Genomic DNA, 57,671 nt, shown 5'->3' on the forward strand with positions numbered 1-57,671 from the left:
ATAACGTACGTGATTGTGCTTTGAGACTGGTTAAAACAGATTCAGCTTCCTTTGCAGGCACCAGACGCGCCGTGATTTTATGCTGATCATTTACCGCTAACTGATAGTAATAGCGCTCACCTGATTTCAGCTCTGGTGTGGATACTTCAATTTTTGCTGGCTGGACAAAATCATGCTGGCTGAACATAACGTCCAGTTTTTTCTGGCCAGGACACACACTAATTTCAGTCCCTCTATCACCTGACATTACGCTCGTATAGTATTGATTATTAACAAATACGTTAACGACGCGTTTTGATGCGGCAGGATTTTTTTCATCAATACGGTAGACAATAATGTGCGCACGCGGGTCGCGTATCTGCTCCGGCGCCTTGTCATTGTTGACCTCTTTAAACAACGATGGCGCAGGAACGTTCTGCGATGGCGCCGCCTCAACATAATTGCAGTACAGGTAGCCTGTAAGTAATAAAACCATACTCAGCATTGCTCCCTGCATAAATTTAAAGGGATTATTCGATGCTTTGCATGTTAAACGTGAATTATTTTCCATATAACTCTCCTTAAGGTGCTTAACCTTTATATTTAAAACACCTTATATCCGATGTTGAACAGGAGCTGACAACTCCTTAAAAAATAAAAAATGGGAAATTTAAACAGCGCAGAAGGGTGAGCCTACGCCTCTGGACAACGTTAAATCTCATTTACATTGATAACTCCTTTGTAAAGTTCAAGCAACGAGACATCATTGATAAATGCATTAAATTCTTTATCTCCTTTCAGAGCGAACTTTCTCATCACATTATATTTATGTGCATAGATTGTTTTAACTGACAAATCTAACCTTTTTGCTGTCTGGATTACACTGTATCCTTTCTTCAAAAAACTAAGCACCTGAAGTTGCACCACGGTGATACGTGCAAATTCGCACCGTAAACAGTCTGAAGGCAGATATCCCATAACTCTTCCCTGAGTGTTTAACCAGGCCTTGGTTATTTTCTCAGTTATTAAACGTACCGAATCCCTTTTTGACACTTCAAGCAAAGATTGATAACAAAATGGTAACGGGTTTTTAATTTTCTCTCCGAAATCATCGGTAAATACCAATATGATACTGCCAGGCTTTCGCTCGCGATAAGCGGGTTGACACATATAAAGACGCCATTGCGAAACATTGATCAGGATGAAGTCAGCCTGCCGCAGGTTATGACTATCAAAACCTGATAAAAATTTTACTTCTGCATCAGACAGCAGTGCCTCCTCAATTACCTTTGATATGCCCAGTCTGAAGAAGTAATTGTCATCCGTACAAACCACATTAACATCCATTTTTTCCCTTCAGCATCACAAAATTCACGATGACAAATATTATATTCAGGTGAACTTACCGTTAATCAGTACCAATTCGCCTTTCTCTTTTAGTTCCTTGAGCACTCTGCAAATGGAACTTTTTGATAAATGAGAACTATTTTCAATAAGATATAGTGCTGAAAATCGTTTCTTTAAATGAGTCGGCAGTTTTTTCCATCTTTCAATCAAAGAAATAACTTCATCATATGAGTTACTTTTTGGTAACTGAATGTAATTCATCAGATCAGAATACTGTCCTGATAAAATAGACATTGCGTCATTAAAAAGATCTTTCTCAAAAACCAATCGCCAGAACACGTCATAGTCAATGAAACTGACTTTTCCATAATCGACTCGTTCCAGATAGACTGGCGGCTCGTCTAAAGCTGGAGTGACGCCGACAACAAACGGAGCGGATAAGATATTCAAAACCTTATTCTCGCCTTTAAGTTTAAGTAAAAAATCGCCGTCAAGAATGAACATAACGCGACGTACATTATCTTTAGTCAAATGATAACGGCGCTTGCCTCTTGAAATTTCATCTGGATTAGCAATCTGCGTAAATCCTGCTAATGCATCGATGATCCGTTCATGATTTTCAGTCACTCTATACATATTAATTAACTCAATCTAACTGACGTATTGGTCAGTGATTAGCAACAATTCGTAAAATCAGTTTTTTATAGTCTCTTTCTCTTTCGCCTGGTGTACTCGCTTACCTGAGCTCGCCTCCATAACTCGGGCAGTTAAAAATAGTCTTTATCGGTTCCACTATAATAAAACCGACCCAACAAAATTCAAAACCGCAAATACAAATAAATAAAGACATTCAGGCTAATAAAAGAAACAATAACCAGATCTTACACCATTCAAATGCTGTTTAGTTAGCACATAAATCTACTTTGTAGCACCTTACGGGCAGTGTTATAACTTTTTTCCTAAAAAAAGAATTTCCCATTACCATTTGAAAGATGATGTTATGAGCATGCTATTTTAAAATCACGTATTTAAACACCTCTCTCAATTTTCCAGCATGGCTGAAAAGAAACAAATCAAATTGGCATCAATGTTAATGCTCCTTACTAAAGTTACGCTGTCAGGCAGCATTGCATGGAAGGAATTAAACCACGGCACCCATCAAACAGACACTTAAATTGGTTATCTTTAGATATTTAGTTTTTTATCCTGATAAATATAATTTGCTTAGCTTAAATCACCAGAAACTGGCAAATGGGATTTTTCCCTTTTTAATTCCACTTCTCAAATGACTTCACATTCAGGCAAGTGAAATCATTAACTCATAGCTTTATGCACAAGCTTATTCATAGATGAATCAGTTTCACTGAACCGCGTTCATGGCATGCGCTTCCCTGATGCCAGATAATTTTAAGCATCAGGCATAAGCAGTGCTGTTAATGGTTAAATCACGCATAAGAACACTGTGCGCTCAAAAAACTCCAGAATACCAACAGCAGTTAATATTATGTAAAAATATAATAGCCATATCCTTGCTTGCGATAACAAAAGAAGAATTATGGATGTTTTACTATTTCATTTTTTATGACCACCCATTCTAATAGCGCCGTTCGCTAGAAGCGGCATAAATAATAATATTGAAAAAATGATACATGGAGATATCGATGAGAGAGTTAACATCTTTTGAAATGCAAAACGTTTCAGGAGCAGGTTTTTTTGACTTTATTGGTGCTGTAGTTGTCGGTGCCGTTACAGGTATTAGTTCTTTTGGTCTTAAATGGGGAATGAGTGGCGGAAGCACCGGTGGCGTGTTAGGCGTTGGTATTGTCTCTGCCGGTGTAGGTCTGATTGTCGGCGCAGTCCTTGGTCTTGTTGATGGTGCTTTATATGGTGCTATGAATGGCTGGGATAGCACGGCAGGCTGGTTTAACGCGGTCGTTGAAAACCAGTTTGATCCTAATGCATCTGTAATTACAGCTTAAGGAAACAACATGCGTGAATTGAACAATAAAGAAATCGAAGGCGTTAGCGGTGGTTCATTAACTTCGGTGATCCTGGATTTCTTTAAGCAGCTAGGCGCAAGCTCAGAAGAGAAAACTGAATGGACGCGCCCAGACTCAATTCCAGCAGCGAACCCGGTTAGTGGGTCTGCCTTTGGCATGGGTATTGTTGGTGTCGCAGCAGCAGTCGTATTTGGATTGCTGATTTTCTAATTCTCTTGTGAGGAATGAATCCTCCAGGGAAGTGAACGATTATTAAATCGTTCATTAATTGATGTTATTAATTATTTTATACAAAGGAAAGTATATGAAAAAGTTATCTATGGTTGCTCTTGGTCTGATGCTGGCTGCTGCTCACGTTAATGCTGCTGAAGCTTCAGATGGCACCATTAACTTCACAGGAAATATTGCGTCTCAGACTTGTACTGTAAGCGTAAACGGCGGCGGCAGCACTGCAACCGTTACACTGCCTAAAGTAGCAAGTAGTATTTTAAGCACATCTGGTCAGACTGCAGGTAACACTCGCTTCACTATGGCGCTGAGCAATTGCTCAGCTACGACTGGTGACGTGTACGCTTACTTTGAACAAGGTGCCAACGTCAATGCTGATGGTCGTTTGACCAATACTGGTACTGCAACGAATGTTGACCTGCAGCTGCTGGATAGCGGAAATGGCGTGTTGAACGCGGGTAGCACTGAGCAGACCACCTCTCCAAAAACTGTCGCTCTGACTGCTGGTGCAGGTACTCTGACCTATTCTGCTCAGTACTATGCAACTGGTGCAGCTACTGCTGGTACCGTCTTATCAGCTGTGAACTATTCAATCAATTACCTGTAATTGATTATGGTGGGAGCATCTGTTCCCACCTCTCTTCCTCTATCATCATTTCTGTCAAAATCATGAAAAAAAAAAGTTTTAAATTTTTGATCTCCTGTCTGCTGGCTTTTACGGTGACCTCATCGGCTTTTGCCAGCGTGACGATTATCGGCACCCGGGTAATCTACCCCGCAACAGAAAAAGAAGTCACAGTCCGCTTAGATAACCATGGCAATCAACCTGCGCTGGTACAGGCCTGGATTGACAATGGAAATCCTGATGAAGCACTGGATAAAATAAACGTACCGTTTGTCTTGCTACCGCCTGTTTTCCGTATGGAGGCTAACAAAGGACAGACATTACGTATCGTTTATACCGGTTCAAACCTGCCCAAAGATAAAGAGTCGGTATTCTGGCTTAACGTACTCGACATCCCTCCTCGCGATAAAAGCCTTGCGAATCAAAATCAGTTGCAAATGGCTATTCGTAGCCGTATCAAAATTTTCTTTCGCCCAGCCCGGTTCGATGCGATGCAAGCCACAGAAGCAGCGTCGGGTCTTATCTGGCATCAAGGGGAGAAAGCGAATCAGCTGACAGCAACCAATAACTCTTCGTTTTACGTCAACGTTTCACAGATCAATGCCGAGGATAACGCGGGGCGAAAAGTAGTCAGTGAAAAGGGAGAAATGCTTGCACCAGGCGAAACAAAAAGCTTCTCCCTAAAAGGATTGAACGCAAATCAAATAAAAACAAACTTTCATTATCAATATCTGGATGATTATGGCGCTGCACGCAATGTAGACGCCAAAATTAGTCAGTAACTTTGGTAACTCATCAGGGGTAATAATGATGGCAAGGATGATTAAAAATAATAAACCAACGGGAAAAATATTTTACCGATCTTTTCTGGCGCTTTTTTTAACTGCATCAACAGGCGCCGCATTTGCAGAAAATTCGTATGATTTTGACGAATCATTTGTGAAGAATCTACCGGGCGTTAAAGTTGATGTGGCCCGCTATGCAACCGGTAACCCTATTGATCCTGGTACTTATACGCTGGATATTTTCCTGAATGGTCGTCAGATTGGTCGGGAAAATGTTCAGGTCATTCGTGAAGGGGCGGGAACCAAAGCGTGCCTTTCCTATGATCTGGTCAAAAGCTTGTCACTTAAGGACACAGTTTTTAGCCCGGGACAAGCTGAAGATTTGCGCTCTGGTAAACAGTGTATGGCGCTGGAGGAGGTAGTTAAAGAGAGTCATGCAGCTATCAATTCTGCCGATATGCAGATGGATATCTCAATTCCGCAAATTTATCTGTTGCGATCTGCGCGCGGCTACGTTGCGCCAGAATTCTGGGATAAGGGTGAAACAGCACTCACGCTAACCTATAACACCAACTATTATCGCTCTGTAAATCACGGTCAGGCATATGACTCATTTTATGGCCGTGCGCTGGCGGGCTTTAACCTTGGCGGATGGATGTTCCGTCACGATGGTTCTCTCAGCTGGCAACGTCAAAAAAACAACGAGTATCATCATTACGATGCAATTAATACCTATGTCCAGCGTGATATTCCGCAAATAAAATCACGGCTGTTATTAGGTGAAGGCAATACCAGTGGCGAAATTTTCGATACGCTTTCTTTTCGTGGTGCGCAAATATCTACAGTTGACCAGATGTGGCCAGACTCTCAGCGAGGCTATGCACCAGAAATCCGCGGCGTAGCCCGAACCAACGCTCAGGTAACTGTATCGCAAAATGGCAACAAAATTTATGAAACGACGGTCTCACCAGGCCCTTTTAATATCACCGATCTCTATCCTACAGGCTACGGTGGTGATTTAGACGTGACCGTGAAAGAAGCTGACGGCGGTGAGACCCGTTTCTCAGTTCCTTACGCAGCGATGACGCGTCTGAAACGTCCGGGCATGACTTTTTATAGTCTGACCGGCGGTGTATCCCGAAAAGACAATATGGTTTATACACCTTCGGTCTATCAGGGCACTATTCAGCATGGTTTTAGCAATAGTCTCACCGGTTACTCAGGTATTCTGGGATCAGATAACTACACCTCTGTGCTGTTGGGAGGTGCATTTGGTTTACCTGTTGGTGCGATCTCACTGGATATTACTGGCGCTCAGACAAAATATGGTGATGAGAAAAAGCAAGGTGTAAGTTATCGGGCAACTTATAGTAAGAAGGTTTCTCAGACTAACACGAATTTTACTCTGGCGGCTTACCGCTTCTCATCATCCGGTTATTACAGTTTTGATAATGCATTACAAATCAATAACTATTATAAAAAAAATCATAAAAACAGTTCGTCAAATTATCTTTCGCGCCCCAAACAACGTTTTTCTATGACGGCAAGCCAAAATTTTGGGGAGTCATATGGGAATATCTATCTTACTGGTTTCGTTCAGAATTACTGGGATTCTGCCGGAACGAATACGCAATTTCAGCTGGGTTACAATAATACAATTGGTCGGGTCTCCTATACTTTATCAGCAAACCGATTATTATATTCAACCGGCGGGCATGACACTCAACTGTCACTCGACTTCTCGGTGCCAATTGGCAGCGATAGTCAAAGTTATGTAACCGGAAGTGCGACACATAATAAACAGGGTGTGAATGCACAAACAGCAGTTAATGGTGTTCTGGGTGAACATGATCAATATAACTATAACGTTGGAATAGCGCGCGATACTGATAATGAGAAGTCCGGTTCAGTTAGTGGGCAGTACCGTTCGCCCTACAGTATGCTGACGGCGTCTTATACTAAAGGGGAAAACTATTATTCTGCCTCGGGTGGTATCAGCGGTGCGGTAGTCGCTTTACCTGATAGCATTAATTTCAGCGCTTATCAGTCTACGACTTATGCTGTTGTTACCGCAGAAGATGCAGAGGGCGCGCGTGTACTTGGCTATCCCAATATTGTGTTAAACGGCAGCGGCAAAGCTATTGTGCCAAACCTTAACCCGTACCGGATAAACGAACTGGCCATCGACCCAAAAGGAATTCCACTGGATGTTGAGCTTGAATCAACTCAGCAGCGCGTTATTCCTGTTGAGGGTGCAGTCGTCAGACTTGATTATAAAACCAGCAAAGGAAAGCCACTGTTAATTCGGGCTAATCAGCCGAACGGAAACGCCTTGCCATTTGGTGCAACGGTTAATGATGAAGACGGTAACCTTATCACCACTGTTTCACAGGGTGGTCAGATTTATGTGAGGTTAAATAAAGATGTCAGCCGCCTGCATATTTCCTGGGGTAAAGCAGCCAGTGATAAGTGTCTGGTTAACCTGGAGTCTGGTGTTGTTAATTCCAGTGAAAACAACACACTTGCAAGGCTCACAACAACATGCAGCAGCGATCAATCAAAACCTGTTCGCTACGTGTCTAACGGCGAAATAAACAAAGATAATCAGGGTTAATCGGGTGACATTATGATGTTTATTAACTTAAGAAGGACACTGACCAGAATAGTCAGCATCATGACTATGGTATCTGGTTTCGTCATACTAGCACCAATTAATGCGAACGCGGCAGATGATGTCACACTGACGTGCAAAAAATCTCTTTCTGATGCGGTATTAGATTTCCGCTCACTGGGGATAAATATTTCGGCAGCTGTTCCGGTGGGCACGGTCGTGCATAGTGGCAATTTAACAGTCACGTTCAAATGTGCCCTGGATAATCTGCAACAGTTTTTTGATGGTTTAACGGGAGAAGTGTACTTAAAGCGTAAAACAATTGCTGAAGATGCACTCGGTTATGGCTTAACCATTTATACCGGTTACGGTGGTGAAATGTCCACCGACGCTGCCAATATTCCTACCGGCAACAAGATCGCTACTTACGCGTTAACCAGTGGCGGTACAGTCGGTGCTTATACTGATGTCACATTGAATGTGCCTTTTCAGATTGTGCGGACGTCAAACTCGATGGCTGGCCCCAATTTGCTTCCGGACTATGTCAACGTATTTGATGTAGGCTCATTGGTACCAGGAAATGACCTGAAACTTTATATCAGATATATTAAAAGCGGCATCACTGTGAGGGATCAAACCTGCTCAGCAGCAGGTGATGTTAACCCGAAGGTGTCATTAGGGAGTTACACAGCGAATACCAGCAGTGGGTTGGGTTCCGGTATTGGACAAACCAGCCCATCTACCGCTTTTAATCTTCAGCTTAACTGTGAGGCACTTCTTTCAGGTACCTTTGACGTTATGATGCAGTTGGATGGGGATGCGGCTTATGGGCTATCGGATGTCGGCGTAGTTTCTCTGAACTCGACCTCAACTGCCAGCGGAGTGGGTGTTCAGATTCTGAATGAAAGTCAGCAACCTGTTGCACTGGCAGCACCATACAGAGTTGCAGCTTATCCACTGTCGTCAGCATTGATAACAGTGCCCTTATATGCACGTTATTACCAGACTGCTGCCACAATAACCCCTGGTAGTGCTAACGCAGTTGCTACCTATACCATTAGTTATCAGTAACCATATGGGCTCTTCGGAGCCCTTTACCAGACTTTATAAACTGAGAAAGGATTTTATCAGTGGATAGGCCATTAAAAGGAAGGAGGTTTAAAGTTGGTGTCTCTGATGAGAGTCCTTTTATTTTTTATTCAATACAAAAAATACTCTCAACCGGATTTCACAACCTGGACATTGCAGCATACCCGGTAGAAGCAGAAAATCTTTTTGTAAAACTGAATAGCGATCCTCCTGATATATTAATTACTGATTTTTGCTTTAATTTTGAACGTAATGATTTGAACGGCGTTAGAAAGCTAGAAGAAATTTACAACCATAATGCTAACCTTAAAATCATGATCTTTACGGCACAGAATAGCCCGGCCATTTTGAAAAGAATATTGCAAATCCCGGTAAATGCAATAGTGAGCAAACGTGATGATATACGGGATCTGGTAGAAGCTTTGCACTGGGTTTGCTCATCGAATTCTGAAATATTTTATTCAGAAAAGATGAAAGATCTGGCGCATTCTGCTTCAGAGGAGCCCGCACAGACTCTTTTATCACCCGCAGAAGTTGAAGTAATCAGACTTTTTGCTATCGGGTACAGTTTAATGGAGATAGCTAAAGCACGTAAACGTAGTATCAGTACGGTTGCAACGCAGAAATATAACGCCATGCGTAAACTTCAGCTGCAGTCTAATACTGATTTGATTAAATATGTCTTTGCCCAGCAACTCATTTAATTTCGGGCTTAATTTTTAAGAAACAGCGAGCATCATGAAATTTTATAATTTTAAAATTGCATTTATTGTACTGTCCTGCGTGCCATTTGGATCTTATGCGACCAGCTTACAGCAGGCTGCCCGAGCCGCATTAACCTATGACTCTGCATTGCAATCCAGCCAGATGACCAGTGAAGCCGATCAGCAAAAATACTGGCAGGGTATGGCCGGAATGTTGCCCACATTGACGCTCGAAGGAAACTGGGATCGTCAGGAACAGCCGGATAAAAAATATCAAAGTGGTGTAACAAATCACAGTTACGATCTCAGTGTCAGACAACCCCTGTTTGATATGAGTAAATATGCTGGCTGGCGTAAAGGCGTTGCTATTGCCAATACCGCTGAAGCCCAGTCAAAAAAAGCTGAAGAAAAGTTATTAAATGCGATCAGTAATGCCTACTTTTCGGTGCTCTATCAGCAGGAAGTTTTACAGGCTGAGAAAGCTGCCAGTCACAACTTCAAACAACAGCAGCAAAAACTGCAGGCCGGTATTCTGAATGGACAAAACACCCGTACAGAGCTGGATGAAGCTAAGGCCAATTACGCTCTTGCTCAGGCCAAAGAAATAGAGGCGAGTAGTCAGTTATTGCTGGCTGGAGAAGCATTTCGTCGCTTATCGGGTGTCAGCCCGGACACTGTCGAGCCGGTAAACTTTCAGTGCCTTAACGCTTCGCCCTACGCTTCTTTAACTGATGCGATTAATGCCAGCCAGCAACGTAACACTGAAATCAAAATTGCCCTGTTTCAGAATGATCAGGCCGATGCTGATGTATTGGCTGCAGATGGCGCACATATGCCTGTCGTATCACTTTACGCCAGATATGGCAAAAACTGGAGCCGTAACGATAACGACGACAATTTACTTTATGATGCTATTTTTGGCACTAACTCTAAAAGTAATAATCTGCAGTATGGCGTTAACGTTTCTATTCCATTATTCGCGGGTGGCAGCCAGATTTCACAATCTTATGAAGCAGCCTATCGCCGTCAGGCAGCGAAATATTCCACCATGGAAGCACAACGCAAAGCGGCTACAGATACACGTTCAGCATGGCTTAGTCTTACGAATGGAAAAGCGTTAATCAACGCGCAGAAAAATGCCGTCGAGTCTTCACGCGAAAAAGTGGTGTCTGTTCAATATGGCCGGGAAATGGGTTTCCGTACGGTAAATGATGAGCTTGATGCTCAGCAAAAATATTTTAGCGCACTTAAAGATCAGGCTGAAGCTCGCTTCAATTACCTGAACGCCCTCATTAATCTGGCACAAAGTACCGGATCACTATCAATCGACATGCTGAATTTTTTTCAGTGCCGTTAATCCCTTACTCATGATGATTATATAAATGGAACAGTCACTATTCCGTCAGGAGGCACTTGATGCAGCCAACCGTGGAAACCTGGGCATTGTGGCACTCTATTGCCCACCTTATCGCTGGTTAGTTATTTCCGTTGTAGTGCTGATCACTGCCGCGACAGCGCTGTTTTTTATATTTGGCAGTTATACAAAATATGAATCCTCTACCGGAGAACTTCTGCCTAAAAATGGCATGCTGATCATTCCGCCCCCCGTAAGCGCCACGGTGGTCGATATTCCAATAAAAGAGGGCCAGCATGTAGAAAAAGACGATGTGCTGATGGTGTTGTCATCAGAGGTTTCAACACAGTTAGGTCAGACTCGTCAGGTTATTGCCGAGAATCTGAAAGGCCAGCGTGAAAGGCTTCAGCAGGATCTGGTGACGCTTGAAAAGCTTCATCAGGTTGAAATGAAGGGCCTGACCGACACTATTGCCAGCCTGAAACTGCAACAGGAGCAGCTGAAGCTGCAACTGACACACCGTCGGAAACAGGTTTCCCTGGCGAAAATGCAGTTGGACAAGCTGGAAGCCATGCACAACGAAGGGTATGCCTCAAGCCGTCAGATGGAAGAGCAGGAGTCTAATCTGCTCGATAGCCAGGCGCGCTACCAGGAATATCAACGTCAGCTGTTGGACATCTCGCAAAAAATTGTTCAGACCGAGCAACAGCTGCATGAAAAACCGCTGGATGACGAGAAAAAGCGTAACGATATCGAGCGCCAACTGGCTGATAACCGGCAGTCGATGGCTGAAAATGAAGCGCGCCGCTCGTTTGAATTACGTGCGCCTAAAAGCGGATATGTCGGCATGATTATGGTCAAAAATGGACAGATGCTCACCGCCGGTCAGTCAGCCATAGCAGTTTTGCCAAGCAATACTGAACTTGTCGCCCGCATCATGGTAAACACGCAGTCCATTGGTTTTATCCAACCGGGACAGCGGGTGGTGCTGCGCTACAAAGCGTTTCCTTATCAAAAGTTTGGTCAACAGTATGGAAAAGTTATCGAGGTTTCACGCACCGCTCTGTCTCCTCAGGAAGTCACTACGTTAACCGGCAAAAATAATATTCAGGAACAGCAGTACCGCGTGCTGGTCTCCCTGGACAAACAATCAATTACTGCTTATGCGCAGAATGAAAAACTCAAGCCGGGTATGGCGCTGGATGCCGATTTTATCGTCGACAAACGTCGTCTTTATGAATGGGTGCTGGAGCCAATTTTTGCGCTTGGACACAAAATCTCTCTCTGATTAAAAGGTCTGTTCTGTGTTGTTATTAGAGAAACTCAATTTTAAATGGTTTAACCGCCTGCCGATGATTCGTCAGTCACAGGCGACGGAATGTGGTCTTGCTTGTCTGGGGATGATTGCCAATTATCACGGTCATGAAATCGACATGATCACCCTGCGTCGCAGGTTCGCAACGTCGCTTAAGGGTGCAACCCTTAGTGATGTCATTGCCATGGCACAACAACTCAATATGAGTTCCCGTGCGTTACGCGTTGATATGGAAGAGCTGTCTAAATTACGCATGCCCTGCATTCTGCACTGGGAATTGAACCATTTCGTTGTGCTAAAAAAAGTGCGCGGCAATAAGATCACGCTTCACGATCCTGCACGCGGCATTCGGGAACTGACATTTAAAGAAGCATCACCGGCGTTCACCGGCGTTGCACTGGAGCTGGTTCCCTCCTCCACTTTTGAGGTCAAAAAAGAAAAAGAAAGCATCTCGATGATGAAGCTGGTGGGCAGTGTGACAGGGGTGAAATCTGCCTTTGCCCAGGTGCTTATCCTGTCCATCGCTCTGGAGCTTTTCGGCGTACTCTCCCCCTTCTTTATGCAATGGGTGATGGATATGGTGCTGGTCTCCGCAGATTACTCACTACTCTCCTTGCTCGGGATCGGCTTTATCATGATTGCGTTGTTTCAGACCATGATTACAGCGCTGCGCTCATGGGTGATGAGCTGGTTCTCAAGCCAGCTCAGCGTGCAGTGGACGGTCAATGTCTGTCACCATATGTTAAAGCTGCCACTTGAATGGTTCGAATCCCGTCACGTTGGTGACATTCTGTCCCGCTATGGCTCGCTGAACACCATCCAAAGTACGCTGACCAGCCGCTTCATTAGTACTGTGCTGGATGGGGTAATGTCGATCGTGACAGTAGTGATGCTGTTTATCTATAACGCTAAGCTTGCCTGGCTGGTAATTGGCCTTTTTGTCGCCTATGCACTGTTACGCTTCATGGCTTATGATCCTGTTCGCCGCGCCAACGAAGAGCAAATCATCAGTTCAGCCCGCACGCAATCTTCATTACTGGAAACGCTTCGCGGTATCCAGGCGGTAAAAACCAATAACAAGCAGGTGCCTCGTCTCTCCGCCTACATGAATTTCCTGGTGGATACGACCAACAAAGGCATTGTGATTCAGAAGCTTAACATTTTGTTTGGTTCCGCCCAGGGCTTGCTCACTTCTGTAGGCAGGGTCGTACTGGTCTGGCTGGCTGCGCTGCAAGTACTGGATGGCAACTTCTCTGCAGGTATGCTTACCGCCTTTATTAGCTTCTCAGATCAGTTTATGAGCCGCGGTGCAGGTCTGATCAACGCCGTAATCGACTTCAGAATGCTGCGTATGCATGGTGAACGACTGGCCGATATCGTGTTGTCAGAAACTGAAGTCAGCTCAGAAGCCAGTCCGGTACTGGTGAGTAAAGATACGCATGATGAGACAGAAACGCCGCAGGATATCAAACTAACGGATATCCGCTTCCGCTATGCACCTACCGAACCCTGGGTAGTAAATGGTGCCAGTCTGGAAATTAAGGCTGGCGAAAGCGTTGCGATTGTCGGCCCTTCAGGTCAGGGAAAGACCACCATGGCCAAAATCATTCTGGGTCTGCTGCACCCGGAAGGTGGAACAATCACCGTGGGCGGAATGGACATTACCCAGACAGGACTTGAACACCATCGTAACCGCATCGGCTGTGTTATGCAGGATGACATCCTGTTCTCAGGCTCGATCAGTGAAAATATTAGCTTCTTTGATAATAATCCTGACCACGCAAAAATTACCCGTGTAGCACGCCTGGCGCAAATTCACGGCGATATCATGAAAATGCCGATGAACTATCAAAGCCTTGTCGGTGATATGGGATCGTTTCTCTCTGGCGGGCAGCTGCAGCGTATTCTGCTAGCTCGCGCCCTCTACCGCGAACCAAAAATACTGGTACTGGACGAAGCAACCAGTCATCTGGATATCTATAACGAAGCGCAGATCAACAATGCAATAAAGCAAATGAAAATTACCCGAATCATGATTGCACATCGCCCGGAAACCATAAGAAGTGCAGATAAAATCGTCCTGTTAAATAACGGTACGCTCAGTGAAGTTACCGCAGAGCAGTTATTTGGCCAGACAGAAAAAACTAAAGAAATGGAGATTACACATGGATAAAAATATTTGCCGGTTTAGCGAAGGTATGATTACTTTACCGGAAGGCTACTGCGAGCGAACCCTGAACACGCTGGCGGATCCCCGTTCAGCGATGCCACCCGTCACTATTTCTCGTGATAAACTGGCCAATCACAATAATCCAGAAGAATATATCAGCAGCCAGCTCGCTATTCTGCAGAGACAAATGAAAGACTGGCAACAGCAAGAAAATCAACCCGTGGTGTTGGGCGATAATCTGAGCACAGGCATCATGATTACTTATGATTTTCTGCGCCCGGATAATATCCGGCTTTATCAAAAACAGGCGATTTTCACCTTAAACCTGGAGGATGTATTAATTTTCTCTTTGTCAAAGGCTGCCCCCCTGACCGATGAAGAAATTCAGCTGTTTAATAATATCCTGAAGAGTTTCCAGAGCTGGCCCTGATACTTTTCCTCAGCAAAGCCTGACGACATAACGTTAAAAGAAAAACCGGGCAGGATAAATCCTTCCCGGTTTCATGCATTATGAACACCGCTAAATTAGCCGTTTACAGAGCTCAGTAACGCTGGCAGGTAAAGAGATAGGAGATCGGCCCACCGATAATATAGGTATTTTTATCAATCTTATCGACATCCAACTGCAGATGCGTTGGATCCAGCGTGATCTCTGCTAACAACTTATTAAAGATGACATCAGGGGTAGTATCAGTATTCGAAGTGACAACTTTGCTGATCTGATACCGGTAAGTATCATCGGAAATTTTAGCGCCATTGATTAATGCAACCCTTCTGTTAAGAATAGTAACACCGTCATTGCTCGTTGCCTGCCCATTCAGCAACAGATAGCCTGAATCCTTTTTTTCAAAACGTAAATCCTGGGCAACAGCGAACTCAATTCGTTTATCATCATTACGACTGAGATCGTAACGGCTAAACGCTGAGCATCGAAAAGGAAAATCTTTGGCCTGATGTGTTAAGTAATAAACCCCTGCAAAAGTCACCATTAATAGCGCAGCCAGCATGAAGATAATATTAATACCAATGCTCCGCTTCATCCCATTCTCCAGTCAAGATAATAAAAATTGTCGCATGAGATGATATGACCATCGCTATTAATTTTACACGATGAAAGAATCGTTCTTCCGAAATTCTTAGTAGTAAAAGAGGTGTTTTTATCAAAAATAATCCGGTGACCCGCATCGCAGGTTTGATTATTTTCCCTTAGAATTTGCACTATTTGCTTACCCAATGCCTGTCGTTCAACCTCATCCAGACCCTGCAATAATACTGCTTCGCAGCCACCTTCAAGTTTTATTGAACTCATTGGAATAATTTGCTCGTCAGGACGCGATACCGTGAAATACCAGAGCACCATGCCCAGCAATATCAGAGCAACAGAAGCAAACCAATATCGCCGGGTGACGTTAACGGACGTAGCTGGCAGCTGATTACCGGGCGGAGTGGCAGGCAGGACAACGTTTTCAGCAGACCCTTCAGTTATACTTCCTTCCGATATGTCATCAGTTAAAACTTCCGTCACCCCCATGACCGGGGCTGATTGACGTTCAATTTTAATATCGGTATTCAGGCGTATACCAATTTTCGGGATGGTGATAATCAGATTTTCACAGCCATAAGCCGCGAGTGCCCTGCGCACAATACTCAGATATTGATTCAGATTACTATTCGATCCACGCAGGCCATATTTATCCCAGACCTCGGTCAGCAACGTTTCACGCGCCAGTATTTCTCCCCCGGAATTCAGTAACTGCTCAAAAAGCCGACCTGAAGAAATACTGAGGCTCAGCGACTCCTGAGTAGGAATGTGGCTAAGCGTGCAGTCATCAGAATTGTAAGAAACCTGATCATCGATTATGTAAATCATTAAGAAATCACTGAATTTCCGCTCATTTATCGACAGTATAATTCAGCTTATATGAAGAAGCACTACAGACGCGTTAATCAGGCGATTAAGGAAATTTTTACAGATTAGCCAGCAGAACGGGCCGGGCAGAGTGCGTCCCTGCCCGGCAGCTGGTTAATTATTTAAGAAACGACAAAGAATCATAAGGTTAGCGGCGATTTTTATGGCTGATTAGCGGCAGCAAACTCCGCATAATTACTTTGAGTAATGGTTTTATAGGGGATCCAGTTCAGTGATTCGACTTTCTGTTTATCCAGTAACGCTTTCACGACTTTCACAGCGCCTGTCGCCTGCCCTTTCGCATCCTGGAAAATAGTCAGCGTCATCTTTCCATTTTTGACGAACTGCTGACCATCAGGCGTGTGAATCGCCACGGATAATCTAGACACTTCCGAGCCGTTGATAATACTGGTTTTCATATTCTGTCGGTGGCATCTGATCGCTAGAACCATGCCGACGCTTACTGTTATAAAACATTTCGATGTAATCAAAAATATCGCTGCGGGCTTCTTCCCGCGTTCCGTAGATCTTTTTCTTTATCCGTTCGCGTTTCAACAACTGGAAAAAGCTTTCTGCAACCGCATTATCATGGCAGTTACCGCGACGGCTCATGCTGCCCTCCAGGCCGTGTGATTTCAGGAACGACTGCCACTCATGGCTTGTGTACTGACTGCCCTGATCCGAATGAACCAACACCTGTTTTTGGGGATTACGCCGCCATACAGCCATCAGCAGTGCGTTCAGGACAATGTCCTTTGTCATCCGGGATTGCATGGACCAGCCGATAATTTTGCGTGAGAACAGATCAACAACCACAGCAAGATACAGCCAGCCTTCGTGGGTCCTGATGTAGGTTATGTCCGTTACCCAACGCTCATCCGGAGCATCCGGATTGAACTGTCGCTGGAGCCTGTTGGGCGACACGATACTGGCCTCGCCTTTACGTGCCCGCGGGCTCCGGTATCCGACCTGAGCCTTTATCCCGACACGTTTCATCAGTCGCCAGACTCTGTTCACTCCGCACTGTTGCCCGCTGTCCCGCAGATCCAAATGGATTTTGCGATAACCATAGACGCATCCCGATTCCAGCCAGAACTGTTTAATCTGTCCTGTCAGTCTTAGGTCTGCCTGATGGCGTTGTGAATGCGGCTGCTGAAGCCAGGCGTAAAAACCACTGGGATGAACATCCAGCACCCGACAGAGCAGGCGAACAGGCCAGCAACAGATGTTGTCACGGATAAAGGCGTACCTCAGTCGGACAGCTTTGCGAAGTACGCCGCGGCTTTTTTTAATATGTCCCGTTCGTCGGTAACCCGCTTCAGCTCTTTCTGGAGACGGCGGATCTCGGCCTGAGCATCTGACTCTTCTTTATTAGTGGAAGAATCTGGACCGTACTTCTTTATCCAGGCGTAAAGGCTGTGGGTGGTGATATCGAGACGTGTTGCAACGCTGGCAACAGAATAACCGCGATCAACAACCTGTTTGACTGCTTCAATTTTAAACTCTTCGGGATAACGCTTACCGCTCATGGACACCTCTCTTTAAGCCATCTTAAATGACTCTGAGGTGTCTGTTAAACCCGTGGCGATTCAGTGCCATCGATCCCTGCAACCAGAATGTGGCTGTTTTTCGCCTGATTCAGCGCCATAATCGCCCCGATAGCCATTTCATCATTATTGGCGGCGATTGCATCGATCGGTCGCTGATTAAGCAGCCAGCCCGAAACTACGTCTACCGCTTCATTACGCTGCCAGCGTGCAGTCTGTTTTTCGATTACCGCCATCTGCTTATATTTAGCGATCACCGCTTCAACGGCACGCGTCCGTTCCCGCGCTTCTTCATTTGATAATGCGCCCATTAAAATGGCGACATTGCCCCGATAGTTCATCTGTTTTGCCAGCGCTTCCATCTGCATCTCACCCCCCAGGGCAGAGTCAGAACCGACATAGGCCATACTGGACGGTAATTTCACTTCCGGTTTACGGTTAACAAACACCAGCGGAATGCCCGCCGCTTCTGCCGCTTTCACCATCGGCAGTACGCCCTGTGTATCGACCGGGTTGAGAATAATGGCATCCACGCCCTGATTGATAAAGTCTTCAACCTGCTGTACCTGAAGAGCTACATCCCCTTTGGCATCGACGAACTGCCCATCCATTTTCAGCGCTTTTATCTCATCCACCATCTGCGTCCGCAGAATCGATACGAAGTTAAGATCGAAATTAGCCAGTGCGACACCAATTTTAGGTGTTTTAGCCCAGGCGGTAACGCTGATCATCAGGCTGAGCAGCAGTGCTAACATTTTGGTTTTCATCGCGTAATCCTGTAGGGTTTATTATTGATAGAACCGCCGGGCAACAGGCAAATACCCGGCGGCAGAGCTCACAACGTAAAGTGATCGCGGAACTGTGCCAGGGCTGTTTCGCTGTCGCCTTCGGCCCAGCCCTCCAGCGCAACGACGCCGCAATAGCCGACCTGCTCCAGCGCACGGGCAATGGCGCGATAGTTAATTTCCCCGGTGCCAGGCTGCATGCGCCCCGGCACATCAGCCACCTGGATTTCACCGACAGCGGGGCCGCAGCGTCGTATCAGCTCTATCAGGTTGCCCTCTCCAATCTGGGCGTGATAGAGGTCCAGATTCATCTTCAGTGCCGGGCTGTTGACCGCTTCGACCAGCGCCAGCGTATCGGCAGCCCGTGCGAATGGCGTACCCGGATGATCAACTGCCAGATTCAGGTTTTCGAGAGTAAATACCCGCCCGGCCTGCTCGCCGAGCGCAGCGACACGCCGCAGGGTGTCGGCCGCTTTAAGCCACATCTCACCGGTAACCACCTCAACCGGACGAACCGCCTGGCCGTGAGCATCCAGCCCGGTGCCATGCAGATTCAGGCTCGGGCAGTTCAGACGATCTGCAATCGCCAGTGAGGTTTCTGCGCTATGCAGCAACTCTGCAATCTCATCATCATCAGTCAGGTTACCGTTGAGGTAGCCGGTCATGGAGGTAAAACGCGCACCTGTCGCCACCAGCGCGTCGATATCTTTGTTGGCCCAGTTCCAGATCTCCACGCCAAATCCCAGCGCATGAATCCGCTCAACACGCGCGATAAAAGGCAGTTCGAGAAACACCATCTCCGCACAGACTGAAAGCTGATAACCGGCCATTAGCGTTCTCCCAACAGAATGGGTTTGCGTTGCTGCACCGATTCAATACAGGCCAGCGCAATTTCCAGCGCGTTACGCGCATCAGTGCCAGTAGCGCGCGGCGTGTCACCGTGCAGAATCGCGCGGGCGAATTCTGCCATTTCAGCAACATAGGCCTCACGCAGCAGATCGGTATCCATTCGAGACGTTGCGATGGCAATACCCTCGGCGTGATAGCGCACACAGTTGTCCTGATTGATGTTGCCCGCCTGCAGCATACCTTTACTGCCAAACACCTCACCGCGAACGTCATAACCGTAAACTGCCTGGAAGTTGGCTTCCGCAGTGGCAATGGCACCGTTATCAAAGCGGATGGTCACCACCGCGGTATCAAGTAATCCCTTATCTTTAAAATCGGGACGAACCAGCGCATCAGCCAGCGCATAGACCTCAACCGGCCGGGAACCCGGATTGAAGTGCAGCAGGGTGTCGAAGTCATGGATTAAGGTTTCAAGGAAGATGGTCCACTGCGGGATCGGGGCCGGATCGCGCAGGCCAGGGTCGCGTGTCACCGAACGGCTTAGCTGGGTGGTGCCATTGGTGCCTGCTCTGACAGCTTCAATAGCTGCGGCGAAGCCTGCATTGAATCGACGATTGAAGCCGACCTGCAACACAACGCCCGCATCCTGTGCGGAGGCAATAGCCCGATCTGCCTCATCCAGCGTTACCGCCATCGGTTTTTCGCAGAACACGTGCTTGCCAGCCCGGGCTGCAGCGATCACCAGTTCGGCGTGAGTGCGAGCCGGCGTAGCAATAGCAACGGCATCGATTTCGCTGTCATTGAGTAACGCCTGGATATCGGTATAGGCTTTCTCCACCCCCAGCCGGTCTGCCAGTTTCTGCGCTGCGCCGGGTTGCAGGTCGGCGACCGCTGTCAGCCGTGCCCCAGGCACCCGCAGCGCCAGATTTTCTGCATGAAAACTGCCCATGCGGCCAGCACCGATCAATCCCACTCGTACTGTTTTAAGGTTCATAACTGCTCCTGTTTTTTGTTGTCAGCCCAGTCAGGCTGAATAGGGTGTCCGGATGTCGCCTGCGCTTTGGCGGCAAAACGACGGGATTTTGAAAGCATCAGCGGCTCGATGTGCTCCAGTGAGATGCCTCGGGTTTCAGGCAGAAAACGTTTTACAAACCAGAAGGCCACCAGGCAGCCAGCGGCGCAGAGCATCAGTGGAAAAGCACCATGGAAGTGATCCATCAGCAAACGGCTACGGTTCATCATCGGGAAAGTCTGAGTAACGATGAAATTGGCGAGATACATCGAAGAAAAGGCGTAGCCCATCGCGACGGCACGAATCCGGTTGGGAAATATTTCAGAGATCAGTAGCCAGGCACCCAGACTCCATGACATACCAAAAATCAGTACGAACGCCACCAGGCCCACAACCGGCAGCAGGCCACCGATCTGCGCTATAAAGGCCCAGGCGGTAATCACCAGGCTGACAGCGCAACCCAGCGCTCCCCAGCGCAGCAGACGCGTCCGTCCCCAGCGATCCACTGCGTTCAGACAAAACGCTACTCCGACCAGCAGCGCCAGTCCGAGGAAAATGCTGTGATAGAGGGAGGTCTGTGTATCCGGTGAGATGTTCTGCAGCAGCGACGGTGCGTAATACAGCAGGATGTTGATGCCCGAAACCTGCTGCAGAATCGCAATCGCGCAGCCGATCAGCAGGATGTAACGCATTCTGGCGTCGCGGAGCAGACGGGTTCCCTGCTGACGGGTAACAGAATCCGCGTCCGGCGCACTGATTTCTGCCAGCAGACGCCGCGCATGTTCAGGCGTCGAAAGCCGGGTCAGCACTGCCAGCGCGTGTTCACGCTTGCCGTTTAACGCCAGCCAGCGTGGTGATTCCGGCATAAAGGGCACCAGTGCCAGAAACAGCAGGCAAGGCACCACACCCGACGCCAGCATCCAGCGCCAGCCTTCACTGACTATCCAGGCATGGGGCATACCGCGTGCAATCAGGTAGTTCACCACATAGACCGTGACCTGACCGCCAACCATCAGCATCTGCTGCAGCCCAAGCATGCGCCCTCGCCAGTCCTTAGGTGAGACCTCTGCGATATAGAGCGGCGTAATTGCCGACGCCATCCCGACCGCCAGGCCACCCACCAGTCGGTAAATCACAAAACCGGTTAGGGAATCTGCCAGCGCAGAACCCACCGCAGACACGGCAAACAACAGCGCGGTGATCACCAGTGTAGGTTTACGCCCGATCCGATCTGAGATCGCGCCGACACAGCCAGCGCCGATGATACAGCCGAGGATGACATTTGAAACAGCCCATCCACTTTGCCACGGCGTTAGCGCAAGGTGTTCCGTTAATGGCTCAATAACGCCGGAAATCACTGAGGCGTCATAACCGAGGATCACCCCGCTCAATGAGGCGATGGAACAGATGAACAGCAACAACTTCAGATTATGTTTACGCATAACACCTTAACTTTCCCATTGTTTTTGACAGGTGAGAATTAGTGTCAGCGTTGCAAAGTGGATGCCAGTTTTAAAGCGGGCTTTTATGTGAACGCGCTCGCAGATGGCACATCAGAATTGAAAATAAAATTTACATGTCAACTTAACATGTCATTAAAATGGACATTCCATCGACCACGAGAGAGTGAAATGCAATCTTTGCATGATTTGCTGCCTAATAAAGAAGAGAGCGATGCCATATTCAGCCTGCCGGAAGGCGGTGATGCGGCACAGTGGGAAGCTCGGTTTGCCCGGGGCTGGCAGGCATTTAGCCAGGGTGAACAGCCGCGCTGGATCCGCCGCAGTATTTTGCAGTCATGGAACCGCTCGCGCGAACATGGCATCGATCCGGTATCTTTTGAGTACAGTGCCTCCGATCCAACGGAGCTGGCCGCCGTTCTGCGTCATAACAGTGAGCTGATTACTGTGGCGCATAGCGTGATGGAGAACCTGCTGGCTTACAATCCCGATGGTCATATCAATCTCACAGATGCGCAAGGCATCGTACTGAGTTTTTGCGGCAGCGACCTGACTCCGGTCGGCAGCATCCTGCGTGAGGAGGTGCTCGGCACCAACTGCACCGCGCGCTGCCTGCGCGAGCAGCGGCTGGTCTATGTACTCAGCGGAGAAAACTGGAAAATCGCGCTGCGTGAACGTAACCGGCAGTGCGCCGCAGCTCCTATCCGTGATGCCAGCGGTCGTATGACCGGCGTACTGACGCTGACCGCCACGCCTGACAATTTCAGTGCCCATACGCTGGGCACCGTGCAGGCTGCCGCAGAGGCAATTGGCCAGCAACTCACCTTACGCCGTCTGCTGGCCGAGCAGCAGTCGATACTGGAGACCCTGAATGAGGGCGTTGTGGTCTGCGACCGCGACGGGCGCATCAAAACCCTGAACCGCTACGCTCGTCAGATCTTTGCCGGTATTGATACCGACAACGCCCTGATCGATCAGGTGCTGCAGCCCCAGTCCGGTTCATTGCTCACACTGCCCTGCTGTAATGACCGCGAGATGGTGTTCCGCCCCGATGGCAGACCCAGTGTTTCATGCCTGGTCTCGCTGATGCCGGCACCGGACGGCGGTCGCATCCTGTCGCTGCGGGAAAATCAGCGCATCCGTGCCATTACCCGTCGTGTGCTCGGCGTCAGCGCCAGCTATACCTTTGAGATGATTCGTGGTCAGGCACCCACGCTGCAGAAGGCTCTTCAGGATGCCCGCGCCAGCAGTCGCAGTGACAGTACCGTTCTGCTGACCGGTGAAAGCGGAACCGGTAAAGAGCTGTTTGCTCAGGCGATCCACAATGCCAGCAGCCGGGCGCATGAGTCCTTTGTCGCGGTTAACTGCGGCGCACTGCCGCGTGACCTGGTGCAGAGTGAGCTATTCGGCTACGTCGATGGCGCGTTCACCGGCTCACGGCGCGGCGGTTCGGCAGGTAAATTTGAGCTGGCCGACGGTGGCACGCTGTTTCTGGATGAGATTGGCGAAATGCCACTGGAGGCACAGACCAGCCTGCTACGCGTGCTGCAGGAGAGTGAGGTGCTGCGCATCGGAGCGGCGCATCCGCTGAAAGTGGATGTCCGCATCGTGGCGGCAACCCATTGCGATCTGCTCAGTGCAGTGGAACAGGGTGCTTTCCGCCGTGACCTGTTCTATCGCCTCAATGTTATCTCCCTGACCATCCCTGCCCTGCGTGAACGCCAGAGCGACATTCCTGATCTGGTGAATACCTTCATTCACGCCCTGTGTCAGCGGCTGAATAAAACGCCTCCGCAGGTGAGCATTGAAGCAATGAACGCCCTGCAGGCATGGCACTGGCCCGGCAACGTGCGCGAGCTGGAAAATCTGGTCGAGCGGATCGTTAATCTTTGCCAGAGCAGCATCATCGACCTTGCCGATTTGCCGCCAGCGATGGTGACGCGCGCAGCCGAAAACAGACCAGCGGCCAGCAGCCTGTTGCAGGATAATGAACGAGCCTGCATCCTGCAGACCCTTCGCGCGCAGGGGGGTAATCTGCGGCAGTCCGCTAAGCTGCTGGGCATTTCTCGCACGGCGCTCTATAACAAGCTCAATCACTGGAATATCTCTATAGATACGCTGCGCCAATAACCGGCTGGTGGCACTCAGCAACACCAGCATACATTCAGCCCGTTCAAAATATGGCTTTTGATCGCAACAGGGCCTAAAATGTGACCACCCTTAACAGTGGTCACTGAATTTTTTCACCCACCTTTGATCTGCCAGGTTCTGACAATGACTCAATCCGTAACGGAAAATGGCACACGCGGCCCGGCCGGGCACAATGTGCGTGACCAGATTGTCGATGCTGCCATGCAGCACTTCGCGCATTATGGTTACGAAAAAACCACCGTCTCCGATCTCGCCCGTGCTATCGGCTTTTCCAAAGCGTATATCTACAAATTTTTTGAATCAAAACAGGCGATTGGCGAAGTGATTTGCTCCACCCGGCTTGCGATGATTATGCAGCACGTCGAAGTCGCTATCGCCGATGCGCCTGGAGCATCGGAACAACTGCGGCGACTGTTCCGCACGCTTTCCGTCACCGGCACTGAACTCTTTTTTCACGAACGTAAACTCTATGATATTGCTGCCGTCGCGTCGCGTGACCGCTGGCCGTCGGCGATGGCGCATGAAGAACGACTGCTCAGCCTGATTCAGCAGATCCTGCGCCGGGGGCGTGAAGCAGGTGAGTTTGAGCGTAAAACCCCGGCTGACGAAGCGGCGGAGGCAATCTATCGGGTGATCAAACCCTACGCCAGTCCGGTACTGCTGCAGTACAGCCTTGATGACGCTGAAGAAGCCTCTGCACAACTGGCAGCGCTGGTGTTACGTAGCCTTGCGCCCTGAACAATGCGCATGATGTGACTATTGACTTATTTAGTCACAAGAGCAACGATAGCACTCTGTCTGGTTATCGCTCAGGATTCTGATGCTGCTAAGCTTATCTCTCTCTGCTCTATTCCATCCCTGCGTTCGTCCATCGCACTATTCTACGCAGGGTCTCACCTTCCGCGCTCAAGGCGTGTATCCATTGTCTGCGGTAGCAATTCAATCACTATCCGGACTCTCTACGGGAGCAAAATTATGAGTCACTTAGCCTCATCACAACGCATTGTCATTACCGGCGCGGGCATCGTCTCGCCACTGGGTTGTGGCGTTGAAACCGTCTGGCGGCGATTAACGGCAGGAGAATCAGGTATACGTACCCTTCCCGATACGCTTACTGCTGGCACCGGTATTTCAGTAGGTGGCAGCGTGCCGGGCATCGATGAAGATCCGCTGGCAGGTTACGACCCCGAGGCGTTCATTGCGCCGAAAGAGCGTAAAAAGATGTCGCGCTTTATAGAATTCGCGCTACTGGCAGCAGAAGAAGCGCTGAATCAGGCGGCCTGGCATCCTGAAGATGAGGCGACGCGTGAACGTACCGCGACGATTATTGCTTCAGGCGTCGGCGGCTTTGGTGCCATTGCCGACGCGGTGCGCACCACCGATGCACGCGGCCCGCGCAGGCTCTCACCCTTTACAGCACCTTCGTTTCTGGCCAACATGGCCGCGGGTCATGTCTCGATCAAACACGGCTTCACCGGCCCGCTGGGTGCGCCCGTTACCGCCTGTGCGGCGGGAGTTCAGGCGATTGGTGACGCCGCAAGGTTAATAAGAAGCGGTGAAGCGGACATTGCTATCTGTGGCGGCACAGAAGCGGCGCTGGATCGCGTCACGCTGGGCTGTTTCGCGGCTGCACGTGCGCTATGTGTGGGCTATGAAGATCAGCCGCACCATGCCTCACGTCCGTTTGATCGTGACAGAAACGGCTTTGTGATGGCCGAAGGTGCAGGCCTGCTGGTGATTGAGTCGCTGGCTCATGCCGAAGCACGCGGTGCGACGCCGCTGGCGGAGATTGTCGGCTATGGCACCAGCGCCGATGCATACCACTTAACCGCGGGTCCGGAGGATGGCAGCGGGGCTGCGCGGGCGATGAGAACCGCCCTGCGTCAGGCGGGCATCAGCCCGGAAGACGTCCAGCATATCAACGCACACGCAACCTCAACTCAGGTTGGCGATCACGGTGAGCTGGCGGCTATTCGCGCAGTGTTTGGCGATGATTCGCAGGTCGCGATCGCCTCAACTAAATCCGCCACCGGCCATCTGCTGGGTGCGGCAGGCGGCGTTGAGGCGATATTCACCCTGATGGCGCTGCGACAGCAGCTTATTCCGCCGACGCTGAACCTCCATCATCCCGATGAAGCCGCAGGCAATCTGGACCTGGTGGCGCTCAATGCACGTCCCACGGCGCTGACTTATGCCATGTCGAACGGTTTTGGTTTTGGCGGCGTCAATGCCAGTCTCCTGTTGCGTAAGTGGCAATGACTGCAGAGTGACGATTAAGCCCGCGCTGCCAGACACCCTCTCAGCGCGGGTAATACATCGAACGTCCTGAAAAATCATGCACAGCTGTTCCCTGTGTGCCGGGGTTTATCAAAACACCCTCTGTACAACACTCGCTTTATAAATCTGTACCTTTCCTGACAAAATTGCCTCCGCCAGACCTCCTGCCCTTTTTCTTTCAGCACTACAATTAATCGGATGAAAACAACCTCAGAGAACGTTAATGAAGATTGCAGCTTTCGATATTGGTGGTACCTCTTTAAAAATGGGCGTGATTGATGAGCAGGGAAATATTCTGACCAGTGAGAGTGCTGATATTTCCCATAATTCACGCGACAAAATACTTGATGAGATCCTGGCCTGGCTGGAGATAAATCCCGGCTGTGCTGGCATCGCCGTCAGCACGCCCGGTTATATTGATGCAGAAGCCGGATATATCGCCATGGGCGGCACCATTCGGGACTTCGACCAGTTTCATCTGAGCCAGTGGCTGACGGAAAAAACCTCACTGCCTGCCACGGTCGAAAATGACGCCCATTGCGCCTTACTGGCTGAACAGTGGCTGGGCAAAGCAAAAAAGCTCAGTGATTTCCTGATGCTAACTATCGGCACAGGATTAGGCGGAGCGGCCTTCTGCAACGGCGCGCTGATCCGGGGCGGTCGTAATCGCGCGGGCGAGTTTGGTTGCCTGCTGACTTCGCGCCCCACCAGCAGCAATATTGAACGCCACACAATGAGCCAGAGCTGTACCATGACGGCGCTTCGGGAGAATTACAGCCAGCTCATCGAAAAATCTTCCGACGACGTCACGGGTAAAGATGTCTTTGACGCATACGATCGCAAAGAAGAAGCCGCGCAGCAGGTGGTGAATAAATTCTACCAGGATCTTGCAGCCTGCTTATATAACCTCTTCAGCGTGTTCGATCCGCAGATGATATTTATCGGTGGTGGAATTACCGAGCGGGAGCCGTTCCTCGAGGAACTGGCAGAGCAGCTGGCAAAATATGATCTTGATATCCGCATTGATACCGCGACCTACGGCAACGACTCCGGCATGTTGGGCGCAACCTGGAATTTCCTGCAGCGTCAGCCAGACAAATAATGACTTGTAGTTCAGGACGTATGCAGGTTACACCTTTCTGATAATTATGATGATTTATCTGGTGCAGTATTCAAAACGATAACCCGGTCATGACCGGGTTTACTCTTGTTTATATTAGTGTCGTATTTGCGCCAAATCGTCTGACGTCAGGCCGGTCATTTCTATGACAGTTTTACGATCAAGGCCGTTTTGTAGCATAGTGCGCGCAATTTTCAGGGTAGCTTCACGCTGTCCTTCAGTACGACCTTCACTGCGACCTTTCTCAATACCACGGCGCTCACCAAGCTCGATACCTTCTGCGCGCCCTTTTTCGATCCCTTTTTGTTCAAGCTGCTGTGCGATGGTCATCAGTGCGTCTCCGTGTTGTGGCACCCGCTGTGCCAGTTCGCGAACGAAAGCTTCGTAGTCAACTGACTCACCAGCCTGCAGTAAATAGTGTATCAGCGTCATCACCTGGGGTGAAGAAAGATAATCGGCCATGAGTAGCGTGACCAGATGGTCAGTCAGGCTTGCAATGTCGCGTTGATGAATATGTTTCTGCAAAAGCGTCAGGGCGGCCATACTGCGATGAGTCATGATCTCGTCATCAGGGATGACCGTAATGTCCACCAGCGGGAAGGCGCCTCTATAAAGACTTTCCGCCACTACCGGATCATCAAATTCGTCGAACCAGCGGGTCGACCACGGATAGGGAGTGCGCTTACCGGTATAGAACAGCACAGGTATGACTAAAGGCAGCTTTTTATGGCCAGCTTCAAGGTGGCGCTGCATAGCAGCTACCGCATAACGTATCAGGCGGAATGCCATATGCCTGTCAGGGGTGGATTGGTGTTCTATCAGAACATGAATATATCCGTCACCGGTTGAGGTTCTGAGACTATACAAAACGTCACTGAAGTATTGACGCAAATCGTCTTCAACAAATGATCCGGACTCAAGCTTCAGTGTGGTGAGATCGCAGATTTTAAGCAATTTCTCCGGAAGGTGGATCTGCATAAAATCTCTGGCAACATCCGGATGCGTAAGAAACTGTCGAAAAGTAGCATCATGAGGTGTAGCACTATTTTTATTTTTCATCAGTTCAGCCCCTGTAAATTCCATGCGCTGCTACCACAGCGAAGAGGCTATCTTAATAGATCAGATTTTAATTTATAATATTTAAATCTTGCCCAATCTATATAGATTAACTACACCAATGCTCTTTTAAAAAATTTATTAGCAAGATGGATTACGACGCAATCTAAATTAACCACCTTGATTAATTTATATAGCGATAATTAAAACATCCGGATGCACCCGAAATTTCTTACGCTGACCATTAATGTCTGAACCGCTTTACGAAAAGTTAATTTTCTAATTAAGTTACGGCATAACCAGCCCGATCACGCTGTTTATACCGCAACAATCGCGTTAACACCGGGCGGTCATCATGCCCAGACACAGACACGCGTGTTGAGCGTCAGGATCAGCGCTGTAATGCTACCGACATACATTTAGCCCTCTCCCTATCCCCGTCCCGGCGCATCCAACAGGCTAAGCGCCACGCCTGTCAGGGTATAGACCACTACATACAACAGAATCAGTGCCGCAAGCAAAAGACGGTGGCTGCGCATCTCACTTTTCTTCATGGTGCCATTCAGAAGGTGTAGCTCAATGCCAGGGTGGCCGATGCGCCGTTGTGCCGTGCAACGATGGGGCTATCTGAAGCATGCTTATCCAGCCAGCTGTAGTCACCGATCACACTGGCCGCCCAGGCGGGTGTGAACTGATGGCTCCAAGTCAGGCTGGCGTCGGTGCCATAAAATCCACCCGCGGCGTCATAGCGTTCAAAACCACTGCGCGCACTTTGCTTGCTGTTAACGCCATACCAGGTATTCATATAACGCCCGTCGCCAAACAGTCCCACCACCTGCAGTGCCACGGTATCGTCACTGGTCTGCCAGGGGATCAGGGTTACGGAAGTCCGGTACTGCACACCCTGACTATCACTTAATGGCAGCGTCGCTTTGCCCTCCAGCACCAGCCACGGCGTTACCGACCATCCCAGCGCCAGCGCGGTGTTCATCGTTGCGTCGATGTTCCCCATGCCTCTGAGCCGGTCATCCCCATCTCGCCAGGATGAATTCTGGTCAGAACGGCCCAGCCCGTAGCCCAGCGTATGTTCCAGATACAGTCCATTATCTGCCTGCAGGTCATAGCCAATGCCTTTCTGTGAGTCTAAAAAGAAGGCCCCGTCGCGTGCCTGGATCACCGGCATCAGCTGCCAGTGCTGCTTATCGGCGCCGCTATAGCGTGGTGCATTGATACCTGCAATGCCCAGCGTGACGCTTGGCGGCGGCGTAGTCTCATCAGCCATGGCAGTCGCGGCACTGAATCCCAGCGAAAAACAGACCATGTGCAGCGTTATTTTTCCGGTTATCATCACGTTTCCTCATTATCACATCAGGTGCGGAGCTGAGGGGTTCAGAGCCGCGTCAATGGCCGGAGTATGCGAGGCGAGTGTCAATTAACGACCAGGGATTTATGAAGAAACAGTCAAGGTGATCCGAAAATGCAGTCAAAACGTGTACTGATTATTGAAGATGATGCTGATGCGGCGGGCGTACTTGAGGCCTACCTGAAACGTGAAAATTATGAGGTCATGATTGCCGGTGATGGGCCAGGCGGGCTGGATGCCGCCAGACGCTGGCAGCCCGATCTGATCCTGCTGGATATCATGCTGCCCGGCATGAACGGCACTGAAGTGCTGGCAGCGCTGCGACGTCGTGACGATACCCCGGTGATCATGGTAACCGCGATGGGTGATGCGCCGGACCGCATCGGCGCACTGCGCTATGGCGCGGATGACTACGTGGTCAAACCCTATCATCCGGGCGAAGTGGTGGCGCGCGTTCAGGCAGTACTGCGCCGTAGCCAGCAGAGTCAGGTACCCGCTGCAGAAACCCTGCGCTGGGCGGGTTTAGTGGTGGACCCGGTGGCACTCACCGCAGTGGTCGATAGTGACAGTGCTTCACCGCGCCGCCTCGATCTGACACCGACCGAATTTTCCCTGCTGGTCACCCTGATGCGCGCTCCGACGCGTCCGTTTACCCGCCTGTTTCTGCTGGAGCACTGTCTGCCGGAAAGCGATGCGCTTGAGCGGGTGGTCGATACCCACGTCTATAACCTGCGTCGCAAACTGGAAGCCGCGGGCATCTCTGATGTCTTACCGGCAGTGCGCAGCGTCGGTTACCGGTTCAGACAGCCATGAAGAACGATACGCATACCTCACTGTGGCGCTGGATCTGCATCCGGGTGCTGTTTCTGGCGATTGGCAGCGTGGTGCTCATTGCCATCTGTATGTGGCTGCGCTTCGCAGTGCAAGCGTACTGGGTCTATTACCGGATGCCGCCCGCGCTGCTGGATGAGTTCACCCGGTTGCGCCACCACCCTGCCAGCGATCCTGTGCGCTTTCATCAGATTATGGACCAGTGGTGGGGCATCAACTTCTCCGATCCGTCGCTGGCCTCGTCGGACTGGCTTACCGTGATCGTGCTGGTCGTGGTAACGATTCCGTTTATGGTGCTGATGGCGCTGCGTTTCGCCCGTCCGCTGTCGGCGCAGTTCAGCCAGCTGGCTACCGCGGCGCGAGCGGTTTCAAAAGGCGAATTTGGCCGATCGGCGGTAATCGTAAAAGAAGCCCCACAGGAGCTGGTACGTTTTACTGAAGATTTTAATCAGATGACGCAGCAGCTGGCGCGTTACGAGCGTGAGCTGCGCACCTCGCATGTGGCGATGGCGCATGAGCTTCGCTCGCCACTTACGGCGGCGATGGGCCGCCTGCAGGGGATTCTGGATGGCGTCTTTCCTGCCGAACCGCAACAGCTGGCAATGATCATGAAGCAACTGACGCAGCTCAGTCGCCTGACAGACGAACTGCATCTCTTGTCGCTGGCGGATGCCGGGCAGCTTACCCTGAACCGCGAGTGGTTTAATCTCAGCGAGTTACTGCGCGAGCGCTCCGGCTGGCTTCTGCCGCAGGCAGAACAGGCGGGGATTGCCATCAGCGTGACATCACCCAACGATCTGCGGCTGTATGCCGATACCTTCCGGCTGGGCCAGGTAGTGACCATCATCTGTGAGAATGCAATGCGCTACGCTGCCGACGGTGGCGCGTTGCTGATCACGGCCAGCCAGAACGATCAGGCGATCATAATGACCTTCCGCGATTATGGTCAGGGTGTGGAGCCGGACTTCCTGCCGCAATTGTTTGACCGCTTTACCCGCGCTGACTCCTCACGCGCCCGCCACTCCGGCGGCAGCGGTCTGGGACTGTCGATTGCCAAAGCGATTGTCGAGGCGCACGGCGGGTCGCTTCACGCCACACTGCCCGCCGACGGCGGTCTGCTGATCGGGATAACGCTGCCGACGAGATAAATTGTTCTGGCTTGACCATTTCTTGATGGTTCATGGAACGTTTCTGGACACATGCCGGGTTCAATGAGCACAACTCATTAAAGGAACCCGGTTATGACAGACTTCTTATCGGATGCTGCCCGCCAGGTGTGGCGTCATCTCTTCGGTATTCACATCTTTGCGCCGATCATCTTCGTGCTGCTCGGGGTATTCATCATGACCGGTTGCCGGGACAATAGTTCTGCTCCGCCTGCCGCCCCGCTCCGCCCGGTTAAATCGGTGATTGCTCCACCGCTCAGCAGTGATGCATCGCTGGTGCTGACTGGCGAAATCCGCGCTCATGAAGAGGTCGCGCTGGCCTTCAGACTGGATGGCCGGGTGGTGAGCCGTGCGGTTGAGCTGGGCGATCGCGTCAGCGTCGGGCAATCGCTGGCAGCGCTGGAAAATGATCAGTCACGCAATCAGCTAAGCAGCGCACGGGCCGATCTCGACAGCGCACGCGCCGCCGAACGGGTCGCCGCGCTTAACCTGCATCGGATGCGGCTGCTGATGCCCGGAGGGGCCATCGCCCGCAGCCAGCTGGACAGCGCCCAGGCGGACTGGCAGAGTGCACAGTCCCGCCGTCTCAGCAGCGAAGCGGCTCTGAAAAATGCCCAGGATAACCTCAGCTGGACTCAGCTGACTGCGCCTGCAGCAGGCCGGATCACCGCCATCACGGTTCAGCCAGGTCAGGTGGTCAGCGCCGGACAAAATGTGATGACGCTGGCAGCAGGGGATGCACGCGATGCGGTGTTTGACCTGACAACGCCTGCGCTGCTGCATCCTGATGATCGGACACCGCTGAAAGTAACGCTGCTCGCCGATCCCGGCGTGCAGGCCAGTGGCACAGTGCGTGACATCAGCCCGCAGGCCGATCCACAGACCCGCACATGGCGGCTGCGCATCTCACTGAATCAGCCGCCTGAGGCGATGGCACCCGGTGCCACAGTCATTGTCACCCTTCCCGATGCGCAGCCGCCGGTCATCGCCCTGCCCGCCAGCGCCCTGACCCGCTCCGCAGACAAACCCGCGCTGCTGGTCGTTGATGCGGCGTCACGCCTGCAGCTTCGTCCGGTAGTGCTGGCCCGCTTTAACGCGCAGCAAATCTTCGTCACTGCCGGGATCAAGCCGGGAGAGCGCGTCGTCACCGCCGGAGTCAGCACCCTGCAACCTGGCGAAAAAGTGGCGCTTTCGCAGGAGGCTCCATGAAAAAAACGTCTGGCTTTAACCTCTCCGGCTGGGCGCTGGCGCATCAGCAACTGGTGATCTTTTTCATGCTGCTGGTCATGGCGGCAGGTGTGCTGAGCTATGAACATCTGTCACGCAATGAAGACCCGGCGTTTACTATCAAAACCGCCGTAATATCAGCCCAATGGCCAGGCGCTGATGTGAACACCACGGTGCAACTGCTCACTGACGTACTGGAACAGAAAGTGCAGGAGATCCCGTCGCTGGATGCGGTTGAGAGCGAAACCCGCGCCGGACAAACCGTCATCTATGTCAACCTGCGCGATGACACGCCGCCCTCTCAGGTGGCCGGCATCTGGTACCAGCTGCGTAAAAAGATGCAGGATGTTGCCCCTTCACTGCCGCAGGGCGTGCAGGGTCCGGCCGTTAACGACGAATTTGATGACACCTTCGGCACCATTTATGGCTTCACGGCGGAGGGTTTTACCGCCAGAGAGCTACGCGACCGGGTCGATAACCTGCGTCGCAATCTGGCCAGTCTGCCCGACATCGGTAAAACCAGCCTGTTAGGTGTACAGGAGCAGCAGGTGGTTATCGCCTTTTCGCCGCGCAAGCTGAACGGCATGGGTCTCGATTTACAGCAGGTCAGCGACGCCATTAAAGCTCAGAACGATGTCGTCCCGGCGGGCAGCCTGCGTACCGACCGCGAGAATATTGCGCTGCGGGTCAGCGGCACCCTGACTTCGGTTGAAAATCTGCGGGCGATTACCCTGCATATCGGTGAGCGTTTTATTCCGCTGACCGATCTGGCCACCATCAGCCTGCAACCTGCCGAACCTCCGGCGCCGACGTTTAGAGTTAACGGCGTTCCGGCTATCGGGCTGGCGATCTCCATGGCCGGCAGCGGCAACATGCTCGATTTCGGTCAGCAGCTCAGTCAGCGCATGCAGATGCTGGCCAGTCAGTTACCGCACGGTATTACTATGACCCGCGTGGCCGACCAGTCTTCCGTGGTGAAAAACGCGGTCAGCGGCTTTGTCCGGATACTGGGCGAAGCAGTCGTCATCGTGTTAGCCGTCTCCTTTGTCTCGCTGGGACTGCGTGCCGGTCTGGTCGTTGCGGCGGCGATCCCGCTGGTACTGGCAATGACCTTTACCGGCATGTTAATGGCAGGCATCGGACTCCAGCGCATCTCGCTTGGCGCGCTAATCATCGCGCTGGGGCTGCTGGTGGATGATGCCATGATCACCGTCGAGGCAATGGTGGCGCGACTGGAAGCGGGCGACAGCAAGTGGCAGGCCGCCACCTATGCGTTTAAAACCACCGCCTTTCCGATGCTGACCGGTACGCTGGTAATGATCGCCGGGTTCATTCCGGTCGGGTTCGCCGCCTCCAGTGCCGGAGAGTATTGCTACTCATTGTTTGTGGTGATCGCCCTGGCGCTGCTCTGCTCGTGGGTCGTCGCGGTCATCTTCTCTCCGCTCACCGGCTGCTGGCTGCTGTCGGCCAGGCACATCAAGGCCGATAAGCCGCCGGGCGTGCTGACGCGCAGCTATCACCGGCTGCTGGAGGTGATTCTGCGTCACCGGCTGGTGACGATTGGCACAGCGATGGCGGTGCTGCTGGTCAGCCTTTACGCCACCACTTTTATGCAGGGTGAGTTTTTCCCTGCATCGGATCGCCCCGAGCTGCTGGTCAGCCTGACGCTTCCCGCCAGTGCAGCCCAGGCTGAAACCACCCGCCGTACCGCACAGCTGGAACAGATGCTGCGCAACGATCGGGATGTGGCGAACTACACCAGCTACGTTGGCTCGGGCGCAATACGCTTTTATCTGCCGATGGATGTGCTGCTGGATAATGAAAACATCGCGCAGCTGGTGGTGGTGGCGAAAGATCTGGCGGCACGCGATCGGCTGCGCAGCAGGCTGGAGCAGAAGCTGGCGGTGGATTTCAGTGATATCACTACCCGGGTATCGCCGCTGGAGCTGGGGCCACCGGTCGGCTGGCCGCTGAAATATCGCATCACCGGCCCGGATAATGCCAGGGTGCGTCAGGCGGCCGATCGGCTGGCGGCGCTGATCGCCCGCTCATCGCTGACACGCGAGGTCAATCTTACCGCCGGAGAGCCAGAACGGGTCATGACGCTGGCGGTGAACCAGACCGCAGCCCGCGCAGCCGGACTCTCTTCCGAAACAATAGCCACCTCGCTGAATACTCTGATGTCCGGCAGCGTGGTGACCACCCTGCGCGATCGTAACCGCCTGATCGACGTCGTGCTGCGCAGCAATGACCCGGAGCGGCAGGACACTGACACACTGGCAGGATTGATGATCACCAATGCCAGCGGACAGAAAATCCCGCTGCGACAGGTGGCAACCCTGAACTGGGGAGTGGATGACCCGGTGATATGGCGACGTCAGCGGCTGGCTTACATCACCGTACAGACCGATATTGCGCCCGGTCAGCGGGCTGAACAGGTCTCGCAGCAGCTCGCACCAGCCGTCGCCGCCCTGCGCGCCTCGCTGCCGGCCGGATACGGTATTGAAGAAGGTGGCGTGGCGGCCGAATCGGACAAAGGCAACGGTTCAGTGTTTGCTCTGCTGCCGGTAACAATCTGCGTCATGCTGGTCTTGCTGATGATTCAGCTGCAACGCTTCTCCGGCATGCTGCTGGCGCTGAGCATGGCACCGTTTGGCCTGCCCGGCATCGTATCCGCAATGCTGCCGGCTGGCACACCGCTGGGGTTCGTGGCGCTGCTGGGGATTATTGCCCTGGCGGGAATCATCATCCGCAACGCGGTAATCATGATCAGTGAAGTCGATGCGAATAGCCGGGCCGGACTGTCCGCGGGTGAGGCAATCCGGCAGGCTGCCCATCACCGTGCACGTCCCATTCTGCTGACTGCCTGTGCGGCAATACTCGGCATGATCCCCATCGCCCATCAGGTTTTCTGGGGGCCCATGGCACTGGCGATTATTGGCGGTCTGATCAGCGGTACGCTGGTAACGCTCACGGTGCTGCCCGCCGCGTTAAGTCTGTTGATGCAGCGCGGCTCACGTTAAAACAACACCCGGCGATCCCGTGCTGAGAACGGCGGGATCGCCGGAAAGGATCAGTTCATCACCTCGACCAGAATCAGCGGGCACTTTCTGACTTTGCAGGCCTGACTGTAGGCTAGCGAGCAGACCGAGCAGAGATCGCGCACGTCAGACTGGTACTCATACTCCATGAAATAGCGGAACTGGCCGCCCGCAGAATCTGTTCTCCAGAATCGCTGCGGCTCCAGAATTTCATCCAGTTGCCTGAATGTCAGGGCTGACGGGTTGTGAAACCCGACTCTTACGCGGTATGTAGTCATGCACCGATTATTGGCATCCCGGTCCCTGGCCGCCAGTTGGTTATTGTTTTCAGTTCAATAGCTGGCGCTTATCAACCCGCTTCGCCTGGTGCGGCAGGCTGTTCTGCCAGCAGCGCCAGCAGGTGCAGTACTGCTTTTGACGGGTGAAGCCGACGCCAGGCAAAGGCAACATCCGTAAATAGCGTGTTGTTTTCGATATCGCAGAAGCTGACCCCGGGGTTATCGACGCAGCGCATCGACTCCGGCACCAGCGCAATCCCGCAGCCCGCCGCCACCATGCCCAGCGACGTAGTGATCTGTGGAGCCTGCTGAAAAGTGTGGCGCGAAAAGCCCGCCCGCAGACAGGCAGTGACAATCAACTCATACAGGCTGGGCGAGACGTCGCGCGGGAAGATCACCAGGGTTTCTTCCGCCAGCGCGGATAGTGCCACGGTGGGTGTGCCGCTGAGGGGATGGCAGCGCGGCAGCGCAATCAGCATTTTCTCGGTGGAGATGACGCGCAGATTAAATGACTTGCTGCTTTCACACGGCAGCCGGATAAAAGCGGCATCCAGTAATCCCTCCTGTAAATCCTGCATCAGCAGAGACATATTCTCTTCGCGGGTCAGAAGCTCCATCGCCGGATAACGTTCTTTAAACTGGCGGATCAGGGTGAAGATGCGTGGATTAAACGCCACCGAGCTGGCAAAGCCCAGCGACAGCTGACCACTGATCCCGCGCGCAATACCGCGTGCGTTCTCCAGCGCCTGATCGGCCAGTTGCACAATCTGCCGGGCATCCGCCAGAAACGCTTCGCCCGCTTCGGTGAGTTCCACTCCGCGCGTCAGGCGCTTCAGCAACGGTGTGCCAATTTCCTGCTCCAGCCGCAGTATCTGCTGACTCAGCGGCGGCTGCGATATGCCCAGTATCTCGGCGGCACGAGTGAAGTGAAGCGTCTCGGCTACGGCAACAAAATAACGCAGGTGGCGAAGTTCCATATCAAAAACGTCTCAAAGTTAACAGGTTTCGCTATTGGACCCACCGACTGAATCGGTTCACCATTAGGTTAACACGGCTTAACGGTTAATCGATGAGGCATCAAATGAGCAATTGTGTAACTGATTGTTCCTGTGAGGATCAACTAAAACATACTGTCCTGAAGCTTTCACAGGATGCACCAGAAAGCGTTATCTATCAGACCTCTTTAATGAGTGCGCTGCTGAGCGGCGTTTACGACGGCAATGTCCGTATTGCCGACCTGCTGCGTAAAGGGGATTTCGGCCTGGGTACCTTTAACCGGCTGGATGGCGAGATGATCGCGTTTGACAGCAAGGTCTATCAGCTGCACGCCGACGGCAGCGCGCACCCGGCCGATCCGGCGCAGAAAACTCCGTTCGCCGTGATGACCTTTTTTAAACCGCAGCATATGTATGAATTTGACCGGCCGATGTCGCGTGAGGCGATCCATCAGGTGATCGACAACGAAATCACCTCCGATAACCAGTTCTGCGCGCTGCGCATCAGCGGTCGTTTCAGTCGCGTCGAGACCCGCACCGTGCCATGCCAGTGTCGTCCCTATCGCTCAATGCCGGAAGTGCTGGGCGATCAGCCGACCTTTGCCTTCAGCCAGCGCGCGGGCGAACTGATCGGATTCCGTACACCGCAATATATGCAGGGCATTAACGTTGCGGGCTATCACGAACATTTTATTACCGACGACCGCGAAGGCGGCGGCCACATTCTCGACTATGCGCTGGAACAGGGCACCCTGACCTTTGGTGCCATCAGCAAGCTGGTCGTGGATTTGCCGCAGGACAGCGATTTTCTCAATGCCGACCTGAACCCCGCCAATCTTGACGCCGCGATTCGTGCGGTAGAAAGCTAATCAGAGGAATGACGATGAAAACTCCAACCGATACCACACTCTGGACCTGTGGCGCTGACCTGGTGGTGGCGCAACTTGAGGCACAGGGCGTCCGCCACGTCTTTGGCATTCCTGGCGCAAAAATTGATAAAGTCTTCGACTCACTGCTGGATTCCTCCATCCAGACCATCCCGGTTCGCCACGAAGCTAACGCTGCATTTATGGCCGCCGCAGTGGGCCGTCTTACCGGCAATGCGGGCGTGGCGCTGGTCACCTCCGGGCCGGGCTGCTCCAACCTGATCACCGGCATGGCCACCGCCACCAGCGAAGGCGATCCGGTGGTGGCTATCGGCGGCCAGGTGAAGCGCTCCGACAGCGCCAAGCAGGTTCATCAGAGCATGGACACGGTTTCAATGTTTCGCCCAATCACTAAATATGCGGTTGAGGTCACCGACCCCGCTGCACTTTCTGAATGCCTGTCGAATGCGTTTCGCCACGCCGAACATGGCCGGGGCGGCGGTGCCTTTATCAGCCTGCCACAGGATATTGTCGATCAGCCGGTTACCGGCAAAGCGTTGAGCAGCAAAGGCCGCCCTGTACTGGGCGCCGCACCTGACTCAATGATCGACGCCGTCAGCGAGGCCATCGCCGGGGCTAAAAATCCGGTCATCCTGCTGGGATTAATGGCGAGCCAGACAGAGAACAGCGAAGCGATTCATGAGCTGCTGACACGCAGTCACATTCCGGTTACCAGCACCTATCAGGCAGCAGGAGCGGTCAGACAGGATCACTTCTCACGCTTCGCCGGGCGCGTCGGGCTGTTTAACAACCAGGCGGGCGACAGGCTGCTGCAACAGGCTGACCTGATCGTCACCATCGGCTACAGCCCGGTGGAATATGAACCGGCGATGTGGAACAGCGGTAACGCCACCCTGATTCATATCGACGTAATACCCGCTGAGACCGACAACCGCTATCTGCCGGACGCAGAACTGGTGGGTGATATCGCGGCCACAGTGCGTAAACTCGCCGCGCGCATCACTGCCCCACTCCAGCTGACCCCGGAAGCCGCCACCATCCTTGAGGATCGTCAGCAGCAGCGCAAATTGCTGGCGATGCAGGGTGCCAGCCTCAATCAGTTTGCTCTGCATCCGCTGCGCATTGTCCGCGCCATGCAGGACATTATTAACAGTGACGTCAGCCTTACCGTCGATATGGGCAGCTTCCACATCTGGATCGCCCGCTACCTCTACAGCTTCCGCGCCCGTCAGATCATGATCTCCAACGGTCAGCAGACGATGGGTGTGGCCCTGCCGTGGGCGATTGGTGCCTGGCTGGTCGAGCCGCAGCGCAAAGTGGTTTCAGTTTCCGGCGATGGTGGTTTCCTGCAATCCAGCATGGAGCTGGAAACTGCCGTCCGCTTAAAAGCCAACATTCTGCACATCGTCTGGGTCGATAACGCCTACAACATGGTGGCGATGCAGGAAGAGAAAAAATATCACCGCGTCTCGGGCGTCAATTTTGGGCCGGTCGATTTCAAAGCCTATGCCGAAGCGTTTGGGGCAGCGGGCTTTGCGGTGACCAGTGCGGCAGAGCTGGAGCCGACGCTGCGTAAAGCGATGGATGTTCAGGGGCCCGCCGTGGTCGCGGTGCCGGTCGATTACACCGACAACCCGCTGCTGATGGGTCAGCTGCATCTGAGCCAGCTTCTTTAATTTCTCAAAAAGGAAATCATGATGAAAAACAGAGTGGCATTTGTGACCGGCGCAGGCCAGGGCATTGGTGAAGCGATCGCCCTGCGTCTGGCGAAAGATGGACTGGCGGTTGCAGTAGCCGATTTTAATCAGGAGACCGCACGCCAGGTCGCGGAGAAGATCAACCAGCAGGGTGGCAAAGCGATTGCGCTGAAAGTCGATGTCTCGCAACGTGATCAGGTGATAGAAGCGGTAGAAGAGGCGCGCCGCACGCTGGGCGGCTTTGACGTCATCGTCAATAATGCCGGTATTGCGCCCTCCACGCCGATTGCTGAGATCACCGAAGCGGTGGTCGACAAGGTCTACAACGTCAATGTCAAAGGAGTGATCTGGGGCATGCAGGCCGCGATTAAAGCGTTTGCTGCAGAAGGTCACGGCGGCAAAATCATCAACGCCTGTTCTCAGGCGGGTCATGTCGGTAATCCGGAGCTGGCAGTTTACAGCTCCAGTAAGTTTGCCGTGCGCGGCCTGACGCAGACCGCTGCGCGCGATCTGGCACCTGCCGGCATCACGGTTAACGCCTTCTGCCCTGGCATTGTCAGAACACCGATGTGGGAAGAGATCGACCGCCAGATCTCTGAAGCAGCCGGCAAGCCCGCCGGCTACGGCACCGAGGAATTTGCGAAACGCATTACGCTGGGACGTCTTTCTGAACCGGAAGATGTGGCTGCCTGCGTCGCCTACCTGGCCAGTCCCGATTCCGATTACATGACCGGTCAGTCGCTGTTGATTGATGGCGGCATGGTGTTTAACTGATCTTCGTTCGCCTGCTGCGTCATCGCGTGGCAGGCGTTTTTCCTGACCGGGTTGAACCGTTAATTTTTTTTATCTGAAAAGCGGTTAACCATCAGCCTCTTGACCGTCTGCCCCCGTATTTCCTGCCTTTTTGTCGCCACAGAGATTAAAGCTGCTTATCACCCTGCCGATAAAACAGAGACTCCTCTCCCTGTTCGAAGCGACCATGTTAACGATCAACCATAACGAAACCGCCGCGATTACGAACAAAACGCGGTACAGCACTGACTCTGTTCTGGGACGAACGGTTGAACGGTTATCATCAGGGATGAGAATTAACAGTGCCAAAGATGACGCGGCAGGTCAGGCGATTGCCAACCGCATGACGGCCAATATCAACGCCGATGCGGTGGTAGCGCGTGGCCTCAATGACGCCATCAGCTATTCCCAGACCGCCAGTGGCGGCCTTGGCAGTATCGTCGATCTGCTGATCCAGGCGCGCACCCTGTCGGTCCAGGCAGCCAACGGCACGCTGTCGGACGCCGATCGACAGAGCATCAACGGCCAGTATCAGCAGATTATGGCAGGCATCAATGAAGTGGCAAACCACACCGAGATTTTTGGCCGCTATCCACTGGCGACTAATAATCCCGATCTTCCCCCTGCGAAACTGGGTAACGTTGACCCTATCAACACGAAGTTTCCGGTGCCCGGCAAGAATTACTCCTTCACCTCGGGCGTGATTCCGCTGGCCTATATCCCGGCAGGCTCGACGGCGATAAGCATCACCATCGACTCACTGGGTATGGATGACGATCTCCAGCTCTTTACCCGCGACGGTAAACACCTGGTCGGTACACCACTGGACGGCAGTGCGCCTGATTACACCTGGGCCAGCAAAAGCATCACTAATGCGGCTACCGCGGATAGTCGCCTGCTGACCAGCAGTAACGGATTTGCCAGCGGTGCGGCTTATGACAGCTCGCAGTTGCTGGAGGGCGGCCCGAGCTGGACGCTGGCAGGCAGTAACAGCAGCACCTACAACGGCATGAACATCACTTACAGCGGTGACGGCGATCGCTATGAGGATGTCGCCAGCGGCGATTTCAACAACGGCACCATCACCAGTAACCGGCTTGAGCGCATCACGCTGGATACCGTCAGCGAGGATTTGATTGTGGTGGTGGTGGGCAATGGTTCCTTCACCGGTAATCTGACCTGGGGAAATCTGCCGGAACCCAAAAGCCTGCCTGCAACGCCGCCGAAGAAGAGCGAACCTATGGAGGTGGTCACCAGCGCCGATTACGGTCAGCCTATTCAGTCGGATACTATTCCGGCAACGCCATCGGATACCAAAACGCTGGGGCTGAACAACACAACGCTGCTTACAGAGGGCGATATCTCAACCACCATGAAAGCACTGGATAGCGCGCTCGAGAAGATCAGCGGTTATCAGTCGACCTATGGCGCAAAGATCAACCGTTACGAATCGAACCGTAATGTGTTATCGCAGCAGGGTGTGGATAGCTCAGCGGCTCGCAGCCGCATACAGGATGCGGACTATGCTGAAGAAGCAAGCCAGCTGGCACGCAGCCAGATTATTCAGCAGGGTCAGACGGCCGTCAGCAAAATGGCGAATAAAACCCCTGAGATGATTATTCAGCTGTTAGGCAGCTAATAACGTTAACTGGCTGAGCATCAAGGCTCAGCCGGTTACCCTGTTTCTCCACCACTCTACTACCCGCCTGATTCAGCCCCCAGCTGGCCCGAAACCCCGGTTACACTTCGACACCCTTTGATCTCAGTCACACAATCTCGTTTAAGAACCGTTTAAAGATGATCATGATCACCCTTCTTTGTTAAAGAAATGCTAAATACTGACAACTATTTATTATCATCTTTGAATGCAGGGTTAATTAAAACAACAGGTTAATCATTACCACGCTAAGTAATTACCTGAATTTTCCTGCCGGTATGTAACTTTTTCATTACTTTTCCGCCATTGCGAGGGCTGTTAATTTGCTGACGATACTGGGTTTTTCCATGGTTGTTTGCTTCATGTATCTGATCATGACCAAACGCATGTCAGCCTTGATTGCGCTGATCCTGATACCAACCATATTTGCGCTGATTGGCGGTTTTTACGCAGGCCTGGGTGCCATGATGCTGGACGGCGTCAAAAAGCTGGCCCCTACCGGCGTGATGCTGACCTTCTCCATTCTCTATTTCGGTCTGATGATCGATGCCGGATTGTTTGACCCACTGGTGCGCTTTATTCTTCGGATGGTGCGCGGTGACCCACTGAAAGTGCTGGTCGGAACGGCGGTACTAACGCTGCTGGTTTCGCTGGATGGTGACAGCTCTACCACTTACATGATCGCCATTGCCGCATTCCTGCCGCTCTATCACCGGCTGGGCATGAACGTGCTGATGATGACCTGTCTGGTGAACCTTGCCAGCGGCATCATGAACCTCTCACCCTGGGGAGGTCCGACAGCCCGTGCCGCGGCGGCACTGCGCATTGACGCCCTTGATATCTTTATTCCGATGCTGCCAGCCATGCTGCTGGCCTGTGCCAGCCTGGTGGCGATGGCGGTGCTGTTTGGCCTGCGTGAGCGTAAGCGCCTTGGCGTGATGACCATGAAAGATCACCATCTCGACAACATTGAACTGGGGCTGGGCGATGCCGAAGAGTGCGCAGCCAATCGCCGTCCGAAAATGTTCTGGCCTAACTTCATCCTGACCACCGTGCTGCTGGTGCTGCTGGTGATTGGTTTAATGCCGATTCAGATCCTGTTTATGCTGGCGTTTGCGATTGCGGTGATGCTCAACTATCCCACGCTGGAGGAGCAGAAAGCCCGCATCAGCTCCCATGCCGGTAACGTGCTGGCGGTGACCGCATTAATTTTTGCCGCCGGTATTTTCACCGGCATCCTCTCCGGCACCGGCATGGTTGACGCCATGGCGAAGAGTCTGCTGGCTGTGATCCCGCCCAGTTTCGGCCCTTTCCTGGCGGTGTTCACCGCGTTGGTCAGTCTGCCGTTTACCTTCTTTATGTCGAATGATGCCTTTTACTTCGGCATTCTGCCGGTTATCGCCCAGACGGCGGCCAGCTACGGCATTACCGCAGAAGAGATTGCCCGCGCTTCTATTGTCGGCCAGCCATTCCACCTGCTGAGTCCGCTGGTGCCGTCAGTCTACCTGCTGGTGGGTCTGGCGAAAGTCGACATCGGCGACCACCAGCGCTTTGCAATTAAGTGGGGGATTCTGGTCAGTCTGGTGCTGATGGCGGGCGGTCTGCTGACCGGTGCTTTCCCGCTGTTCCACACCTGATAATCCTTTGCTTTATGGCGGATAACCGGCAATTTTTCCCGGTTATCCGCTTCACCGCTCCGCCTACTGCGTCATCCCTCTCTACACTCTATAGCCAGGCTGATGTGCTACGCGCCGGACAGGCCGTAGCCTCTCAGAGATATCCCCATTGCCCCTATGGAGGCCCGATGAAAATTCACCACCTTAACTGTGGCTGTATGTGTCCGCTGGGCGGCGCGTTCTATGATGGATTCAGTTAAGGCCTGAAAGCACATCTGGTCTGTCACTGTCTGTTGATTGAGACGGATCGCGACGGGCTGGTGCTGGTGGATACCGGCTTTGGTCGCCAGGATATCCATACGCCCGGCAGCCGCCTGTCCGGCTTTTTCCGCGCATTAAACAATATTCAGCGCCGCGATGAACTGACCGCACTGTCACAGGTTACGTCACTGGGTTTCCGGGCTGAGGATGTGCGGCATATTATTCTGACCCATCTCGACTTCGATCATGCTGGCGGACTAACCGATTTTCCGCAGGCGCGAATCCATCTGTTGCAGCAGGAGGTTGATACCGCGCATCAGCGCCATAGCTGGCTGTCACGGGAACGTTACCGGCCCGGACAATGGGGTGGGATCAGCAACTGGGAAACCTATCAGCCGCAGGGAGAAAAGTGGTTTGGTTTTGAGGCGGTTAATCGCCTGCGTGACTTACCGCCGGAGATCTTGTTAGTTCCGCTGGCGGGCCATACGCCGGGTCACGCGGGTATCGCGATTCAGCAACCCGATGGCTGGCTGCTGCACGGCGGCGATGCCTGGTTTTACCGCGGCGAAATGCGGCAGCAGACACGGCACTGCACGCCAGGACTGCGCTTTTACCAGTGGATGATGGGCATGGATAACGTGGCCAGACGACACAATCAGCAGCGACTGCGTGAGCTCTCCTGCCAGCGCGGCGGAGAAATCACCTTTTTTTGCAGTCATGATGCCCGTGAGCTGGATGCGTTACAGGTTAATGCGCCGCTGCGCTGATGAGAAAATACCCGTATTCACTGATTCGAGCAGCATGGTGACCGGATGAAAACTCAGGGTTATGGTTTGTCAGGGGCCTGTTACTTTGTCGCTTTCGCGATTTCATATCCAGTCTTCTCACTTAAGCTTCCTTGTCATAGCTTATCATTGTACAATGATTTGTATTACTTACTACGGAGGTACTATGAGAGCAATCAGTTACAGCGAAGCCCGACAGAATCTGTCTGCCACTATGGTTCAGACAGTTGAAGATAAAGCGCCGGTATTGATCACTCGCCAGAACGGTGAATCCTGCGTGCTGATGTCGCTTGAGGAATATAACTCACTGGAAGAGACGGCATACCTGCTGCGGTCACCTAAAAATGCGCGCAGGTTGATGGATTCTATCGAAAGCCTGCAAAGCGGTAACGGGACTGACAGGGATATTATTGAGTGAAACTAACCTGGTCCGCAGAAGCCTGGGAAGATTATCTCTACTGGCAGGATGCCGATAAAAAAACCGTTAAAAAGATAAACGAGCTGCTCAAAGATGCCAGCAGGACGCCTTTTGAAGGCAAAGGAAAACCCGAGCCGTTAAAGCATAATCTTGCAGGTTTCTGGTCACGCAGAATCACGGCAGAACATCGGCTGGTGTACGCTGTCAGCGGGGATGCTCTATTGATTGCCTCATGCCGTTATCATTACTGACGGGCTCAGGAGCTTGCGCCTGAGCCCTTACAATGCACCAGTTTCAGCGGCGTAATCATCCACCGCAATCCGGATCGCCCGCCCTCTTTTTCAGCTGTGCGGAAAGCCAGGGTGCAGTCAGACTCTCTGCAGATGCGCTGACCTCTTCCGGTGAGCCGGAGGAGACAATCCTTCCTCCTTTAAGACCCGAGCCGGGACCCAGATCAATCACCCAGTCCGCCTCTGCCACTATGCGCATGTTGTGTTCCGCCATGATCACGGTGTGACCACGCTTCACCAGTTCATCCAGCACTACCAGCAGCTTATCCATGTCAGACGGGTGCAATCCTGTCGAAGGTTCATCAAGCAGATAAAGCGTGGGCGTACGCTGGACCCGCTGCAGCTCCCAGGCAAGCTTGATACGCTGGCACTCGCCGCCAGAGAGTTCAGTGGCGGGCTGACCCAGGGTCAGATATCCCAGCCCCAGCGACGTCAGTGCCTTAAGCGAACGCTGGATCCCGTCATGCCCATGAAACACCTCAGTGGCGTCGTCCACGGTCAGATCAAGCACATCCGCTATCGTCAGGTTGTTCCATTTCACCTCCAGCGTTTCGGGGTTATAACGGCTTCCCGCGCAGACGGAACAGGTTGCGGTAGCGCTCGGCATGAAGAGCAGCTCAATCGAAATCTGTCCCTGCCCTTCACACGCAGGACAGCGTCCGGCTGGCAGATTGAAGGAAAACCGGCTAGCGCTGAAGCCTTTGGCTTTCGCCGCGTCGGTGTCTGCAAACAGCCTGCGGACGATATCGAAAAATCCGGTGTAAGTGGCCAGATTTGAGCGTGGCGTCCGGCCAATAGGACGCTGATCGATTCTGACCAATCGGCCGATGGCGTCACTTCCGCTGACAACCTGACCCTTAACGTCCGGCACCAGATCCTCTTCCTCGCCCTCCTCGATGTCAGGCGTTTTGTCAAAACGTCCGAGCATTTCCGGAAGCACGCGATTCAGCAGCGTCGATTTTCCGGAGCCGGACACGCCGGTGATGGCCGTCATTCTCCCCAGTGGGATGGCGATATCCACTCCGGCAATATTGTTGCAATAGACCTGTTCAAAGCAGAGCCAGCTCTCTGCGGGCCGGCGCTGGCGCAGCCCGGTATAGTTTCGTGAGAAAAGATAGGCCGAGGTGGGTGACGCACTGACTTCTTCAAGTCCTGCTGGTTCGCCGTTATAGACGATCTCGCCGCCATGCGTTCCCGGACCGGGGCCGACCTCGATAAGCCAGTCTGCCTCGGCGATGAGGTCAATATTATGTTCGACGACCACCAGCGAATTACCGGCACGCACCAGGTTCTTCAGGGATGCGAGCAGCGATTTGACATCATCGGGATGCAGCCCGGCTGACGGCTCATCCAGCACATAAAGCACGCCAAACAGCCGCGATATCAGCTGAGTGGCCAGACGCACGCGCTGCAGCTCGCCGGATGAGAGTACGGTGGTACGGCGTCCCGGCGCCAGATGACCCAGACCCAGCGTTTCCAGCTGCTCAAGCCGCATACAGATATCCGACGCCATCCGGATGACCGCCTCACGCAGTGCCGCCTCTGCCGGCAGGTCCGGCGATGCGCCACGTGCATAAGGCTTCAGCAGTTCAGCAAGCTCTGAGACCGACAGCTCACTCAGGCTGGCAATGTCATGACCGGCAAAGGTCACGGATAGCGCATCCCGGTTTAGCCTTTTACCGTGGCATTCAGAACAGGGAGTGACCGTCACAAAGCGCGCCAGCCGTTTCTTCGTCGTCTCGCTGCCACCCGAATAACTCTGCAGCACGATTTTTGCTGCACTGGTGTACGTGCCGGTATAAGCCGGCTCTTCGCCTGTCGCCAGCGCTTTTTCACGCTGCTCAGCATTCAGACCGACAAAAATCGGCACCGATGGCTGTTCGTCAGTCAGCAGTATCCACTGCTGATCACGGGCTGAAAGCGTATTCCAGGGCGCATCGACATCGTAGCCGAGCGTTTCAAGGATGCTGCGCAGATTTTTGTTATGCCAGCCTCTGGGCCAGGAAGCGATAGCTCCCTGGCGGATGCTCAGTGAGCCATCCGGCACCATCGACTCGGTTTTAACGGTGTGCACTCTTCCCAGTCCCTGGCAATGCGGACAGGCACCTTCAGGATTGTTAGGCGAGAAAAAATCGGCGGTCATAAAGGGAACGCCTTCAGGCCTTACGCCCGCACGGGAAAACAGCAGACGCAGCGTGACAGAAATTCGGGTGAGGCTGCCCACCGTTGAACGCTCCTGCGCGCCAGCCCGGCTCTGCTGAAGCGCCACCGCGGGTGGAAGTCCGTCAATATTATCCACATCCGGTGCAGCAGCCTGATCGATCAGACGACGGGCATGTGGCGACACCGATTCGATAAACCGGCGCTGGGCTTCCGCATAGAGGGTATCAAAGGCGAGGGACGATTTACCGGAGCCTGAAACCCCGGTGAACACCACCATGGCGTTACGGGGAAATCGCAGCGAAACATCTTTGAGATTATGTGTTCTTGCACCCTGTACCGAGATATAAGGATCAATGTGCTCATCAGCACGGTAATGATCGGCGTTGCGTTGTTCTGTCATGATTTCCCTGATTGATAATGCACGGCAGATTCACGATCGCCTGCCGTTAATGACTAAAAATTGCAGATGCTAATCCGGCGTTCAGGCTATCCGGCCCGCTTTGGGAATAGAAACAACAGCAAGGGTAGTCAGGGATCGCGGTCTGCACAACGCGAGGGGGGTTCATCGCTTCGTGGCAGCACAGACTGGTAACCAGCGTGTACAGGAAGCCTTCTTATCTCTTAAGAAAACCCTGGAGCAAACTTAAATAAGGCAAAGCCGTCACTAGCAAATCGCTTATGTGACTCTAATGTAGATTCCTGTGGTATCGATAAATGCAGGTCTATGTAAGGTATGGATATAGACAATGGGAAATGTTTAATACCCCAGGAACCTTTCTATAACCTTTATCTCTCTATGGCCAGGTATGCGCCCCAGAGTGCCTGATGATGCCCCGCTCCCGTTATTCAGCGCGCTGACGGCATAAAAAATCATTTAAGACATAAGGATAGCGAAACCATGCCCATTTCTGAAATGATGCCGCGAGTGCCTGCAGGGAGATGAGGTGAAATTACCGTTTTTTATTATCCTGTCCCAGACCGTCAGGTTGTCAAGCATGAACGCGCGAGGTATTGTTTAAAAAGCATCAGGATGATGAATGAAGTGAACTTGTGGGAGCTGGCAGTGGATACGACTGAAGAACTCAATAACACCTATTTCTACGCAGGCAGACCGAACCTCACCGCTGGTGAGCTCTTTTTCATGATTTTCTGTGAAGAAGTCGCTGAACAGCTGGACATTGATGACTTCGGAGCGATCGTGGCCATCCTGTCTGGACGTAATGTCCTGACTACCCGCACCAAACCGCGCGATGCTCTCAAGGGTACCTCCTATGCCTCACGGGCAGCACGCAGAGTATTCCCTAACGCCAAGTTTCCTTTCGGCATACAGCTCCCCACCATCGTAGGGGGATACCCGCCCCGGACCGCGCGTATACTTTTTACGCATAAGCTCAGCACCTTTGTCGGTCGGGCGATACCCGTCGTGGGCTGGGTGATTCTGGCCAGAGACGTTGCCGATATCAGTTTCAATTCAGTCAGACTGTACAATGCCATCGCTCGCAGGAAGGATAAGTTATGGTAGATGACACCCAGGCACGCGTAATGGCACTCATTGAGCCATGGAACGGCCGATCTCTGATGACATTCCGAAAAAAAACACTCACGCCTGAGATGTCGCTTAATCAGGACATGAAGCTTGACCCGGAGGACGCTGCGGAATGCCTTCAGAACGTCTTCGATGCGTTTGGAATAGATTCTGATCAGGTGACTTTCAGCCTCTACTATCCAAAAAACCCGCGCGAGGCCATCCCTCTTACTATCGGGATGGTAATCGAGTCAGCCCGTGCCAGGCGATGGTGCTATGACTGATATGACCTGCTCCCCGTTGATTAGTACACCCCGATGTTAGTAATGTCTTCATAAGCCACATGAAGCCATCCCCATGAAGAAGCGTTTCTCCGACGAACAGCTCATCAGTATTCTCCGCGAGGCCGAAGCCGGGGTTTCGGCTCGGGAACTCTGCCGCAAGCATGCTATTTCAGACGCTACTTTCTACACCTGGCGCAAGAAGTTTGGCGGCATGGAAGTCCCTGAGGTAAAGCGGCTTAAGTTACTTGAAGAGGAGAACGTCCGCCTTAAGAAGCTGCTCGCCGAAGCCATGCTGGATAAGGAGGCGCTTCAGGTGGCTTTGGGTCGAAAGTTCTGACGACAGACCAGAAGCGGGAAGCCGTGGAAGTCATATGTGATGCAACGGGTCTGTCGCAACGTCGTGCCTGCAGGCTGGCAGGTCTGTCTCTTTCAACCTGCCGTTATTCAGCTCAGCGTCCGGCTGCTGACGCGCAGCTATCTCTACGCATCACAGAGCTGGCACCTGAACGCCGTCGCTTTGGTTACCGGCGGATCTGGCAGTTATTGCGTCGTGAGGGCCTTCACGTCAACCACAAGCGGGTATACCGCATTTATCACCTCAACGGCCTGAGTGTGAAGCGCAGACGATGCCGTAAGGGTCTGGCGAATGAACGACTTCCGCTGCTTCATCCGGATGTGCCCAATCTGACATGGTCGATAGATTTTGTCATGGATGCACTTGCCAGCGGCCGCCGGATTAAGTGCCTGACCTGCGTGGATGATTTCACGAAGGAGTGTCTGACGATCACCGCCGCTTTCGGTATTTCAGGCGTTCAGGTCGCTCGTATTCTGGACAGCATCGCGCTTTTTCATGGCTACCCGGCAATGATAAGAACCGATCAGGGCCCGGAATTTACCTGCCGCGCACTCGATCAATGGGCTTTTGAGCATGGCGTAGAGCTGCGACTTATCAAGCCGGGTAAGCGAATGCAGAACGGATTTATTGAGAGTTTTAACGGACGCTTTCGCGATGAATGCCTGAATGAACACTGGTTCAGCGATATTGTTCATGCCCGGAAAATCATTAATGACTGGCGGCAGGACTATAACGAGTCCAGACCTCATTCATCGCTGAATTATCAGACGCCGTCTGAATTTGCAGCAGGCTGGAGAAATGGAAAATCAGAAGGTGAACAAACCGACATTACTAACTGATCGTTGTATCTAATACTAGGGGCAGGTCACGAATAACGTACACACACTTAAGACGAGAGCTCTATACAACTTTCAATGTGGCCATTCTCCGTCAACGGGTGTCAGGTCTAAGTGATGCCATTAAATTGCCTACAGAATTTCAGTGTGATTTATGAAAAAAACCCGTCTGCGACGGGTTTTCAGGCATAGAAGGCGACAATAACCGCTCCGGCATTACGGCTTTTTAAACTTGTCTTCGACTTTCTCTTTCGCTTCTGCGATTTTATCACCAGCTTTCTCAGCAAAACCCTCTTTATGCGCTGGCTCGCTGCCTGGCGTTACCGGACGAGTGTCGTGGTCAGCGCGGGCCTGACGTGTGCTTTCAAGCAACGGATCGGCCACAGTACGATTCCCGGTCAGCCGGTCTGCACCGAGAGGATCTGTACTGGCATGGTCAATATCCACTTCCTGACGGCGTACCGAATCGTTGATAGTTTCAACCCGATCGCTTGTCTCTTTGCGTAACACCACCTCTTCAATGATCTCCGCGGTCTTATTAATTACGGGCTGCTCATGCGTCTCTTCCACTTCGACAGTTTTTTCAGACCAGTCAACATGAGTGGGTGAACCTGATTCATTCACCGGACGACGGAAGATTGCGGCGTGCTGCTCATGCAGCGAGACATTTTCTGAGACCTGATCGGTGACAGTGTAGCGACGAACGCGGGTTGAACCTTCACTTACCAGACGTTTACCCACTTCCAGTCGCTCCTCGGCCAGACGCAGTACATCCTCGTCACTTTCGTCACCGGTCAGGGCGGTACGGGCAGCGCCACGATGGGCAGGATCGTTAGAGAGCGGATCGACGGCGGCATTATCCTGAAGCGTTCCACTGGCAGGTGCAGTCAGACCATCACTGGTCGCGTAACCGGGCGCGTAATCATCGGGCAGCGCCGCACTGCGCTCGGTAAGTTCTTCATGTGCATCAAGGATGCCCAGGGCGCGAGGTAACTCATCTTCATCGGCCCGCAGCGACAGCACTACTCCGCCGGTTCGCATCGCGTCTTCATACACTTCGGCCTGATCCTCCTCCAGCGTATTGCCGAACAGGCGTTGCCAGAAGCCAGGGTGACGGGCCTCCTGACCTTCGGTACGCAAACGATCACCGGAGATGATATCAATGTCATCATCCAGGAACCCGGCCTTGATCAGGTTACGCTTTGCACCCTCTGCCAGTGAGATATTGCTGAACATTGTTACGATTGTTTCACGCGCCATGTTGTGTTCCTCGGTGATGGATTCGGACGGCTCTGAATAGGGTGTTCGGGTCAGGTGAGCGTGCTGTTTGCGCAGGGAGACGACCTGTTCTGTCGCTTCCTCACTGACAACTTTGCGGATATGCCACTCCTCTTTCAGCACCAGATGACGAACGATCTCGATTTCCTCTTCAACGACAGGAATGATCAGAACGCCATTTTCTTCACGGATCTCCGGCATCTCAGCCAGCCGTTCCGATTTAGGAATGCGTTCTATTTCCGCCGTCTGGTGCCGGAGCATCAGCGCAATCTTCTGCTGATGCTCAGTGACCTGTCGGGTAACCCTGACATGACCGTCGATGACCCGCTGTTTTGAGACCTCAACGGTTTCCTCCGCCAGGCTTAGCACCTGGTCGCTACCCTCTGACCCTGGTTTTTCAGGAGGTTGATTGTTCATGTTTAACCTGCCTGTGATACAGAGCGATCATTTGTACTTTTCTTTACCTTGAGCATAAGTCACTGCTTTTCGGTTAGTTAAAGCCTGGCACAAACAATGCCAAAAGACAGGAAAAAGCAGAAAAAAGCCATTATAAGAAGATAACGTGGTGCTAAAATCGATTAAGCGGTGCGGCAGATAAAAATCAGATAACGAAGCGGCAGACAGTGAAATCTCTTTTATCGCATACGCAAAAAGAGGATCAATCAGGTGTTAACCCGACCCGAAGTGAATCAGGCATATCGGGTCAGGGGTTGAGCCATTCGCTTTCCTGCAACTCGCCGTTAGCCGAATAGCGAAACAGGGCGCGCTGATTTTCGTTTCGATGAAGCTGATAGGCGTCCAGCACACTGGCCTGCAAAATCACCACGCCAAAACGGGATTCCCCGGTTTCCGCTGCCGTCGCATCAGACGTCTCGTTAGCCGTTGTCCGCGCTTCCCCAGGAGGTCCGCCGGTGTAAGTCTGCCGCGTGTGCTGCGGTAACGCACGCCAGGCTGCCCGGGCAACATCACTTCCCGCCGCATAACACGCAACCCGCCCTGCCAGCCGCAACTGCAGGCGACGCTGATGGCAATATCCCACCACGGTGACCTGCGGATTCGCCGCCATCTCCTGCCACTTCGGGCTGCGAACATCCGTATGAAATGTCAACATCCGGCGGTCGTCGGCACACTGGCGCAGAACCACGGTGCGCGCCTGAGGTTGCAACAGAGCATCGACCGTACAGAGCATCAGATAACGAAATCCGGCCTGCGGATCGGTCGCAGATTCCTGCAGCCCAGCCCAGGCTGCTGCTTCAAACGTTTTCAATTCCATGGGGATTACTCTCATCAGGATCAATTTTCAGCCATCTGGCTAAAAGCGTAGCAATGAAGTGGGCAGAAGGCCTGACAGCGCAGCGATAAGAGCAAATGTGGCAGCGGGAGCTGGACAATGCACGAGACCAGGAGCTGGTGAAATAGCGTCGGGATTGCGGGATACCTCGCAGAGCGGCAAAAGCGCGTCCCGCCAGTCAGCCACTCTGTGTTATTTTTGCGCCATCGCCACAGAGATCCGATCCGCAGGGAGTTGCACGATGACAACTGAAGAGTCTGCTAAAGTACCGGCTGAAATACCGCTGAAAGTCACCTCGCCGCGCCTGACTTATCGGCCACTTCGGCAGGAAGACTGGCCCTTCTATCTGGCAGTCAGTCAGGATAGATCGGTGATGCAGTACATCAGCGATCCGCGCAGCGCTGAAGAGATCAGAACCCACTCATTTGATGTCCGCCTGCCCGCCTGGTACAAGGGCTGCAGGCACTGGCTCTGTCTGGTTATCGGAGAAAAAACATCCGGTGCTCCGGCTGGCTTTTGCGGGTTTATCGATCGTGGAGAGGGTATTGCGGAGTTTGGCTTTATTCTGGCCGCAGATGCGCAGGGCAAAGGCTACGGCAGCGAGTCTCTGCATGCCATTATCACGTTCTGCTTTGAGCAACAGGAATACCGCAAACTGATCGCGACGGTGACAGCAGGCAATGCGGCCTCACGCCGGACCCTGATTTCAGCGGGCTTTGTGCAGGAGGGGACGTTGCGGCAGAACTTCTTCCTCAACGGCCAGTGGCAGGATGACTGGATCTTCGGCTTGCTGAAACAGGAATACCAGCCCGCACACTCACCCTGAGGCGCAGACCATCAGCGTCGGGCATCCTCCGCTACGCTCGCCACAATCAGACCGATTAGCGTGGCGTAACGTCATAACCGCTGGCGATAGCGATAGCGGGCGCACTGTGCTCCTCTCCGCACAGCATCGCCTCAAAGTCCGCCGGCGTCAGTGGCTGGCACAGGCCATTGCCCTGCATAATGTCGCATCCGGCGGCCGTAACAAAAGCGATCTGCTCTTTGTCTTCCACCCCTTCGGCGGCCACCCGGATTCCCAGGCTTTTGCCGAGCGCGGTAATGGCCCGGAACATCATACGCACCCGCATGCTGGAACCCAGCTCGTGCGTCATCGACTTATCGATTTTAAAACCCGTCACAACGCTATAGCGCAGCAGGTTAATCGCCCCCAGCGTACGCCCGTAATGATCGATAACGAACGAGGCTCCCGTTCGGCGTACGGCGTCAACCTGAACCGGCATATCCTGCATCAGCACGGCCAGCAGTGGCTCATCCACTTCCAGCTCAACAAAACCGGCATCGCCTCCGGCACTCTCACGTATTACCGTCTCCAGGCTGTTCCCTGCCAGCTGGCGCGGAAACAGGTTAATGCTGACGCGAAGCTGAGGAGAGCGAACCTGCCACTGCCGGACCTGTGCCAGAGCACTGCGGATGATCCATTCACCCAGCGTGACTGAAAGCGGACTTTTAACCAGCATGCCGATAAATTCAGCCGGCAACAGCAGCCCGCGCGTCGGATGCTGCCAGCGCACCAGTGTCTCGCAGCCAATAAGCTTTCCGCTTTCAACGTCGTAGCGGGGCTGATAGTAAAGAGTGAACTGCTGCTGCCGCACCGCCGTTTCCAGTTCGCGCTCAAAACGGCGCCGCTGCTGCTCCGCTTCACGAAACGCGGGCATAAACAGCATGCTGCAGCCTTTACCCGACGCTTTGGCGCGATAGAGCGCCAGATCAGCGGCGGACATCACCGAAGAGGGATCCCTGCCGTGCTCCGGATAGGAGGCGATGCCGGTGCTGGCACCGACCACCACCGGTGAGTCGTGATAGCGGAACGGCGTCTGAACGGCCGCAATCAGTTTCTCCGCCGTGATCGCCGCCTCTGCGCTGCCGCCCGCTAACAGGATCACAAATTCATCACCGCCCAGGCGCGCAGCCGTCACGGCACTGGCGCACACCGCACGAATCTGTTCGGCAACGTGGCACAATAACGCATCGCCTGCAGCATGCCCCAGCGTATCGTTAACCTCTTTAAAACCATCGAGATCGGTCATCAGTAACGTATAGGGGACGCCCGCCCTGGTCAGCTGGCCGACCTGATCCATAAACGCGCTGCGGCTGGCGAGACGTGTCAGCATATCCAGTGAGGCCAGCTCACAGAGCCGCGCCTCACTCTCATAGCGGGCCGTGACATCGCGGATGATCATGCCCACCAGCCGTTCGCCCTCTTCACGCCAGCCCGAAAAAGAGACCTCTGCCGGAAATTCACGACCTTCACGCGTGACACCCCATATCTGCAAAGAGCGTGGGTGCGAGATAGCTGCTTCGTCAGAGGTAATCCGGACCAGTTCATTACGGTAGTCAGTCTGACAGCGAGCAGGGATCAGCTCACTGATATACTGGCCGCGCATCTCCTCTGCGCTGTAGCCGAACAGCGCGGTGGCGGCCGGGTTCCAGAAGGTTATGCCACGCCGAAGGTCGGTGCAGACAATGGCGTCAGGCGAAGTGGATGAGATCGCCTCGAGTCGCTGCTGGCTGGTGTAGCGCAATAACTCCAGACGATGCATCTCCATGCGATCCATCACCAGTGCAGCAATATCGTTCAGATGCTTTCGATCCTCTGCAGTTAACGGCTCACGAGGATGGCTGTCGGTCAGGCAGACCGTGCCAATATGATGCCCATCAGGGGTCGAGAGCGGGATTCCCGCGTAAAAGCGGATAAAGGGGTAGCCGTGAACCAGCGGACTGTCGCGGAAGCGCGGATCTTTCAGCGTATCGGGCACGCAGAGGATATCGCCCTGCGCCAGCGTATGGTGGCAGAAGGCGACGTTGCGTGCCGTACCTGAAATATTTAAACCGTACCGGGAGGCGAAGAACTGCCGCTTTTCGTCGATAAGCGAGACAAAAGCGACCGGCACCCGAAACAGCCGCGCGGCAAGCGTAGTGAGGCGATCCAGCGCATCGGTCGGCGGTGAATCCATCAGATGATACTGCTTAAGTGCGTCGAGGCGAGCCGCCTCGGCATCATGATAAACTGGACGTTTCAGCGTAACTCTCCTCTGATGTTATCTGCTGTGGCTGGCCTGACACAGTATAAAGAGGACACGTTCAATCAGACAGAACGCGCAGAGTTCGCTGCCGATCCGTTGCCGGAAGAAAGGCCCGTCAGTAAACCCGGCAGCAACAGGTTGCTGCGCTGAGCCCGATAAAGATGACACCGCAGACAGCGAGGCATCAGTTAACACGTTATCCCTGCCAGAGAGGGTGCGGCGGACCGCCCAGTATTATCTGGCCAGAGCATATCAGACAGGCGGTAATGCGCCTCGCTTAGCTCTGTATATCGGCCCGACATGACTTTACTTAAGAGAAAACAGAGGATGAACGCCTTACTTTTTCAGCTTTGGTACCAGTTGATAGTGCGGATGCTCTCCGGCGAGCAGCATCAGCAGTTCATACTCTCCCTGACTGAGCAGCGCAGGATTTTTCGATGCTTCTTTCGTCTGCCAGACACGCTGGCTAAGATCGAAACGCTCGGCTGCAATCTCCTGAGAGAGACCGGCCGCAAGGCGCAGCTCACGCACGTTGTGCTGGACGGCGACAGGCCGCTGTAAAATCTGATTTCCCATATAAACGCTCCGCATACGGTGCCCCGGCGAGATGGCCGGGCGGAAGTACACGCCTGCGGCCAAAACATAAATTTGAGTTAAGTTTTAACAGCCCGGCGTTTTACACTTATCAGGAAAGCGTAACGCACCAGTAAAAACAGAGAAAATAACCTGAATTATATTTAAATCGCTGCCCGGATAATTTTTGCACCGCTGAGAATAGTAATTGCCATTCTGAATGGTGGCGTTGATCGAATGATGATCAACGTCAATCACAGTCACAAAAAATGACCGTTTCATCCCTCTTTTAAAAAGAGTGAATATTAATCGTTATTCCGTGCCGGACAGACATTATCTACAGTTCAGAAAAAATACGTTCAGGCTATGCCCGCGCAAACGTTGCCCAGCCGCCTTTTTCATCAGGCGTGACGCGTTTAGGCTCTACGGCAAGAGGGTGATGCGGCAGGGTAAAGCGCGTAATCACGCTGCCCAGCGTTTCAGTCTGTCCACTGAGACTGCCTGCCGTCGCCGAAACCTGCTGAACCAGCGTCGCATTCTGCTGCGTTACGCGGTCAAGTTCTGCAACGGCGACCGTGACCTGGGCAATCCCTTTACTCTGTT

The 57,671-nt window shown here is 52.6% G+C and carries 49 protein-coding genes and 4 pseudogenes (2 of these 53 running past the window's edge); 31 read left to right on the forward strand and 22 right to left on the reverse strand.

Annotation, left to right across the window (positions count from 1 at the left end; translation table 11 throughout):
- The 3 genes from ACXKZD_RS19530 to ACXKZD_RS19540 all read right to left on the reverse strand — a co-directional run.
- Positions 1 to 550, reverse strand: partial view of a hypothetical protein gene (locus tag ACXKZD_RS19530; protein WP_336999701.1) — the 5' portion only. Its footprint begins 170 nt before the window's first position; the window shows 550 of its 720 coding nt (coding positions 1–550); it begins with the start codon at positions 548 to 550; its stop codon lies beyond the left edge, outside the window.
- A gap of 140 nt (positions 551 to 690) precedes the next feature.
- Complete coding sequence (locus ACXKZD_RS19535) at positions 691 to 1,326, reverse strand: helix-turn-helix transcriptional regulator (RefSeq protein ID WP_010256756.1); 636 nt, start codon at positions 1,324 to 1,326, stop codon at positions 691 to 693.
- Positions 1,327 to 1,371: 45 nt separating this feature from the next.
- Entirely contained in the window at positions 1,372 to 1,962 is a 591-nt protein-coding gene (locus ACXKZD_RS19540; RefSeq protein WP_033759834.1) for a helix-turn-helix domain-containing protein, read from the reverse strand.
- A gap of 1,025 nt (positions 1,963 to 2,987) precedes the next feature.
- On the opposite strand from ACXKZD_RS19540, the gene ACXKZD_RS19545 reads away from it, so the two are divergent.
- The 11 genes from ACXKZD_RS19545 to ACXKZD_RS19595 all read left to right on the forward strand — a co-directional run bounded on the left by ACXKZD_RS19545 (position 2,988) and on the right by ACXKZD_RS19595 (position 14,637).
- Positions 2,988 to 3,305 carry a hypothetical protein gene (locus ACXKZD_RS19545; protein ID WP_010256762.1) on the forward strand — a complete coding sequence of 106 codons (318 nt, stop codon included), beginning with the start codon at positions 2,988 to 2,990 and terminating at the stop codon, positions 3,303 to 3,305.
- 9 nt (positions 3,306 to 3,314) lie between these two features.
- Positions 3,315 to 3,536, forward strand: coding sequence for a hypothetical protein (locus ACXKZD_RS19550; RefSeq protein ID WP_010256766.1), 222 nt, complete (start codon positions 3,315 to 3,317; stop codon positions 3,534 to 3,536).
- Between the two features lie 94 nt (positions 3,537 to 3,630).
- Entirely contained in the window at positions 3,631 to 4,161 is a 531-nt protein-coding gene (locus tag ACXKZD_RS19555; protein ID WP_010256772.1) for a fimbrial protein, read from the forward strand.
- A 62-nt stretch (positions 4,162 to 4,223) separates the two neighbouring features.
- Positions 4,224 to 4,961, forward strand: coding sequence for a fimbrial biogenesis chaperone (locus ACXKZD_RS19560; protein ID WP_052271916.1), 738 nt, complete (start codon positions 4,224 to 4,226; stop codon positions 4,959 to 4,961).
- A gap of 25 nt (positions 4,962 to 4,986) precedes the next feature.
- Positions 4,987 to 7,578: a fimbria/pilus outer membrane usher protein gene (locus tag ACXKZD_RS19565; RefSeq protein ID WP_050442346.1), complete on the forward strand. Its 2,592-nt coding sequence runs from the start codon at positions 4,987 to 4,989 to the stop codon at positions 7,576 to 7,578.
- A 12-nt stretch (positions 7,579 to 7,590) separates the two neighbouring features.
- Positions 7,591 to 8,646: a fimbrial protein gene (locus tag ACXKZD_RS19570; protein ID WP_488982099.1), complete on the forward strand. Its 1,056-nt coding sequence runs from the start codon at positions 7,591 to 7,593 to the stop codon at positions 8,644 to 8,646.
- Between the two features lie 59 nt (positions 8,647 to 8,705).
- Positions 8,706 to 9,368 carry a response regulator gene (locus ACXKZD_RS19575; RefSeq protein WP_033759842.1) on the forward strand — a complete coding sequence of 221 codons (663 nt, stop codon included), beginning with the start codon at positions 8,706 to 8,708 and terminating at the stop codon, positions 9,366 to 9,368.
- Between the two features lie 34 nt (positions 9,369 to 9,402).
- The gene (locus ACXKZD_RS19580; protein WP_033759844.1) at positions 9,403 to 10,725 is read left to right on the forward strand and encodes a TolC family outer membrane protein; all 1,323 of its coding nucleotides are present in this window, start codon (positions 9,403 to 9,405) and stop codon (positions 10,723 to 10,725) included.
- 25 nt (positions 10,726 to 10,750) lie between these two features.
- A complete protein-coding gene (locus ACXKZD_RS19585; RefSeq protein WP_033759846.1) occupies positions 10,751 to 12,010 on the forward strand; it encodes an HlyD family secretion protein in 1,260 nt (419 codons plus the stop codon).
- A 16-nt stretch (positions 12,011 to 12,026) separates the two neighbouring features.
- Positions 12,027 to 14,210: a peptidase domain-containing ABC transporter gene (locus ACXKZD_RS19590; RefSeq protein ID WP_033786428.1), complete on the forward strand. Its 2,184-nt coding sequence runs from the start codon at positions 12,027 to 12,029 to the stop codon at positions 14,208 to 14,210.
- Positions 14,203 to 14,637: a DcrB-related protein gene (locus tag ACXKZD_RS19595; RefSeq protein WP_163800186.1), complete on the forward strand. Its 435-nt coding sequence runs from the start codon at positions 14,203 to 14,205 to the stop codon at positions 14,635 to 14,637. Before ACXKZD_RS19590 ends, ACXKZD_RS19595 begins: the two co-directional genes overlap by 8 nt.
- Positions 14,638 to 14,749: 112 nt before the next feature.
- On the opposite strand, the gene ACXKZD_RS19600 is transcribed toward ACXKZD_RS19595, so the two are convergent.
- The 8 genes and pseudogenes from ACXKZD_RS19600 to ACXKZD_RS19635 form a co-directional block, all read right to left on the reverse strand.
- Positions 14,750 to 15,247 carry a FidL-like protein gene (locus tag ACXKZD_RS19600; protein WP_488982100.1) on the reverse strand — a complete coding sequence of 166 codons (498 nt, stop codon included), beginning with the start codon at positions 15,245 to 15,247 and terminating at the stop codon, positions 14,750 to 14,752.
- Positions 15,244 to 16,077, reverse strand: a complete 834-nt coding sequence (locus tag ACXKZD_RS19605) for a winged helix-turn-helix domain-containing protein (RefSeq protein WP_163800187.1) — start codon at positions 16,075 to 16,077, stop codon at positions 15,244 to 15,246. The genes ACXKZD_RS19600 and ACXKZD_RS19605 overlap by 4 nt, the downstream gene beginning before the upstream one ends.
- A gap of 200 nt (positions 16,078 to 16,277) precedes the next feature.
- A pseudogene (locus tag ACXKZD_RS19610) lies at positions 16,278 to 16,478 on the reverse strand (rhizopine-binding protein); the annotation flags it as partial.
- Between the two features lie 19 nt (positions 16,479 to 16,497).
- A protein-coding gene (locus tag ACXKZD_RS19615) for an IS3 family transposase (protein WP_088234235.1) occupies positions 16,498 to 17,645 on the reverse strand; the annotation gives its coding sequence in 2 pieces (ribosomal slippage) (positions 16,498 to 17,408 and positions 17,408 to 17,645; 1,149 coding nt in all).
- 62 nt (positions 17,646 to 17,707) lie between these two features.
- A pseudogene (locus ACXKZD_RS19620) lies at positions 17,708 to 18,430 on the reverse strand (substrate-binding domain-containing protein); the annotation flags it as partial.
- Positions 18,431 to 18,498: 68 nt separating this feature from the next.
- The gene (locus tag ACXKZD_RS19625) at positions 18,499 to 19,278 is read right to left on the reverse strand and encodes a TIM barrel protein (protein WP_187508441.1); all 780 of its coding nucleotides are present in this window, start codon (positions 19,276 to 19,278) and stop codon (positions 18,499 to 18,501) included.
- Positions 19,278 to 20,291, reverse strand: a complete 1,014-nt coding sequence (locus tag ACXKZD_RS19630; RefSeq protein WP_427053383.1) for a Gfo/Idh/MocA family oxidoreductase — start codon at positions 20,289 to 20,291, stop codon at positions 19,278 to 19,280. Before ACXKZD_RS19630 ends, ACXKZD_RS19625 begins: the two co-directional genes overlap by 1 nt.
- Positions 20,288 to 21,751, reverse strand: coding sequence for a sugar porter family MFS transporter (locus ACXKZD_RS19635; protein ID WP_157354277.1), 1,464 nt, complete (start codon positions 21,749 to 21,751; stop codon positions 20,288 to 20,290). The genes ACXKZD_RS19630 and ACXKZD_RS19635 overlap by 4 nt, the downstream gene beginning before the upstream one ends.
- 189 nt (positions 21,752 to 21,940) lie before the next feature.
- Between ACXKZD_RS19635 and ACXKZD_RS19640 the strand changes: the two genes are divergently transcribed.
- The 4 genes from ACXKZD_RS19640 to ACXKZD_RS19655 all read left to right on the forward strand — a co-directional run bounded on the left by ACXKZD_RS19640 (position 21,941) and on the right by ACXKZD_RS19655 (position 27,299).
- A complete protein-coding gene (locus ACXKZD_RS19640; RefSeq protein ID WP_191917652.1) occupies positions 21,941 to 23,899 on the forward strand; it encodes a sigma-54-dependent Fis family transcriptional regulator in 1,959 nt (652 codons plus the stop codon).
- Positions 23,900 to 24,043: 144 nt separating this feature from the next.
- Positions 24,044 to 24,658: a TetR/AcrR family transcriptional regulator gene (locus ACXKZD_RS19645; RefSeq protein WP_010671991.1), complete on the forward strand. Its 615-nt coding sequence runs from the start codon at positions 24,044 to 24,046 to the stop codon at positions 24,656 to 24,658.
- Between the two features lie 237 nt (positions 24,659 to 24,895).
- Positions 24,896 to 26,179, forward strand: a complete 1,284-nt coding sequence (gene fabF / locus ACXKZD_RS19650; protein ID WP_033759862.1) for a beta-ketoacyl-ACP synthase II — start codon at positions 24,896 to 24,898, stop codon at positions 26,177 to 26,179.
- 241 nt (positions 26,180 to 26,420) lie between these two features.
- On the forward strand, positions 26,421 to 27,299 hold the full coding sequence (locus tag ACXKZD_RS19655) for an ROK family protein (RefSeq protein ID WP_050680282.1): 879 nt from the start codon (positions 26,421 to 26,423) through the stop codon (positions 27,297 to 27,299).
- Between the two features lie 114 nt (positions 27,300 to 27,413).
- Here the strand turns inward: ACXKZD_RS19655 and ACXKZD_RS19660 are convergent, their stop codons facing one another.
- The 3 genes from ACXKZD_RS19660 to ACXKZD_RS19670 all read right to left on the reverse strand — a co-directional run bounded on the left by ACXKZD_RS19660 (position 27,414) and on the right by ACXKZD_RS19670 (position 29,721).
- Positions 27,414 to 28,376: an Rpn family recombination-promoting nuclease/putative transposase gene (locus ACXKZD_RS19660; protein ID WP_050680281.1), complete on the reverse strand. Its 963-nt coding sequence runs from the start codon at positions 28,374 to 28,376 to the stop codon at positions 27,414 to 27,416.
- A gap of 428 nt (positions 28,377 to 28,804) precedes the next feature.
- Positions 28,805 to 28,927, reverse strand: coding sequence for a hypothetical protein (locus tag ACXKZD_RS19665; protein ID WP_254920079.1), 123 nt, complete (start codon positions 28,925 to 28,927; stop codon positions 28,805 to 28,807).
- A gap of 8 nt (positions 28,928 to 28,935) precedes the next feature.
- Positions 28,936 to 29,721: a MipA/OmpV family protein gene (locus ACXKZD_RS19670; RefSeq protein ID WP_488982101.1), complete on the reverse strand. Its 786-nt coding sequence runs from the start codon at positions 29,719 to 29,721 to the stop codon at positions 28,936 to 28,938.
- A 129-nt stretch (positions 29,722 to 29,850) separates the two neighbouring features.
- Here ACXKZD_RS19670 and ACXKZD_RS19675 point away from each other — a divergent pair, with 129 nt between their 5' ends.
- The 4 genes from ACXKZD_RS19675 to ACXKZD_RS19690 all read left to right on the forward strand — a co-directional run bounded on the left by ACXKZD_RS19675 (position 29,851) and on the right by ACXKZD_RS19690 (position 35,983).
- Complete coding sequence (locus ACXKZD_RS19675; protein WP_010256840.1) at positions 29,851 to 30,549, forward strand: response regulator; 699 nt, start codon at positions 29,851 to 29,853, stop codon at positions 30,547 to 30,549.
- Positions 30,546 to 31,715, forward strand: coding sequence for a sensor histidine kinase (locus ACXKZD_RS19680; protein WP_033770228.1), 1,170 nt, complete (start codon positions 30,546 to 30,548; stop codon positions 31,713 to 31,715). The genes ACXKZD_RS19675 and ACXKZD_RS19680 overlap by 4 nt, the downstream gene beginning before the upstream one ends.
- A gap of 93 nt (positions 31,716 to 31,808) precedes the next feature.
- Positions 31,809 to 32,942 carry an efflux RND transporter periplasmic adaptor subunit gene (locus ACXKZD_RS19685; protein WP_488982102.1) on the forward strand — a complete coding sequence of 378 codons (1,134 nt, stop codon included), beginning with the start codon at positions 31,809 to 31,811 and terminating at the stop codon, positions 32,940 to 32,942.
- Positions 32,939 to 35,983 carry an efflux RND transporter permease subunit gene (locus ACXKZD_RS19690; protein ID WP_311975357.1) on the forward strand — a complete coding sequence of 1,015 codons (3,045 nt, stop codon included), beginning with the start codon at positions 32,939 to 32,941 and terminating at the stop codon, positions 35,981 to 35,983. Before ACXKZD_RS19685 ends, ACXKZD_RS19690 begins: the two co-directional genes overlap by 4 nt.
- A gap of 50 nt (positions 35,984 to 36,033) precedes the next feature.
- Here the strand turns inward: ACXKZD_RS19690 and ACXKZD_RS19695 are convergent, their stop codons facing one another.
- On the reverse strand, positions 36,034 to 36,279 hold the full coding sequence (locus ACXKZD_RS19695; RefSeq protein WP_010256845.1) for a hypothetical protein: 246 nt from the start codon (positions 36,277 to 36,279) through the stop codon (positions 36,034 to 36,036).
- A 71-nt stretch (positions 36,280 to 36,350) separates the two neighbouring features.
- Entirely contained in the window at positions 36,351 to 37,256 is a 906-nt protein-coding gene (locus ACXKZD_RS19700; RefSeq protein ID WP_010671982.1) for a LysR family transcriptional regulator, read from the reverse strand.
- A gap of 104 nt (positions 37,257 to 37,360) precedes the next feature.
- Here ACXKZD_RS19700 and budA point away from each other — a divergent pair, with 104 nt between their 5' ends.
- The 8 genes and pseudogenes from budA (at position 37,361) to ACXKZD_RS19740 (ending at position 45,638) form a co-directional block, all read left to right on the forward strand.
- Positions 37,361 to 38,143, forward strand: a complete 783-nt coding sequence (gene budA, locus ACXKZD_RS19705; protein ID WP_050680278.1) for an acetolactate decarboxylase — start codon at positions 37,361 to 37,363, stop codon at positions 38,141 to 38,143.
- Between the two features lie 14 nt (positions 38,144 to 38,157).
- Complete coding sequence (alsS, locus tag ACXKZD_RS19710; protein ID WP_010256852.1) at positions 38,158 to 39,837, forward strand: acetolactate synthase AlsS; 1,680 nt, start codon at positions 38,158 to 38,160, stop codon at positions 39,835 to 39,837.
- A 21-nt stretch (positions 39,838 to 39,858) separates the two neighbouring features.
- A complete protein-coding gene (locus ACXKZD_RS19715; RefSeq protein WP_050680277.1) occupies positions 39,859 to 40,632 on the forward strand; it encodes a (S)-acetoin forming diacetyl reductase in 774 nt (257 codons plus the stop codon).
- A 205-nt stretch (positions 40,633 to 40,837) separates the two neighbouring features.
- Complete coding sequence (locus tag ACXKZD_RS19720; RefSeq protein ID WP_072014610.1) at positions 40,838 to 42,289, forward strand: flagellin N-terminal helical domain-containing protein; 1,452 nt, start codon at positions 40,838 to 40,840, stop codon at positions 42,287 to 42,289.
- A 341-nt stretch (positions 42,290 to 42,630) separates the two neighbouring features.
- Positions 42,631 to 43,944 (forward strand): CitMHS family transporter, encoded by a 1,314-nt coding sequence (locus ACXKZD_RS19725; protein WP_031292261.1) that lies wholly within the window; start codon positions 42,631 to 42,633, stop codon positions 43,942 to 43,944.
- Between the two features lie 167 nt (positions 43,945 to 44,111).
- Positions 44,112 to 44,951: pseudogene (locus ACXKZD_RS19730) on the forward strand (MBL fold metallo-hydrolase).
- Between the two features lie 184 nt (positions 44,952 to 45,135).
- Entirely contained in the window at positions 45,136 to 45,387 is a 252-nt protein-coding gene (gene yefM, locus ACXKZD_RS19735; RefSeq protein ID WP_010256861.1) for a YoeB-YefM toxin-antitoxin system antitoxin YefM, read from the forward strand.
- A complete protein-coding gene (locus ACXKZD_RS19740; RefSeq protein WP_010256862.1) occupies positions 45,384 to 45,638 on the forward strand; it encodes a Txe/YoeB family addiction module toxin in 255 nt (84 codons plus the stop codon). Before yefM ends, ACXKZD_RS19740 begins: the two co-directional genes overlap by 4 nt.
- A 55-nt stretch (positions 45,639 to 45,693) precedes the next feature.
- On the opposite strand, the gene ACXKZD_RS19745 is transcribed toward ACXKZD_RS19740, so the two are convergent.
- Complete coding sequence (locus ACXKZD_RS19745) at positions 45,694 to 48,240, reverse strand: excinuclease ABC subunit UvrA (RefSeq protein WP_307618621.1); 2,547 nt, start codon at positions 48,238 to 48,240, stop codon at positions 45,694 to 45,696.
- A gap of 663 nt (positions 48,241 to 48,903) precedes the next feature.
- Here ACXKZD_RS19745 and ACXKZD_RS19750 point away from each other — a divergent pair.
- The 3 genes from ACXKZD_RS19750 to ACXKZD_RS19760 all read left to right on the forward strand — a co-directional run bounded on the left by ACXKZD_RS19750 (position 48,904) and on the right by ACXKZD_RS19760 (position 50,843).
- A complete protein-coding gene (locus ACXKZD_RS19750) occupies positions 48,904 to 49,362 on the forward strand; it encodes an STM2901 family protein (protein WP_050680293.1) in 459 nt (152 codons plus the stop codon).
- Entirely contained in the window at positions 49,356 to 49,649 is a 294-nt protein-coding gene (locus ACXKZD_RS19755; RefSeq protein ID WP_050680272.1) for a DUF1493 family protein, read from the forward strand. The genes ACXKZD_RS19750 and ACXKZD_RS19755 overlap by 7 nt, the downstream gene beginning before the upstream one ends.
- Before the next feature lie 73 nt (positions 49,650 to 49,722).
- Positions 49,723 to 50,843, forward strand: a protein-coding gene (locus ACXKZD_RS19760) for an IS3 family transposase (protein ID WP_488982103.1) whose coding sequence is annotated in 2 segments (ribosomal slippage) — positions 49,723 to 49,981 and positions 49,981 to 50,843 — 1,122 coding nt in all. Because the reading frame shifts where the segments join, the coding sequence is not laid out codon by codon here.
- A gap of 213 nt (positions 50,844 to 51,056) precedes the next feature.
- Here ACXKZD_RS19760 and ACXKZD_RS19765 read toward each other — a convergent pair.
- Together ACXKZD_RS19765 and ACXKZD_RS19770 are read right to left on the reverse strand one after the other, a co-directional pair.
- Positions 51,057 to 52,535, reverse strand: a complete 1,479-nt coding sequence (locus ACXKZD_RS19765; RefSeq protein ID WP_061902429.1) for a YsnF/AvaK domain-containing protein — start codon at positions 52,533 to 52,535, stop codon at positions 51,057 to 51,059.
- A 286-nt stretch (positions 52,536 to 52,821) separates the two neighbouring features.
- Positions 52,822 to 53,391, reverse strand: coding sequence for a pyridoxamine 5'-phosphate oxidase family protein (locus ACXKZD_RS19770; protein ID WP_129063459.1), 570 nt, complete (start codon positions 53,389 to 53,391; stop codon positions 52,822 to 52,824).
- Positions 53,392 to 53,650: 259 nt separating this feature from the next.
- Between ACXKZD_RS19770 and ACXKZD_RS19775 the strand changes: the two genes are divergently transcribed.
- Entirely contained in the window at positions 53,651 to 54,235 is a 585-nt protein-coding gene (locus tag ACXKZD_RS19775) for a GNAT family N-acetyltransferase (RefSeq protein ID WP_010671972.1), read from the forward strand.
- A 55-nt stretch (positions 54,236 to 54,290) separates the two neighbouring features.
- Here ACXKZD_RS19775 and ACXKZD_RS19780 read toward each other — a convergent pair whose 3' ends face one another.
- The 3 genes and pseudogenes from ACXKZD_RS19780 to ACXKZD_RS19790 form a co-directional block, all read right to left on the reverse strand.
- Entirely contained in the window at positions 54,291 to 56,426 is a 2,136-nt protein-coding gene (locus ACXKZD_RS19780; protein ID WP_263054610.1) for a putative bifunctional diguanylate cyclase/phosphodiesterase, read from the reverse strand.
- Positions 56,427 to 56,831: 405 nt separating this feature from the next.
- Complete coding sequence (locus ACXKZD_RS19785; RefSeq protein WP_010256895.1) at positions 56,832 to 57,071, reverse strand: hypothetical protein; 240 nt, start codon at positions 57,069 to 57,071, stop codon at positions 56,832 to 56,834.
- A gap of 361 nt (positions 57,072 to 57,432) precedes the next feature.
- Positions 57,433 to 57,671, reverse strand: a pseudogene (locus ACXKZD_RS19790) (methyl-accepting chemotaxis protein); it runs 765 nt beyond the window's last position.

Source organism: Pantoea sp. ABR1s (genome assembly GCF_057812235.1).

Bases quoted from the DNA above. Each gene is read 5' to 3' on its own strand.
- yefM (WP_010256861.1), top strand. From the start codon at position 45,136: ATGAGAGCAATCAGTTACAGCGAAGCCCGACAGAATCTGTCTGCCACT.
- ACXKZD_RS19775 (WP_010671972.1), top strand. From the start codon at position 53,651: ATGACAACTGAAGAGTCTGCTAAAGTACCGGCTGAAATACCGCTGAAA.
- ACXKZD_RS19540 (WP_033759834.1), bottom strand. From the start codon at position 1,962: ATGTATAGAGTGACTGAAAATCATGAACGGATCATCGATGCATTAGCA.
- ACXKZD_RS19635 (WP_157354277.1), bottom strand. From the start codon at position 21,751: ATGCGTAAACATAATCTGAAGTTGTTGCTGTTCATCTGTTCCATCGCC.
- ACXKZD_RS19745 (WP_307618621.1), bottom strand. From the start codon at position 48,240: ATGACAGAACAACGCAACGCCGATCATTACCGTGCTGATGAGCACATT.
- ACXKZD_RS19565 (WP_050442346.1), top strand. From the start codon at position 4,987: ATGATGGCAAGGATGATTAAAAATAATAAACCAACGGGAAAAATATTT.
- ACXKZD_RS19625 (WP_187508441.1), bottom strand. From the start codon at position 19,278: ATGGCCGGTTATCAGCTTTCAGTCTGTGCGGAGATGGTGTTTCTCGAA.
- fabF (WP_033759862.1), top strand. From the start codon at position 24,896: ATGAGTCACTTAGCCTCATCACAACGCATTGTCATTACCGGCGCGGGC.
- ACXKZD_RS19720 (WP_072014610.1), top strand. From the start codon at position 40,838: ATGTTAACGATCAACCATAACGAAACCGCCGCGATTACGAACAAAACG.
- ACXKZD_RS19665 (WP_254920079.1), bottom strand. From the start codon at position 28,927: ATGAAGAAAAGTGAGATGCGCAGCCACCGTCTTTTGCTTGCGGCACTG.
- ACXKZD_RS19770 (WP_129063459.1), bottom strand. From the start codon at position 53,391: ATGGAATTGAAAACGTTTGAAGCAGCAGCCTGGGCTGGGCTGCAGGAA.
- ACXKZD_RS19570 (WP_488982099.1), top strand. From the start codon at position 7,591: ATGATGTTTATTAACTTAAGAAGGACACTGACCAGAATAGTCAGCATC.
- ACXKZD_RS19655 (WP_050680282.1), top strand. From the start codon at position 26,421: ATGAAGATTGCAGCTTTCGATATTGGTGGTACCTCTTTAAAAATGGGC.
- ACXKZD_RS19765 (WP_061902429.1), bottom strand. From the start codon at position 52,535: ATGAACAATCAACCTCCTGAAAAACCAGGGTCAGAGGGTAGCGACCAG.
- alsS (WP_010256852.1), top strand. From the start codon at position 38,158: ATGAAAACTCCAACCGATACCACACTCTGGACCTGTGGCGCTGACCTG.
- ACXKZD_RS19560 (WP_052271916.1), top strand. From the start codon at position 4,224: ATGAAAAAAAAAAGTTTTAAATTTTTGATCTCCTGTCTGCTGGCTTTT.
- ACXKZD_RS19700 (WP_010671982.1), bottom strand. From the start codon at position 37,256: ATGGAACTTCGCCACCTGCGTTATTTTGTTGCCGTAGCCGAGACGCTT.
- ACXKZD_RS19675 (WP_010256840.1), top strand. From the start codon at position 29,851: ATGCAGTCAAAACGTGTACTGATTATTGAAGATGATGCTGATGCGGCG.
- ACXKZD_RS19535 (WP_010256756.1), bottom strand. From the start codon at position 1,326: ATGGATGTTAATGTGGTTTGTACGGATGACAATTACTTCTTCAGACTG.
- ACXKZD_RS19595 (WP_163800186.1), top strand. From the start codon at position 14,203: ATGGATAAAAATATTTGCCGGTTTAGCGAAGGTATGATTACTTTACCG.
- budA (WP_050680278.1), top strand. From the start codon at position 37,361: ATGAGCAATTGTGTAACTGATTGTTCCTGTGAGGATCAACTAAAACAT.
- ACXKZD_RS19780 (WP_263054610.1), bottom strand. From the start codon at position 56,426: ATGGATTCACCGCCGACCGATGCGCTGGATCGCCTCACTACGCTTGCC.
- ACXKZD_RS19580 (WP_033759844.1), top strand. From the start codon at position 9,403: ATGAAATTTTATAATTTTAAAATTGCATTTATTGTACTGTCCTGCGTG.
- ACXKZD_RS19585 (WP_033759846.1), top strand. From the start codon at position 10,751: ATGGAACAGTCACTATTCCGTCAGGAGGCACTTGATGCAGCCAACCGT.
- ACXKZD_RS19690 (WP_311975357.1), top strand. From the start codon at position 32,939: ATGAAAAAAACGTCTGGCTTTAACCTCTCCGGCTGGGCGCTGGCGCAT.
- ACXKZD_RS19660 (WP_050680281.1), bottom strand. From the start codon at position 28,376: ATGAAAAATAAAAATAGTGCTACACCTCATGATGCTACTTTTCGACAG.
- ACXKZD_RS19640 (WP_191917652.1), top strand. From the start codon at position 21,941: ATGCAATCTTTGCATGATTTGCTGCCTAATAAAGAAGAGAGCGATGCC.
- ACXKZD_RS19695 (WP_010256845.1), bottom strand. From the start codon at position 36,279: ATGACTACATACCGCGTAAGAGTCGGGTTTCACAACCCGTCAGCCCTG.
- ACXKZD_RS19555 (WP_010256772.1), top strand. From the start codon at position 3,631: ATGAAAAAGTTATCTATGGTTGCTCTTGGTCTGATGCTGGCTGCTGCT.
- ACXKZD_RS19785 (WP_010256895.1), bottom strand. From the start codon at position 57,071: ATGGGAAATCAGATTTTACAGCGGCCTGTCGCCGTCCAGCACAACGTG.
- ACXKZD_RS19630 (WP_427053383.1), bottom strand. From the start codon at position 20,291: ATGAACCTTAAAACAGTACGAGTGGGATTGATCGGTGCTGGCCGCATG.
- ACXKZD_RS19755 (WP_050680272.1), top strand. From the start codon at position 49,356: ATGGTAGATGACACCCAGGCACGCGTAATGGCACTCATTGAGCCATGG.
- ACXKZD_RS19670 (WP_488982101.1), bottom strand. From the start codon at position 29,721: ATGATAACCGGAAAAATAACGCTGCACATGGTCTGTTTTTCGCTGGGA.
- ACXKZD_RS19550 (WP_010256766.1), top strand. From the start codon at position 3,315: ATGCGTGAATTGAACAATAAAGAAATCGAAGGCGTTAGCGGTGGTTCA.
- ACXKZD_RS19600 (WP_488982100.1), bottom strand. From the start codon at position 15,247: ATGAAGCGGAGCATTGGTATTAATATTATCTTCATGCTGGCTGCGCTA.
- ACXKZD_RS19680 (WP_033770228.1), top strand. From the start codon at position 30,546: ATGAAGAACGATACGCATACCTCACTGTGGCGCTGGATCTGCATCCGG.
- ACXKZD_RS19545 (WP_010256762.1), top strand. From the start codon at position 2,988: ATGAGAGAGTTAACATCTTTTGAAATGCAAAACGTTTCAGGAGCAGGT.
- ACXKZD_RS19715 (WP_050680277.1), top strand. From the start codon at position 39,859: ATGAAAAACAGAGTGGCATTTGTGACCGGCGCAGGCCAGGGCATTGGT.
- ACXKZD_RS19645 (WP_010671991.1), top strand. From the start codon at position 24,044: ATGACTCAATCCGTAACGGAAAATGGCACACGCGGCCCGGCCGGGCAC.
- ACXKZD_RS19605 (WP_163800187.1), bottom strand. From the start codon at position 16,077: ATGATTTACATAATCGATGATCAGGTTTCTTACAATTCTGATGACTGC.
- ACXKZD_RS19685 (WP_488982102.1), top strand. From the start codon at position 31,809: ATGACAGACTTCTTATCGGATGCTGCCCGCCAGGTGTGGCGTCATCTC.